The organism is Micromonospora globbae (assembly GCF_003610785.1).
Classification (GTDB): domain Bacteria; phylum Actinomycetota; class Actinomycetes; order Mycobacteriales; family Micromonosporaceae; genus Micromonospora; species Micromonospora globbae.
In genome coordinates, this window is the sequence record NZ_RAQQ01000031.1 from 1 (window position 1) to 52,936 (window position 52,936).

45 protein-coding genes, 1 tRNA gene and 2 pseudogenes are annotated in these 52,936 nt (G+C 68.2%); 20 read left to right on the forward strand and 28 right to left on the reverse strand.

Annotated features, from left to right (window positions below; all coding sequences use genetic code 11):
• Positions 1-2,805: 2,805 nt before the first annotated feature.
• Positions 2,806-3,204: a helix-turn-helix domain-containing protein gene (locus D7I43_RS29025; protein ID WP_120331778.1), complete on the forward strand. Its 399-nt coding sequence runs from the start codon at positions 2,806-2,808 to the stop codon at positions 3,202-3,204.
• A 2-nt stretch (positions 3,205-3,206) separates the two neighbouring features.
• Positions 3,207-4,682: a tyrosine-type recombinase/integrase gene (locus tag D7I43_RS29030; RefSeq protein ID WP_120331779.1), complete on the forward strand. Its 1,476-nt coding sequence runs from the start codon at positions 3,207-3,209 to the stop codon at positions 4,680-4,682.
• Between the two features lie 406 nt (positions 4,683-5,088).
• Here the strand turns inward: D7I43_RS29030 and D7I43_RS29035 are convergent.
• The 3 genes from D7I43_RS29035 to D7I43_RS29045 all read right to left on the reverse strand — a co-directional run bounded on the left by D7I43_RS29035 (position 5,089) and on the right by D7I43_RS29045 (position 6,533).
• A tRNA-Lys gene (locus tag D7I43_RS29035) sits at positions 5,089-5,161 on the reverse strand.
• Between the two features lie 287 nt (positions 5,162-5,448).
• Positions 5,449-5,649 (reverse strand): DUF397 domain-containing protein, encoded by a 201-nt coding sequence (locus tag D7I43_RS29040; RefSeq protein ID WP_120331780.1) that lies wholly within the window; start codon positions 5,647-5,649, stop codon positions 5,449-5,451.
• Entirely contained in the window at positions 5,646-6,533 is an 888-nt protein-coding gene (locus D7I43_RS29045) for a helix-turn-helix domain-containing protein (RefSeq protein WP_120331781.1), read from the reverse strand. The genes D7I43_RS29040 and D7I43_RS29045 overlap by 4 nt, the downstream gene beginning before the upstream one ends.
• Before the next feature lie 497 nt (positions 6,534-7,030).
• On the opposite strand from D7I43_RS29045, the gene D7I43_RS29055 reads away from it, so the two are divergent.
• Genes D7I43_RS29055 through D7I43_RS29065 form a run of 3 tightly spaced genes read left to right on the forward strand, consistent with a single transcriptional unit; the run spans position 7,031 to position 7,948 of the window.
• Positions 7,031-7,255 (forward strand): hypothetical protein, encoded by a 225-nt coding sequence (locus D7I43_RS29055; protein ID WP_120331783.1) that lies wholly within the window; start codon positions 7,031-7,033, stop codon positions 7,253-7,255.
• A gap of 1 nt (position 7,256) precedes the next feature.
• Positions 7,257-7,541 (forward strand): hypothetical protein, encoded by a 285-nt coding sequence (locus tag D7I43_RS29060; protein ID WP_120331784.1) that lies wholly within the window; start codon positions 7,257-7,259, stop codon positions 7,539-7,541.
• Positions 7,542-7,546: 5 nt separating this feature from the next.
• Positions 7,547-7,948: a hypothetical protein gene (locus D7I43_RS29065; RefSeq protein ID WP_120331785.1), complete on the forward strand. Its 402-nt coding sequence runs from the start codon at positions 7,547-7,549 to the stop codon at positions 7,946-7,948.
• Positions 7,949-7,997: 49 nt separating this feature from the next.
• On the opposite strand, the gene D7I43_RS29070 is transcribed toward D7I43_RS29065, so the two are convergent.
• From D7I43_RS29070 to D7I43_RS29090, 5 genes are all read right to left on the reverse strand, one after another.
• Entirely contained in the window at positions 7,998-8,426 is a 429-nt protein-coding gene (locus tag D7I43_RS29070; protein ID WP_120331817.1) for a hypothetical protein, read from the reverse strand.
• 164 nt (positions 8,427-8,590) lie between these two features.
• Positions 8,591-9,226, reverse strand: a complete 636-nt coding sequence (locus tag D7I43_RS29075; protein ID WP_120331786.1) for a hypothetical protein — start codon at positions 9,224-9,226, stop codon at positions 8,591-8,593.
• Positions 9,227-9,251: 25 nt separating this feature from the next.
• Complete coding sequence (locus D7I43_RS29080; protein ID WP_120331787.1) at positions 9,252-9,512, reverse strand: hypothetical protein; 261 nt, start codon at positions 9,510-9,512, stop codon at positions 9,252-9,254.
• A 66-nt stretch (positions 9,513-9,578) separates the two neighbouring features.
• Positions 9,579-10,250 carry a hypothetical protein gene (locus D7I43_RS29085; RefSeq protein WP_120331788.1) on the reverse strand — a complete coding sequence of 224 codons (672 nt, stop codon included), beginning with the start codon at positions 10,248-10,250 and terminating at the stop codon, positions 9,579-9,581.
• Positions 10,247-12,715 carry an FtsK/SpoIIIE domain-containing protein gene (locus D7I43_RS29090; protein ID WP_120331789.1) on the reverse strand — a complete coding sequence of 823 codons (2,469 nt, stop codon included), beginning with the start codon at positions 12,713-12,715 and terminating at the stop codon, positions 10,247-10,249. The genes D7I43_RS29085 and D7I43_RS29090 overlap by 4 nt, the downstream gene beginning before the upstream one ends.
• A gap of 428 nt (positions 12,716-13,143) precedes the next feature.
• Here D7I43_RS29090 and D7I43_RS29095 point away from each other — a divergent pair, with 428 nt between their 5' ends.
• Entirely contained in the window at positions 13,144-13,887 is a 744-nt protein-coding gene (locus D7I43_RS29095) for a protein kinase family protein (RefSeq protein WP_120331790.1), read from the forward strand.
• Positions 13,888-14,092: 205 nt separating this feature from the next.
• On the opposite strand, the pseudogene D7I43_RS29100 reads toward D7I43_RS29095, so the two are convergent.
• A pseudogene (locus D7I43_RS29100) lies at positions 14,093-14,873 on the reverse strand (transposase family protein).
• A 121-nt stretch (positions 14,874-14,994) separates the two neighbouring features.
• On the opposite strand from D7I43_RS29100, the gene D7I43_RS29105 reads away from it, so the two are divergent.
• A complete protein-coding gene (locus D7I43_RS29105; RefSeq protein WP_120331791.1) occupies positions 14,995-17,433 on the forward strand; it encodes an AAA family ATPase in 2,439 nt (812 codons plus the stop codon).
• Between the two features lie 362 nt (positions 17,434-17,795).
• Here the strand turns inward: D7I43_RS29105 and D7I43_RS29110 are convergent, their stop codons facing one another.
• Complete coding sequence (locus D7I43_RS29110; protein WP_120331792.1) at positions 17,796-19,352, reverse strand: hypothetical protein; 1,557 nt, start codon at positions 19,350-19,352, stop codon at positions 17,796-17,798.
• Positions 19,353-19,583: 231 nt separating this feature from the next.
• Between D7I43_RS29110 and D7I43_RS29115 the strand changes: the two genes are divergently transcribed.
• Positions 19,584-20,516: a hypothetical protein gene (locus D7I43_RS29115; protein ID WP_147427316.1), complete on the forward strand. Its 933-nt coding sequence runs from the start codon at positions 19,584-19,586 to the stop codon at positions 20,514-20,516.
• A 124-nt stretch (positions 20,517-20,640) separates the two neighbouring features.
• Here D7I43_RS29115 and D7I43_RS29120 read toward each other — a convergent pair whose 3' ends face one another.
• Positions 20,641-22,020 (reverse strand): reverse transcriptase family protein, encoded by a 1,380-nt coding sequence (locus D7I43_RS29120; protein WP_120331794.1) that lies wholly within the window; start codon positions 22,018-22,020, stop codon positions 20,641-20,643.
• 599 nt (positions 22,021-22,619) lie between these two features.
• Between D7I43_RS29120 and D7I43_RS29125 the strand changes: the two genes are divergently transcribed.
• Positions 22,620-23,279, forward strand: a complete 660-nt coding sequence (locus D7I43_RS29125) for an HAD family hydrolase (protein WP_120331818.1) — start codon at positions 22,620-22,622, stop codon at positions 23,277-23,279.
• 125 nt (positions 23,280-23,404) lie between these two features.
• Here D7I43_RS29125 and D7I43_RS29130 read toward each other — a convergent pair whose 3' ends face one another.
• The 6 genes from D7I43_RS29130 to D7I43_RS29155 form a co-directional block, all read right to left on the reverse strand.
• On the reverse strand, positions 23,405-23,944 hold the full coding sequence (locus D7I43_RS29130) for a hypothetical protein (RefSeq protein ID WP_120331795.1): 540 nt from the start codon (positions 23,942-23,944) through the stop codon (positions 23,405-23,407).
• Positions 23,945-24,366: 422 nt separating this feature from the next.
• The gene (locus tag D7I43_RS32540) at positions 24,367-24,567 is read right to left on the reverse strand and encodes a hypothetical protein (protein ID WP_147427317.1); all 201 of its coding nucleotides are present in this window, start codon (positions 24,565-24,567) and stop codon (positions 24,367-24,369) included.
• A 440-nt stretch (positions 24,568-25,007) separates the two neighbouring features.
• Positions 25,008-25,280, reverse strand: coding sequence for a helix-turn-helix domain-containing protein (locus tag D7I43_RS29135; protein WP_240033225.1), 273 nt, complete (start codon positions 25,278-25,280; stop codon positions 25,008-25,010).
• Between the two features lie 32 nt (positions 25,281-25,312).
• The gene (locus D7I43_RS29140) at positions 25,313-25,684 is read right to left on the reverse strand and encodes a type II toxin-antitoxin system RelE/ParE family toxin (RefSeq protein WP_120331796.1); all 372 of its coding nucleotides are present in this window, start codon (positions 25,682-25,684) and stop codon (positions 25,313-25,315) included.
• Positions 25,685-26,117: 433 nt separating this feature from the next.
• The gene (locus D7I43_RS29145; RefSeq protein ID WP_158610177.1) at positions 26,118-27,659 is read right to left on the reverse strand and encodes a recombinase family protein; all 1,542 of its coding nucleotides are present in this window, start codon (positions 27,657-27,659) and stop codon (positions 26,118-26,120) included.
• A gap of 846 nt (positions 27,660-28,505) precedes the next feature.
• Entirely contained in the window at positions 28,506-29,381 is an 876-nt protein-coding gene (locus D7I43_RS29155; RefSeq protein ID WP_120331799.1) for a replication-relaxation family protein, read from the reverse strand.
• A gap of 1,174 nt (positions 29,382-30,555) precedes the next feature.
• Between D7I43_RS29155 and D7I43_RS29165 the strand changes: the two genes are divergently transcribed.
• The gene (locus D7I43_RS29165) at positions 30,556-31,713 is read left to right on the forward strand and encodes a hypothetical protein (RefSeq protein WP_147427318.1); all 1,158 of its coding nucleotides are present in this window, start codon (positions 30,556-30,558) and stop codon (positions 31,711-31,713) included.
• Between the two features lie 43 nt (positions 31,714-31,756).
• Here the strand turns inward: D7I43_RS29165 and D7I43_RS29170 are convergent, their stop codons facing one another.
• Together D7I43_RS29170 and D7I43_RS29175 are read right to left on the reverse strand one after the other, a co-directional pair.
• Positions 31,757-31,960, reverse strand: a complete 204-nt coding sequence (locus D7I43_RS29170; RefSeq protein ID WP_120331802.1) for a DUF397 domain-containing protein — start codon at positions 31,958-31,960, stop codon at positions 31,757-31,759.
• Entirely contained in the window at positions 31,957-32,844 is an 888-nt protein-coding gene (locus D7I43_RS29175) for a helix-turn-helix domain-containing protein (protein ID WP_120331803.1), read from the reverse strand. Before D7I43_RS29175 ends, D7I43_RS29170 begins: the two co-directional genes overlap by 4 nt.
• A gap of 471 nt (positions 32,845-33,315) precedes the next feature.
• Here D7I43_RS29175 and D7I43_RS29180 point away from each other — a divergent pair, with 471 nt between their 5' ends.
• From D7I43_RS29180 to D7I43_RS29190, 3 genes are read left to right on the forward strand one after another with little or no spacing between them, the layout of a single operon-like run.
• Positions 33,316-33,567 (forward strand): hypothetical protein, encoded by a 252-nt coding sequence (locus D7I43_RS29180; protein ID WP_147427319.1) that lies wholly within the window; start codon positions 33,316-33,318, stop codon positions 33,565-33,567.
• 1 nt (position 33,568) lies between these two features.
• A complete protein-coding gene (locus tag D7I43_RS29185) occupies positions 33,569-33,850 on the forward strand; it encodes a hypothetical protein (protein WP_240033227.1) in 282 nt (93 codons plus the stop codon).
• Positions 33,847-34,254: a hypothetical protein gene (locus tag D7I43_RS29190; protein WP_192902298.1), complete on the forward strand. Its 408-nt coding sequence runs from the start codon at positions 33,847-33,849 to the stop codon at positions 34,252-34,254. Before D7I43_RS29185 ends, D7I43_RS29190 begins: the two co-directional genes overlap by 4 nt.
• Positions 34,255-34,304: 50 nt before the next feature.
• Here the strand turns inward: D7I43_RS29190 and D7I43_RS29195 are convergent, their stop codons facing one another.
• From D7I43_RS29195 to D7I43_RS29215, 5 genes are all read right to left on the reverse strand, one after another.
• Entirely contained in the window at positions 34,305-34,733 is a 429-nt protein-coding gene (locus D7I43_RS29195; RefSeq protein WP_120331820.1) for a hypothetical protein, read from the reverse strand.
• Between the two features lie 164 nt (positions 34,734-34,897).
• Positions 34,898-35,533: a hypothetical protein gene (locus tag D7I43_RS29200; protein ID WP_120331805.1), complete on the reverse strand. Its 636-nt coding sequence runs from the start codon at positions 35,531-35,533 to the stop codon at positions 34,898-34,900.
• 25 nt (positions 35,534-35,558) lie between these two features.
• A complete protein-coding gene (locus tag D7I43_RS29205) occupies positions 35,559-35,819 on the reverse strand; it encodes a hypothetical protein (RefSeq protein WP_120331806.1) in 261 nt (86 codons plus the stop codon).
• Between the two features lie 65 nt (positions 35,820-35,884).
• Positions 35,885-36,556 (reverse strand): hypothetical protein, encoded by a 672-nt coding sequence (locus D7I43_RS29210; RefSeq protein WP_120331807.1) that lies wholly within the window; start codon positions 36,554-36,556, stop codon positions 35,885-35,887.
• Positions 36,553-39,177, reverse strand: coding sequence for an FtsK/SpoIIIE domain-containing protein (locus tag D7I43_RS29215; protein WP_120331808.1), 2,625 nt, complete (start codon positions 39,175-39,177; stop codon positions 36,553-36,555). Before D7I43_RS29215 ends, D7I43_RS29210 begins: the two co-directional genes overlap by 4 nt.
• Before the next feature lie 78 nt (positions 39,178-39,255).
• Here D7I43_RS29215 and D7I43_RS32875 point away from each other — a divergent pair, with 78 nt between their 5' ends.
• The 6 genes from D7I43_RS32875 (at position 39,256) to D7I43_RS29250 (ending at position 48,368) form a co-directional block, all read left to right on the forward strand.
• Complete coding sequence (locus tag D7I43_RS32875) at positions 39,256-39,672, forward strand: hypothetical protein (protein ID WP_158610178.1); 417 nt, start codon at positions 39,256-39,258, stop codon at positions 39,670-39,672.
• A gap of 301 nt (positions 39,673-39,973) precedes the next feature.
• Complete coding sequence (locus D7I43_RS29230) at positions 39,974-40,900, forward strand: AAA family ATPase (RefSeq protein WP_158610179.1); 927 nt, start codon at positions 39,974-39,976, stop codon at positions 40,898-40,900.
• Positions 40,897-41,286: a hypothetical protein gene (locus D7I43_RS32545; protein WP_147427320.1), complete on the forward strand. Its 390-nt coding sequence runs from the start codon at positions 40,897-40,899 to the stop codon at positions 41,284-41,286. Before D7I43_RS29230 ends, D7I43_RS32545 begins: the two co-directional genes overlap by 4 nt.
• Positions 41,287-41,426: 140 nt before the next feature.
• Complete coding sequence (locus tag D7I43_RS29240) at positions 41,427-45,482, forward strand: AAA domain-containing protein (protein WP_120331812.1); 4,056 nt, start codon at positions 41,427-41,429, stop codon at positions 45,480-45,482.
• On the forward strand, positions 45,482-46,318 hold the full coding sequence (locus D7I43_RS29245; protein ID WP_120331813.1) for a hypothetical protein: 837 nt from the start codon (positions 45,482-45,484) through the stop codon (positions 46,316-46,318). Before D7I43_RS29240 ends, D7I43_RS29245 begins: the two co-directional genes overlap by 1 nt.
• Positions 46,319-46,541: 223 nt before the next feature.
• Positions 46,542-48,368, forward strand: coding sequence for a hypothetical protein (locus D7I43_RS29250; protein WP_240033230.1), 1,827 nt, complete (start codon positions 46,542-46,544; stop codon positions 48,366-48,368).
• A gap of 75 nt (positions 48,369-48,443) precedes the next feature.
• Here D7I43_RS29250 and D7I43_RS29255 read toward each other — a convergent pair whose 3' ends face one another.
• Positions 48,444-49,730, reverse strand: a complete 1,287-nt coding sequence (locus D7I43_RS29255) for a PQQ-binding-like beta-propeller repeat protein (protein WP_240033232.1) — start codon at positions 49,728-49,730, stop codon at positions 48,444-48,446.
• Positions 49,731-49,869: 139 nt separating this feature from the next.
• Positions 49,870-50,598: a hypothetical protein gene (locus tag D7I43_RS29260; RefSeq protein ID WP_120331816.1), complete on the reverse strand. Its 729-nt coding sequence runs from the start codon at positions 50,596-50,598 to the stop codon at positions 49,870-49,872.
• Positions 50,599-51,041: 443 nt separating this feature from the next.
• On the opposite strand from D7I43_RS29260, the gene D7I43_RS33865 reads away from it, so the two are divergent.
• Entirely contained in the window at positions 51,042-51,614 is a 573-nt protein-coding gene (locus D7I43_RS33865) for an AfsR/SARP family transcriptional regulator (protein ID WP_240033234.1), read from the forward strand.
• A gap of 274 nt (positions 51,615-51,888) precedes the next feature.
• Here the strand turns inward: D7I43_RS33865 and D7I43_RS29270 are convergent, their stop codons facing one another.
• Positions 51,889-52,374 carry a hypothetical protein gene (locus D7I43_RS29270; RefSeq protein WP_240033236.1) on the reverse strand — a complete coding sequence of 162 codons (486 nt, stop codon included), beginning with the start codon at positions 52,372-52,374 and terminating at the stop codon, positions 51,889-51,891.
• Positions 52,375-52,450: 76 nt separating this feature from the next.
• Positions 52,451-52,552: pseudogene (locus D7I43_RS34475) on the reverse strand (DUF2637 domain-containing protein); the annotation flags it as partial.
• Positions 52,553-52,936 lie beyond the last annotated feature (384 nt).

The window sequence follows — 52,936 nt, forward strand, 5'->3', positions numbered from 1 at the left end:
GAGTCTGTAGTCGTGACCGCCGGCAGCCAGGCCCGGCACAGCGCAGGATCCTCAGCCGAAGCTGAGTCATCTGCGCGGACCCTTCAGGCGAAGAGTTGTAACCCTATTAGGGAGTCTGGAACTGTCACCGCCGGTCACGAGGGACGGTCACCGGCGGTGTGCTGCGCTGACAGCCGCCTTCAGCCGTTGCGCGGGGTGCGACGGTGGTGAGCGGGTGGTGAAGGACGGTGAAGCCCCAGACGAAGGGGTCACCGAAGCCCCAGAACGAGTCGCCGGATGGCCGCTCGCCGACGATCTCTCCGCGCCCCTCACCTGCCAGCCGTCGAGCGCCGCCTTTGTGGGCCGTCATCGACGAGCCCGACGCCGACCTCCCGGGCCCAGTCGGCCCGCGTGGGTTCGCGGTCCGGCCTTGCGGGCGTCGCGTGGAAACTTTCACGTCCTCAAACCGGCTCCTGTCAGCTCTGGCGAACGCCCGGGCGTCTAACAACGATCTGACCCGGCTCCGACAAGGGCAGCCGCCGGGTCTGACAGAGCAGCTCAGCGGGCATACGCCCGTCAAGCGCCTTGGGGAGGCCGGCCGCTGGCGTTCAGGCGTTTCCGTCACGCTCGGTGTCCGGCGGTAGCGTCAGGGTCCAGCCGCGATGCTCTGACATCTGGCGCGCCCGCCCGCCGAACCGGTGAGATCGGCGTGCGAGGCGAGATTCTCCTGCCAGGGCTGTCAGGGCAGCCTCGCCGCTGTTAGAGGTCTGTTAGATCAGGGGGCGTTCGCCTGAGCTGACAGAGCCCGTTTTGAGGGTGTCAGCGAACAACACGGCGCGGACGGCCTATCCCGTCCAGCCGGGGTTGGGTGAACTCCAATGGCGGGAACAGGGCGTGGGCGATCTAGGGCGCGGTCAGCACGCCGTGGTCGGCAGCCAGCCGAGCGACGTGGTCGCGGACGGTCAGCGTGGATTGGGCGCGAAGCAGATGGTTGGACATGGTCTGGGTCTCCCGCTTGGGTAAGGGAGAGACCGGAGGGTCTTTGTCGGCTGGGACGGATTCGATCACCGGCGGCGTGTGCTGCGGTGACAGCCGCGCCGGGGGTCCGTTTCGGGGTCAGGTTCAAGGGCGACCCAGCAACGGGGGCCGACACCGACGCCAACGCGGGCCCCGGGCACGGGTCGCCGGGCCGCTCGACCTCACGCCAGGCCAGGGAGGAACGCCTCGTGGACGACCTGACGGCCAGGCGCAGTGAGGTTGGCGGGCACCGGGTCCGCCGACGCGCTGGCACGCGACGCCGCTGCCGGGCGGCGACGGCGCCAAGGGCGATCTTCAGGGGCGGTCAACGGAACCGGGCACCCTACCGTGCTCCCATTTGTGAACCGTCGTTTGTGTGCTCTGGCGAACGCCTGCCGAACTCACAGCCACTCACAGCGGCCTGCCGCGCCGCGCGCGTCAGCGGTCAGTGGGATCTCCCATCTGCGCCCTGAGCAGGGCTGTGAGTGCGAGCGGACGCGGAACCTGTCACCTAAGGAGGCATGCCCGAGGCGAGCACGGCCTCACTGACACCGGGCCCCTCGCGCCGCTCACAGCCGCCCACAGTGGCTCACAGGGACTCACAGCGGCTCACACGCCCACCAGCCTGGTCGGCGACGGCCGGCGCGCGGCATCCCCCTGTCTGCCTCCGGCTGCTGTGACACGGCGGCGGACGTTGCCATCGTCGGCGCCTTCCCACGCAGTGGAGCACCGAGCGCCACCGCCGCGGGCGTGACGGACACGTGGTGCCGCCGCGCCATGTCGGAGAGGCCCATCGATTGATGTGGGCGTGATGACATGACGGCCATGGCGCCGCCGTCCCAGTTCGCCGGCCGCATGCCCGGACACGCACCCAATGTCAACGAAGAAGGCCGATTGACACCGTGGCCGTTGAGCGGCAACGGCGGTCGCGCGGAGGTGTCCGCGGCACGGGTCGCCGGCGATCGTGACACCCGCCGGCGCGCCCTGGCCTCGTGTCCGGAACACCACCCACGTCATCGACGCCGGTCGTTGACATTTTGTCTGGCAGGGCCGTTGAGCAGGGCGGTGACATGCTCGCGGACACCTGCCACGAGCGCTGGACGCAGTGCGGGTGGCCACGCTGGACACGTCCTTCGCCGACGTGGCCATCGCGGTCGTGACAGTCGACCCTGGCCACGCGGCGCGGACACCACTGCGCCGTTGACACCGGCGGCCACGGTGCCGTGTCACGGCACCGTGGCCATGTCCGGCGTCACTGGCATTTTGTCCATCCACCGGGTGAGTGTCACGCACGGGGCTGCCGCCGACGTGAGCGGAGTGACATGTCCGGCGATGACATGTTCGGCGGCCACCGCTGGGCCATGTCATCGACGGATACCTCTGTCGCTGCGCGCCGGTGGCGGTGGCCCGTCGGCGGGAACAGGCGTGGGCTGGCGCGGGACCCAGCGACACGAGACGCGAGAGGCAACTCCGCGAGCCGTTGTGAGCCGTTGTGAGTCGCTGTGGGTGGGGCAGGCGTTCGCCAGAGCACACAAACGCGGGTTTAAGAGTGTCAGCGCGTCGCAGGCGCGACGCGACCACCAGATAAGCGAGCACGGCCGTATCAGCGGGGGCCTTCACCGGGTCTCGGGTCGGCCGGACCCTGACCGATCCGGTTGCCGGGCGATCCGCCCCGCCGTGTGGCGCGCCGTCGGCCCCCGGGCGGCGTCCGCTGCCGTATCGGCGTCGGGTCGGGCCTGCGGCCTCACCATGTCCGCCCGTATCCAGCCGGGCGACCTCTCTCTTGATCACCGGAAGGACCACTTCGCGATGACCACCCCTGAACACCACTCCAATGACGTACCTCCTGCCGGCCCGTCCTCCGACGGCTCCGACGGCACATGGACCGCGCAGCGGATCCGCGCCCTGGGCCCGGTCACCGACCTGGCCACCGCGGCGCGGATCTTCGGGCTGTCCCGGTCTGTCGCCTACGACCTGGCCAAGCGCGGCCAGTTCCCGGTCGCGGTGTTGCGTTTCGGCAGCCGCTACCGGGTGCCGGTCGCTGCCATCCTCCACGCCCTGCACCTGCCGGCCACCGACGACCCCGAGCCGATCACCCCACCGCCCGACGACGGCGACTTGATCGCGGGTGGAAGGCACGCGTCGATCACCCCGCACCGAATCCGCAGCCACCGGCTGCCGCACACCCCGACCGAAGGGAACACCTGATCATGGCGGACGGATCCGTCTTCAAGCGCTGCTCCTGCCGCGGCAGCGACGGCCGTAAACTCGGCAACCGCTGCCCCCAACTCCGCCGCACGGGCGGAGCCTGGAGCCCCACCCACGGCCGGTGGGCCTACCAACTCGAACTGCCCACCCACCCCGGCCAGCCGCGCCGGCAACTACGCCGCAGCACCTTCGACTCCCGCGACGCCGCCACCACCGACCGCGACCACGCCAAAAGCCTCCTCGCGCTCGCCGGCGACGACCCGGGCGTCGCCGCCGAGATCGCCGACCTGCTCCTCGCCGTCGCCTCCGGCGCCCCGCTACCGGACCGCGACACCATCGCCAGAAGGGTCAGGGCAGGGCTGCCCGCCACCGCCGCGACGACCGTCGGCGAGTACCTCCACTCATGGCTGGCGGCACGGCGCGGCATCGAACCCGCCACCGTCATGACCTACGCGTCACACATCCGCATCCACCTGGTCCCGCACCTCGGCGACATCCCCCTGGTCAAGTTGCGGGTGGAACACATCGAGGCGATGTTCACCGCCATCGCCGACCGCAACACCGCCATCGAGATCGCCCGACAAAGCGACGACCCCGCCATCCGCGACAGCGCCCGCGGCCTGCGGCCTACACGACCGTCCACCATGCACCGCATCCGCGCCACCCTGCGCAAGGCCCTCAACGACGCCATCCGCAGAAGCAACAACCGGCTCATCGACTTCAACCCCGCCGCCCACGTCGAACTACCCTCAGCGACACGGCCCAAAGCCAGGGTGTGGACCGCCAACGCCGTACAGAAATGGCGCGGCACCGGCGAACGGCCCAGCCCCGTCATGGTGTGGACCCCGCAACAGGCCGGCGAGTTCCTCGACTACGCCGAGGACCACGACATCGTCCTCTACCCGCTGTTCGTGCTCATCGTCCACCGCGGCCTGCGCCGCGGCGAGGCCATCGGACTCACCGACACCGCCGTCGACCTCGACAACGCCTTGATCAGCGTCACCCAACAGCTGACCACCCACGGCTACACACCCGTGATCAAGAAGGTCAAATCCGAATCCGGCAACCGGGTGGCGTCCCTGGACAGCTTCACCCACGCCGCGCTGCGCGCCCACCACGCCCGCCGCGCTCAGTGGAAACTGGCCTGCGGCGCCGCGTGGCCCGACACCGGACTGTTCTTCGTCCAGCCCGACGGGCAGCCCTGGCACCCCCACGCCGTCACCGACCGGTTCGAAGCCCTCGTCCGCGACTCCGGACTACCCCCGATCCGGCTGCACGACCTACGACACTGCGCCGCCACCTACCTCAAAGCAGCCGGCGCCGACCTCAAAGACATCCAGGAACTCCTCGGCCACTCATCCCTCGCCATGACCGACATCTACACCTCCGTCATCGCCGAACTCGACATCGAACGCGCCAAAGCCGAAGCCGCCGCCAAACTCGTCCCCCGCCGCCAACGACGCGGACAAGCCGCGTAACGCGCGTACACAACTCGCCTTCGCCGATGGTGAGCGACGCCGGATGCGGTCGACACGCCAGAACGGGTCGATCGCATCCGGCCGGCCACCGCGCACAACCCAGACAGCCAGCACCGCGTTCACCTATCGCCGGAGCCGCCCCTGGGCGCTCCGCCCCACCCACCCAACACCGACGCCACCAGGTGGCCTGGCCGAAGGGCAGCGGTGGCCCACGCCGTCGCTGCCGAGTGCGCCGCCCGGCGGCACCGGGCCGCGCTCCACCAGCGGCGGCGAGCGACGTCGCCTGGCGTCATTCCATCGGTGGGTGCTCGGTGGGTGCTCGCACACCAAGGCCCCAAATCCGACAAATGCCCACGCCGAGAGCGGAGAGAAACAGTGATGCCCGACTATTTTCCCAGTTCAAACGTGGGCCGCCGGGGACTCGAACCCCGAACCTAAGGATTAAAAGTCCTCAGCTCTGCCAATTGAGCTAGCGGCCCGCCGAGCCACAAGGCTACCCGAGCCCGTGCCCGCTCGGCGCACGGCTTTCCCAACGCCCTGCCGGGGGCCAACCCCTGCCTCGTCTCTGCTGGTCACCGGTGCGGCGCGCATCGTGGTGGGACGGCGGCACGAACGGGTCAACGATGGTGTGACCTGACTTCAGTTCGACACCTGGCACCACCGGATGCGTGGACGACCAACGTGACGGCGGAAGTAGCCGGAGCCAGCCGAATGCCCCGACGATTACCGGGAGGAGCCGTGACCGATGCTTTGCCTGCTACCGCTACTACGACAGGAAGCCGTCCTTGGCGCCTCTCAGGAAGCTCATCCAGGCCGTGCGGCTGAAGACGAGGGCCGTACCGGTCGGATCCTTGCTGTCCCGCAGGGCCACTGCGTCGGCGAGATCGGCGACCTCGACGCACTGGCCGTTCCCGCTCGATCGGCTGCTCTTCCTCCATCGGGCGCGGGACAGGTCGGCGGGGGTCATCCCGTACCTCCTTTCTGGCCGATCGCGGCGGCTTGCTCCTCGATCAGCTTGATCGAGTTGGCGGGGTCCAGCGCGGTCGCACGAAGGTGTTCGAACGTGGTGGCGTAGCGGCGAACATCTGCCTCACGTTCGAGGAACAGGTCGCCGGCCATGCTGTCGACGTACACCAAGGCAGGGTCGGCCGGGTCGGGGAAGTCCATGACGACGAACGACCCGGGCATGCCGGCATGTGCGCCGCTGGTGAACGGGATGACCTGGAGAGTGATGTGCGGCTGGTTGGCCGCCCCCACCAGCGCCTCAAGCTGTTCGACCATGACCTCCGCCCCACCGGTCAGCCGGTGCAGGACGGCTTCGTCGAGGATCGCCCAGACACGCAGCGGGTCGGCCTTGCGGAGCGACTCCTGGCGCTGCATCCGCGCCTCCACTCGGGCCTGCACGTCCGCGTTGGTCGCGAACGGCAGGACACCGCGGATCACCGCGCGGGCGTAGTTCTCGGTCTGGAGTAGGCCGGGGACGAAGAGGGATTCGTAGTTGCGTACCGAGCGGGCTTCCGCTTCGAAGCTGATGTACGTGGTGTACAGCTCCGGCAGTTCTGACTCGTACGCCTGCAGCCAGCCGAGCTGCGCGGCCTGGCGCGACAGGGCGATGAGTTCGCTGCGCTTGTCCTCGTCGGTGACGCCGTACTTGTCGAGCATCGCCATCAGGGTGCGCCGCTGCGGGCGGACCTTGGCCGTCTCAATCCGATAGAGCGTGGCGGGGTTGATGCCGGTCTGCTCGCTGACCTCATCGCGCGTGAGGCCGGCTGTGGTTCGCAGTCCGCGCAGCTCCGCCGCGAGCCGCCGGAGGCGCACGGTGGGTGGCTGCCGTCGAGCTGACAACTCCATGTCCCTTCGCTCCTGTCGTAGTCAGAGTGTGCCTGCCGTGCGGATGCAATATCCAGGCAGGCCGAGCAGGTGACCTACATGCGAATGCAAGCCTTGCATTATCCCTAATGCGTGGGCACTATATGCATGAGCATGTCAGGCCGGCGCGGCACACGAAAGCCGCGCGGTACGGCGGCGGCCCGCGCTCCCAGGGGCTCGCCGCTCGTCCGGCCTCGGATGCCTCTTGATGGGACGCAGTCCGGAACCCGAGGCGGGCTGCGTCCCCGAGGGGCCGAGTCAGGGAGGTAACACGTAGTGGTCCCGTCCCTTGTACTGGTGGTGGTCGCGGCGCTCGGCTTCGCCGCCGGACTGCTCCTGTTCAGGGTCAAGTCCCGGTGGTGCCCGCGGTGCGGCTCGGTACTGAACTGCCCTGACTGCGGCGGGCGCAGGTCCCGTCCGTACCCAGGCCGGGCTCGCTGGACGGGCTGGCTGTGACCCCCACACCGATCACACCCCACGTGACCGTCTCACCCGGCGACGTCGTCCACCTGCGCGAACGCGACTACCAGCACACCACCGGCCCGCTACGGCTGCGCATCACCTGCGTCCGTCTCGACCTCAGCATCTGGTACGACGGGCAGTGGGTGTGGCTCGAAGGCGTCGAGATCCGAGCAGACGGCCAAGCCGGACCCCACCGGCACGTACTTGCCCACGTCGCCGCCCTCCCGAAGCCGGAGGCGTGACATGGCCGCCACCGTCTACCTGTCCGCAGCGGTCATCGATCAGCTCACCGCCGCCCAACGAGTGCTCGACGAGCACGTCACCTCCAGCGCCTCCGGCTACTGCCAGCGCTGCCACCTCGCCGGACCCTGCCCCGCCAACGAACAGGCCGCCGCCGCATTCGCCCGCTACGGCCGCCTCCCCCGCAGGACACCCGGCGCCACCCGCCCCGAACTCATCAACGCCCGCCGGTTCGCCGTCCGACCCGACCGCGCTACCGCTCCCACATTCGCACCCATCCGGAGGTAGGAATCATGACCTTGCCCGGCATTGCCGCTGCCCTGCGCGACGTCCACCTCTCGATCAGCCAGCAACACGAGCTGACCAAGGTTGTCATCCAGAACGCCGAGAGCGCCCGAGCCGAGTTCCGAACCCTCACCGCTGGAGCCGCCAACCCCCTGGTCAATCGCGTGCTGGGAAACTACGCCCAAGGGATCGTGAAACTCCGGGACGGCTCCTGGCTGCTCGCCGAAGCCGGCGGGATCCTGGCCGAATACGCACGGGCAATCGGCGTCGACATCCCAGCACACCAGCCCTCCGACGACCGGCGCACCCTCAATCCGGTCCCCGACGGGCGAGCCGAACCCCGTCCCGGCCTGCCCGGACAGCGGGCCGCCCAGAAAGACGAGCCGTCAAGACCCGACGCGCAGAGCTGACCCCAGCGGGTCCCACGGCATCACGGCGCTCGTGGCGACGGCCGGGGAATCAACCGCCGGTCGTCGCCACCGCCACCAGATGCCGGCCGACGAGATCCTGCGCCTGCTTGGCCTCGTCCACGCCCTCTTCGAGGCGGACGGGTGCCTGCCGACAGGCGCGGACAGCACTATTCAGCAGGTTGTTGCCACCGCCCCTGCTGACCTTTTGGAAGTGGGCCTGGGCCTTGTTCACGGAATCGACGACCTCGGCGATGCCCCGACCCACCTGGTCAAGCGTCTGCAACACCATGCTCAGCTCCGCCATCACCGAACCGATCGGCCCCCCACTGCGGCCGGCGGCGATCCGGTCCAGTCCCGCGTTCATCGCACGGCCGACCAGCCCGCCGACCTTCATTCCGGCGTAGGCGGCGCCGACCGCGATTAACGGCGACGGGTGGTAACCAGCGGCGTCGACCGCAGCTGTCGCCGCCACAGCCATCCCAGCACCAGCCGCCTTGCCGACCTTCTCACTGACGTTCTTGATCCCGTCCCGGGCTGATTCCACTGCCGTGTCCATCAGCGCGCGTCCGGCCGACCGTCCAACATTCCCGAGCCGGGAGCCGGATGTCCCGGCCCGGTTCGTCTGCCGCCGCCAGCTCATCGCTACAACGTCTTGTCGAGGACCGCACAGCCTGCGGAAATGAGCAGCGGCAGGTTGCCAGCGATCGCCTTCGCGGCCTCGTCCGGAGTAAGCGAATCGATATCCTCGCCCTGAGCTCGGCCTTGCTCGGCATCTTCGGCCAGGCCTGAGCATGCGGCCCACAGCGACTCCTCCGTGATGGAGAAGGCCCAGATCCCGTAGACCGTCGCGCTCACTTTCAGTAGAGGTTGGCCGTTGTGGCCGATCCGTTCCCACCCGGGCTCGTCGGCGGTGTTGCCCATGCCCTCCGCCGTGGGATAAAGCTTGAGCTGGCGAAAGGCTGTCTCAAGCGAGCCATTTGGATCGAGCTCGAGAAGGAGACCGCGTTCCAGCAGCCGGTCGATGACCTGCATTGGTTCGGCGGGTCCCTTCCCGGCCGCGAGAACGTCGTCGCGAAGCGTCCTCCGATTGATCTCCAGCCGAGCGTGACGTTGGGGGTCGAGGAACGCCCGTCCCCAGACCTGGAATTCGTCGGCGCTCAGCTGTTCGTACTCCTGACCGAGCCGGACCCGGTAGAACTCTGGCTCCGGATCAGGTGGGGTGACGTACCGGTAGGAGGGGCCGAGGTTGAGGCCGACGGGGACGATGACGGTGGGCATTGGAAGGACCTTCCGGGGTTCGGTGTCAGAGGACGGCGTTGTACTTCTCGGTCTGGGCGATGGCGGCCTGGATCAGGCCGGCACCCTCGCCGAACTTCTGCTTGGCGGCGCTGAGCTTGCCGATGGCACCCATGACGGCGGGCTGCTGAGTGCCGGCAGCGAGGGCCTGGAGCACGGCGATGGCCTTGTCGACCTGGGCGTTCACGCCGGCGAGTTGGGCGAGCGCCTTGTCGGCCTCGGACTTGCCGTGGGCCAGGCCCGCCTTGATGTCTCCGATGGTGGCCAATGGATGTTCCTCCCCTGATTCGTGGTGTCCAACGCCCCGCCGCCGGTGGCAGGTGCGTCTGCGGGTTCAGCCTCGGGTCGCGGCGATGAAGATGAACCACAAGATCGGCATGCCGACAAAACAGATCACTCCGCCTGCCCGCGCGGACCGGGTGCCGCCACCGCCGATGCGGGGTTGCCCGACGAGGCTGATGGTCAGGTAGCCGGCGAAGAAGGCCAGGGCGGGCAGCCCGCACAGGGACCAGGGCACGAGTTGCCAGGGGATGCGGCCGAGGTCGGCGTCGGGGCTGACGGCGAACATCAGCAGCGAAGCGAGGGTGCCGAGCGTCGCCGCGGCGGTGTAGACGAGGGCGTTGCGGGCCAGAGGTGTGAGGCTGGGCAACAGCGGTGGTTGCGCGGCCCGCCGGTGGGCGTGCTCGGCGGCGGTGTCGGCCGCGTCGGCCGCCGCTGTGGCCCGGCTCAGGGCTTCCACAGGGTCGGGGACCGGGCTGGGCGCGATAACGCCGGCGTGGGGTTCGGGCAGCCGGAGGGTCACCGCCAGCTGCTGCAGGTGTTGACGCTGCGCGGTGAGGCGGTGGGTGATCTGGTCGAGGGCGGCTTGCCCACTGCGGCTAGCCGCAGCCTGCTGCTCTGCACGGGCGCGTTCCTCGCGCAGCAAAGCTGCCAGGCGGCGGGCGTGGTCGGTGTAGGCGGCCCAGCCGCCGTCGCGGGGCATCGGGGTGACGGGGTGGTCGGTCATGCGAGGTCGTCGATCTGGTCGAGGGTGCCGGGACGTACGTAGGGGACGATGAGGGTGCGGCGGTTGTCGTGCCGGTCGATCAGCAGCGCCCGATTGGGGCGGGCCTGCCATTCCGACGCGTAGTCCCCGACCAAGGCTCCGATGTCGTTGCCGGGGAGGTTGAGGGCGACGAGGCAAGCGACCTCGCTGCCGCCGGTCGGGCCGAGGTCGTCGGTGAACCGGCCCACGGTGCGCCACCAGCCGAGCAGGTGGACGCCGTGGGTGGGTCCGCTGGCGAGGACGTCTCGCAGGTCGTCGCGCCCGGAGCGGTAGGTGGTGGGGTCGCTGGCGGCGAGGAGGCTGCTGGCGCTGTCGGCGCCGAACACCACCAGGTATGTCGTCTGTCCGGCTGCGGGGGCGGTCGACTGTGCGAGATCCGCCAGCCGTGCCCGGAGTTGTGCCGAAGTGATCGCCTCGCAGGGTTGCCCGGCGGAGGTGACCGCCTCGACGGTGGCATCGGCGGCCTCGTCGGCTGCGGCGACCAGCGGTGCGACCAGGAACCGTGCGGCGCCGGGGGCGTGCTGGCGGGCCAGCCCCGCGGTGGCCGCGTAGAGAATGTCGGCGCCAACTGGTGAGGTGCCGAGCACGGCGAGGTGGCTGCCGGGGGTGGCGTCCAGGGTGAACCCTGCAGTGGGCAGGCCGACGTCGACGGCGCGGCCCACCAGCGCTCGTCGTCGCCGTACGTCCGGTGTCAGGCGGGCGAAGGTGGGGTCCTGGTCGGGGTGCTGTTCGGCGTAGCCGGCGAACACCGCTGGTGGCGCTTCGCCGGGTGGTCGGGCGTTCCACAGCAGGTGCCGCTGCGCGGTAACCGACTCTGCGTCGGCGTTCGGGAACCGGATGACCCGGTTCGCGCCCGCTATGCCGGCTGACGCGTTGATGACCGCGCCGCCGATCGGCAGGGTGTCTGCGCCGTCGTTGAGCTCGTCGAGGACCCCACCTCCACCGGCGAGCGCCACCCGCAGCGGAAACTGCCCGAAGATCGACTCGGTCTTGGTGAACAGGGCCTCCACCCCGGCGATGGTCTGCGACGCCAGGATCAGGTGAATGCCGTACGAGCGGCCTTTGCGGGCCAACTCCTCCAGCAGGGCCACCGCCTGTCGGGCCACCGCGTCGTTGCCCTCGAACAGCACGTGGAACTCGTCGATCACCGCCAGCAGCCGAGGCATCGCCACGTCCGGCCGCCCGGCCCGCAGGTCGGCCAGCTTGGTCACCCCGGCCCGCTTCAGCTCACCCGCCCGGCGGGTCATCTCCCGCGACAGCGTGCGCAGCACCGCCAGCCCGTACTCCCGGTCCGACTCGATGCCGACGGTGCGGGCGTGTGGAATCCATGACGGGTCCACCGCGGTCGGGGTGAACTCCGCGAACGACACGCCCTCCTTGAAATCGAGCAGGTACAGGCCCAACTCGTCCGGCGAGTACCGCGACGCCAGCCCGTAGAGCACGTCGAGGAGGAACACCGTCTTGCCCGACCCGGTACGACCACCGACCAACCAGTGCGGCGTCGCATCGTCCAACGCCAGAACGCAGTCGGCGCGGCCCTCCCGGCCCACCACGGTCCGCAGCCCGTGCACGGACGACTCCTGCCAGATCTCCCCTGGCATCAGCGCCGCGAAGTCGGTCGACGCTTGCACCCGCGCCGTCTTCGCCAACCTGCGGCAGACCGCCTCCACCAGGTCGTCTGGCGGCCCGGCATCCAGCCGCAACGGCACCGCCAACCCCGTACCGTCGGCGCTGAACCGGTGCGGACCCGGCGGATCCGACACCGCAAACAACCCTCCGCCGGCCGCCGTCAGGTGTGTCGTCCGCTCCAACCGTGGTGCCGCCTCCAACCCGGGATGCTGCGGGGGCGGATACCCGGCGAGCAGCAGGAACACCCCTGCCGCCGGTCCGGCGTGCGCGATGGCTGCCAGCCGCGACCACTCCGTACGCCCCGCGCCCTCCGGCAGCGCCGCGACACACACCAGCAGCACCGACGGATCCGACTCGCCGGCCTGGACCCGCTCGATCCGCTCCTCCGCCTCCGTAAGCACCTGCTGGAAACCCGGCAGATCGATCGCCGGCCGCCGCCACGCCTCCGCATCCACCATCGCCCGGAACGGACCGAACACCGCCCCCAACGTCGCGCCGTCTACTGCAGCCACTCGCAGCGCGCCGTCGGGTAGAGCGGCCAGCACCCGCAACAAGACGCCGCGAAGCCACCGAGCGACGACCGGGTTGCGAGCATCCACGTCGGTCGCCAGGTGACCGGCGCCGACGAATGGCACCACCACGGAGAAGCCGGTCCCGGAGGCGGGCGAGGCGTCGCCCAGTCGGATTGGCATCGGGCGACCTACGGCAGCGCCGACCCCGGTGGCCAGGTCGACGGCTGAACTGTCCAATCGGCAACTCAGCCAGCCCGGCGTCAGCGCCACGGCGAGCTGGCGCATTCCGGCAGACAACCGATGAACCTCTGCGCCCGCCTGCGGCGACAAGCCGGCCTCGCCCTCGCGGTCACGCAGCCTCGCACGAGCAGCCTCCACATGCGAGACAGCCTCCCGGTGCGCCGCTACCGCCCGCCCGAACGCCGACGCCACCGACTCCACGCACGTCTCCCCAAACCCATGGATCACGGTCACTCGCGCAGACCCTACCCAAGGCCGCCACTCGCAGTCAGCCCCGAGTTGCTCACCGTGGCACATCTTCCGAGCGATACGGCAACCCCGACTCGGGTCAGCCCCAAAGTCTCTCCGCAGCGACTGGCCCGGCACCGTCCCGCCGAGCGATGCTCCGCCGTGCGCGTCGGACCTGATACCACCCGCCCCGTATGGATGGGAATAGGGTTCCACGAGCCGTATGGGGGCGTAGGTTCGCCGGTGTGGTCGACCTGCCGCTCGCGTCCGCGTTCGTGGTCTTCGACGCCCAGGATTCCGGGTGTCTGTCCTACGGTGTCGAGGCCGGCGGGCGCCGCTGGTTCGTCAAGAAGGCCACCGCGCCGCAGGCCCGTCTCTCACTGACCCGAGCCAGCCAGTTCCACGCCGCAGTGCGGCACCCGGCGATCGTCCGCCCCGAGCGGATCCTCGACGGCCCCGACGGGCCGACCCTCGTTTACCCGTGGCACGACGGCAACGTGCTCAACCAGGCCACCACACACGGCTCGGACCGCAGCACGTTGGCCCGGTTCCAGCAGCTACCCCGCCCCGAGGTCGAGGCGGCCATCGACACGATCCTCGACGCGCACCTGGCCGTCACCACCGCCGGCTACATCGCCGTCGACCTCTACGACGGCTGCTTCCTCTACGACTTCACCGCCCGCCGGATGCGGCTGATCGACCTGGACGAGTACCGGCCCGGCCCCTTCATTCTCGACACCGACCGCCTCCCCGGCTCCCGCCGATACATGGCCCCCGAAGAATTCGCCCGCGGCACCGTCATCGACCAGCGCACCACCGTCTACGCCCTTGGCCGCACCATCCAGCACCTGCTGGACTCCCCAAACGGGGGGCGAGGATCCCCGACCCAAAACCAGATAGCGGCCCGCGCAACCCGCGCGGCACCCGCCGAGCGGTATCACGATGTGACGGGATTGGTCGAGGCCTGGCGCACCGCGCTGAAGTCGTAAGGCACACCCCATAAGCTCGGCCGTCTTGCTCTACACGGCGGTTCATCCCTGATGTGTCTGCCGATCGGTCAGTGTTGAGCGGTGCCGGCCCGATGAAATGGCGATCTGGCGCAGCTGGTACGCCGCCTCGCGAATAGTGTCGCAGGGCCGGGCTAAGGGCCGTCTCGTAACCCGGTGAAGGCGTTGCCCGGGACCGGGTTGGTGCTCAGCTCGCGAGGGTGATGTTGTGCAGGTTGGCGATGCCGGAAGCGGCGTCGGCCAATGTGTGGGCGGCGCGGCGGTAGTCGCGCAGGATTTTCCAGTTCTTCATCCTGGCCAGGGTGTGTTCGACCCTGGCCCGGATCGTGCGGTGCTGGGCGTTGAGGTCTTCCTTCCAGGGCGGCAGGTCGCTGCCGTCGGCGGGCTTGCGGTACGGGATGATCACTTCGGGGTTGCCGCGGTAGGCGCCGTCGGCCATGACTGGCCGCCCGGCCAGTTTCTGGTCGATACCGGAGGTGCGGTAGACGACCGTGTCGTTGCGGTTGCCCGGCTGCGGGTCGCCGACGGCGATGACCAGGCGGGTGCTCGCGTCGATGGCGACCTGCAGGTTGGTCGAGTACCGGTAGTTCTTGCTCCGCGCGGCCTGGCGGGTGGTCCCGGGTCGGTATCAGCGTGCCGTCGACGATCGCGATCTGGTCGACCGGCCGCCGCCGCGCCGGGGCGAGGGCCAGCAGCGGTCCGAGAGTGTCGATGACCCGGTGCGCGGCGGAGTGCGACACCCCGAACAACGGCCCGATCTGACGCATGGTCAGGTTCGTGCGCCAGTACGCGGCCACCAGTAGCACCCGGTCCGGCAGGTCCAGGGCCCACTGCCGGCCCGGCCGTCCGTCGGCGATCGAGTCCCCGCCGCGCTCGGCGACCAGACGGACCAGCCGGCGGAACTGGGCGGGAGTCAGTCCGGTGAACGGAAAGATCCACTCGGGCCGCGCTGCGGAGATCACCTGCACCCAGGCATCATCAACGACCGTCCTCACCGGACAGACATCGGGGTTACGAGACGTCCCTTAGATTCAGCCGTGTGCGGTTGCTCAGGGGCTGCCAGATCAGTTGCGACGTCGAGGAGGGCCGGTGCGGCTCACACGGGTTTACGTCCGGTTTTTCAAGTCGTTCAACTTCGACTACGAGCGCCGCGCGAAGGAAAGCGCCCAGCGCCACGAATGGGAGATCCTCCCTGAAGGCTGGTATCCGCACGTACGTCTCGACGTGGATCCGCAGGTCACTGCGGTGGTCGGGGCGAACGAATCGGGCAAGAGCCATCTGTTGGATGCGATCGAGTGCGTCATGGGCAAACGACGGGTGACTCGTAGCGACTTCTGTCGTTACTCACAGTTATACTCGGTGGAGACCGATCAGGTACGCCTACCCGACGTTGGCGCCGTCTTCACCGTCGGGCAGGAAGCCGAGTCCGCGCGGCTGGCCGAGTTGGGTGTGACCTGCGCAGTGGACGAGACATTCTTGTTCATGCGACCCGGTGATGGGCACCCGTTCATCGTGTGCGGCGAGACGACAACCGACCTCAGCGACAGCGAGCAGGTGAAGTCTCTTGAGGCGATTCTGCCGCAGGTGCTGCGCTTCTCCACGAGCATCGCCGTTCCCGACAGCGTGCCGATCGCGTCTCTGTGGGGTGGCCGGCTGGGAAGCCTCGCCGACCGACGTGTTCGCGGAGAGTTTCTTGATGCCGCAGAGCAGGCGGAGCCAGAAGCCGACGAAACGACCTGGGCCCAGATCAGCACGAAGCTGTGGTCGTTTGTCCGCCGTCCCGCAACCTCGGCCGAGACGGAGGAGGAGCGCAGGAAGCGCGCCGAGATGGCACTGGCCCGGCAGCTGTTGGTGGACGTCGCGCGGATCGACGAGAACGTCTTCAAGGAGCTGCAGAGGGCCATAACGAACGGCAAGGAAGGCGAAGTCAGCGGCCTTGAAGGAAAGATCAACGAAAGCCTGGCGCGCCACCTGAACCTTTCCCGCTGGTGGAGCCAGGACACCGACTTCAAGCTACGCGTCACGACCCGAGAGCGTGAGCTCGTCTTCACCATCAGGGACCGAACGGGAACCGAGTATTCGTTTGGCGAGCGCAGCCGTGGTCTGACGCACTTCCTCGCCTATTTCGTCCAGTTGCGCGCCCACCGGCCTTCGGAAGAGCGGAGCGAGATCCTGCTCATGGATGAACCGGACGCCTACTTGTCGAACTCAGGACAGCAGGACCTCCTTCGCGTTCTGGAGAACTTCGCCGTTCCAGACGACGGCCTGCGCGCCGATCAGGTCGTCTACGTGACACACTCCCCTTTCCTGATCAACAAGAATGCTGCCTCCCGACTTCGTGTTCTCGACAAGGGCGCGCAGGAGGAGGGCACCCGCGTCGTCAAGGACGTCGTACGCACCCACTACGAACCCCTGCGGTCCTCGCTGGGTACCCATGTGGCGGAGACCGCGTTCATCGGCGGCAAAAACCTCATCGTCGAGGGCACGGCCGACCAGGTCCTTCTGGCCGGAATGTCGAACGCACTCCGTGCACGCAGGCCGGAGGCAGCCCGCCTGCTGGACCTCAACGAGGTCACCATCGTGCCTGCGGGAAGCGCCGACAGCGTCCCGTACATCGCCTACCTTGCGCGTGGCCGCGACCCGATCAAGCCTCCGTGCGTGGCGCTGCTCGACGGCGACGACGACGGCAGGAGGGCCGTCGGGAAGTTGAAGAGGAGCGAGGCGAACCGGAAGCCAGTCTTGGACGAGAAGTTCGTCGTTTGTCTCGATAAGTGGGCCGAATCGACCCGTGCGAAGGCTAGCACTGGTGCGGGTTCAGACGCCGACGGCGGTATCGCCCCAGTCGCATCGACCAAGTCCGGCATCGTCACCGAGATTGAAGATCTCATCCCGCCGCGCATCGCGGTCCAAGCCGCAAGGTCCTACGCCAGCCGGCTGCTTGGACTCGACTCCGAGGAGACCGACAAGATCAAGGAAGGCGATCTCAAGAACCGGCTCGACTCGGGCGGGCCCCTCTGGGACGCGATCCGAGACCTGTTCACGGACACCCTCGGCGAGCACATCGACAAAGTCGGGTTCGCCCGCGAGGTCGTCTCCTACCTGAACGCGCTTCCCCGAACCGGCTCACGTCCATCTGGCGTGAAAGCGCTCGAGGACAACTTCATCAGTCTCTTGAGCCACCTCACCGACCTACTCGACGAAGCTGCGGCGACAGAAGCGCACCGCCGCCGCGAGAAGCGCATGGGGCGCATCGTCCGCGGATTCCTGGACGACTACCAGACCGGCGCCACCCGCACGCTCGCAGACAGCCGATTGCGCGAGATCGAAAGCAGCCTGGACGACTCCGCCGCGCACGATGTTTTTAGGCTTGGCGTCGCGAGACTGCGCCGCGACTTCGCCCTTCGGACAGACCCGACGAAGCCCATCGACGACTTCCCCAGCTTCCGGCAGCGACTGGAGGACCTGACCCGCCAGGAGCGTCTGGAGAGCCAAGAACCTGAGGAAGAACACGCTGGTCCCGGTTACTGACCGATACTCGGAGGGCTTCGTCCGGCCCTTGGTCCGATCTCCCTGCACGTCCACGCCCACCGGCTGGCAGCTCATCAGCTTGGGCACCAACATGGCGCTGTCGGCGATCGCGAAGCCGCCGATACACATCAGGTGGTCCAAGCTAACTGCAACAAGATCCAGTCTTAGGAAGCCCAGGGCGGCGGGTTGCATCCGATGGAGCACTTGCTATCGCCGATGCCGCCCTACGCTGCTGTCGTAGGCTCGGGGGAATCGTCCCTGCTGAGCGTTCCACCAGCGACCAGCAATCGCGAAGCAGAGCGCAGTCCTATCCAGCCTGCCCGGGATGAGCCGCTGTGGACCGTGCAGGGCCGGCCCGTCAATCACGCCTTTGAGTTGGGCACGAGGTAGTGCGGGCCTACAAAGCCGACGTGGACGCGGCCAGTGACCCCATCGGTGTCGTCGTAGAAGTAGATGCGGGGTGCAAGGTTGCCCCCGCCCTCGCTGACCTTGATGTGCGCTTCCATGAACACCCGTGGCCCGACACCGACTCGGGGATCGATCGGGAACATCCGCGACTCGGCGTGTTTGCCGTTGCGGAGGGTTTCCGACTCTCGCATCGCAAGCCGTTTGCTGGTGGCTGGCCACCCGCGTGGTTCTCCGCGTTCGCACCACGACCAGAAGTTTCCGCTCACGCCCGCCTGCTTTGCCCGCGCGTACGCGGCGAGGGCCTGCAAGCCGCGCCATGCCTGGTTACCCAGGGCGAAGGCATTCGGGCTGGTGTCGATACCCTGTAGCTCGCGCGGCGCGCTTGCGGGAACGGTCACCGCGTCGCTTAGGTGTTCCTGCGCTGCAGCAACGGCTTCGGAAACGTCCTGAACGGTCTCCGGCACCTCCGTGGCGTCATCGTGCCCCGCAGGCTGCGACGACGTCCAGTACAGATCGGCGAGCCCCCGAGATTCCAGCGTTCGCCGCAGTCGATCGAGGTGGCCGTTTGCCCGGGCAAGATCCCGTTGGACATCTGCGAGTTCCTCGTGAGCGAGATCCACCTGGAACTGCAGCTCCTCGCGAAGCTGCTCTACCTCGGTCGGATCGACCGTGGCCTGCTCGTCGTCCGTGAATACCCGCAGCTCTGCTGGGATTCTCCGCCGGGTCGATAGCTGAGCGACGGCGTACACAGTCCGGTCGATGGCGGCATGCCGGCCAGGGCCGGCAAGCGCGGCTGCCGGGACGTACCGATGCCGCCACCCGTCAGCGTCGGTCTCCAGCGGTGCGGGAACATACGTCCGGATGGCGCCGCCCCAGACCGCCAGCGATCCAAGCGCCTGCCGGAACGCCGCCGTCGCCGCCGGGTCCAAGGCGATGACGGTCGCGATTCCACGCACGCGGTGGGCGATCTGGGATGCGCGGGCGCGCCCTGTGTCCTGGTCACCTGCTGGCGACGACACGACGATGAACGGCAGGGTCCGATCAGGGTCTCGAAGCACGTCGGCCAGCACGGGAACACCAGCCACTTCGATGGGGACCGCGTCGGTGGCCAGGTTGCTTTTCCCCAACGCCGGCCGCTGGAAGAGGACGAGTAGGTCTTTGAGCAGGCCAGGGCCCGCGACGGCGATTCGCTGGCTTGGAGAGTCTGTCTCCATGTCCACGTCGACCCACGCATGCACGCCGATGTCTGTGGCCAGGAGACGCATCCGGACCGACCACACACCCGAAGGCAGGTCCTCCCGCGAGCAAGCCTCGACGCCATAACCCCGGTCATCGTCGATGAGCTTCACGGTTACGGACTTGCCATTGATGATCGTCTCGCCGCTTCCCAGCCTGGCCGCAGCCGGATCGCCGGTGGCCCACCGGCTGAAGCACTCACGCGCCAGATCCACCACCGCGCGTCGGTCAGGCTCCGTCGCGTCCTTCCAGACCGCGCGATACAGCAGGCTCACGTGTCCACAACCTCCCCCGGCCTCAGCCGTATCTGATCGTAGAAGCACCCGGCCGTACGGTCACATCACGCCCATTCGAAAGCTGCCCCAGGCAGCCCGCTACCCGAGACCTTCAGCCCGCCCTCGTGCACGGTCAGCGCCCCGGGCGGTGGTGCAATGCCGGAGGCGGGGGAGGAGTGCGGGTGGGGCGGCCCGTTCGTTGGTAAGGCTGTGAGTGTCCGTGATGATCTGGTGACCGACGTCGAGCGGCGTAGGCGAAACCGCGAGCAGCGGCGGGAGATTCGCCGCCGGCTGGAGGAAGAGGCGGCGGGACCTCCGCCGTTCGGGGTGACCCTTGCCCAGGCTCGGGCCAAGTGGCCGGAATGGGAAGCGGCGCACAACGATCGACGCGAGAAGGGCCGCCGTGTCGCTATGGACAAGGTCGGTCCGGTCGTCGCCAACTTCCTCCTCGACATACACCTACCGGAACTGCCGGCGCCAACAGAGGTCGTTGCCTACGCGCTGGAAATCGAATGCGGGCACGAGGACTTCTGGCTGGTCAAGCGCACCGACGTGTCCAAGCCGCCACCCGAGCGGACCCCGTGCCCGATCTCCTGGTCATGCCAGCTCAACGACGGCAGGACAGCGGTCCGCTATATCGAGCCGGGTGAACCCAAGCCGGAGCACGCCGGGTTCGGCATGACACGATGGTCGGTCACGCTAGCCTGCGGGCACGAGAGCGAGGTGCTGCGCACGGAGGACGAGAAGTCCCGCGTCGGTGACTACATGGTGTGCCGCATGTGTGCGCCGGACGACCCAGACTTCGACGTCGAGATCGTCGCGCTCGGCGAACGCCTTCCCGACGTGATGGTCCAAGACTGGGAAGTGGAACTGAACTGTGGGCACCTCGGCACCGATCACTTCATCCCGGTCAGCTTCCGGCATGATCCGGCCGCGTACCGAGCGCAACATCCCCGCCGCAAGGGGCTCAGCTGCATCGATCGAGCGTGCGACGAGCGAGAAGTGCGCAATGTCCGCCGGCTTGGGGTGGTGGGGAAGATCCGCACGCCGAAGCCGACTCCCGCCCGGTTGGACCCGGTTGCTGTGGCCGCCAGTGACCTGCGGCGACGCTTGACCAGGCAGGAGCGGCAAGCCCTCATCCGCGAGCTCCAGGAGGATGCTTAGCGGCGACATGCCGAGGCCCGGCATCCTCGGGTGGCACCCCGTGGTAGGCGCCGGACGTGGCTGGTGGGGAGGCGCTGACTGAGTAGGTTCGCGCCTCGTGCCGGTTGGCCGGATCCGGCCTGGGCTAGGTTGCAGCTTCGCCAACGTCGAGTTGTGCTGGGGCTTGCCGGGTCGCTGTCGTGGATCGGCCGTCCGGTGGGTTGAGTGCTTGGTCCAGCAGCCTGGCCAGGTTGGCGGCGCGCGTGGGGTGGTGGTGTGCGATCCAGGCGACGCGTCCGGTGAGGTGTTCGGCGAAGGCGGGGTGGCCAGTGTGGTTCTGCGCGTCGAGGCCGGTGCGGGCGGCGTTGTGGAGGATCGCGCGGAGCCGGTCGTATTCGTCGCGGGGTGCGGCGGGCCGGTGGTTGACGACCAGTCCGGCGAGGAGTTGCTGGTCCGCCTGGCCGCGGACGCGGATCTTGTCGGGGTGGATTCGGAAGCCCTCGTCGCGCGCGATCGTGGTGACGGCCGCGGTGAGGTCGCTGGTGCGCTGGTTGGTGAGGTCGCCGGAGAAGGCGAGGTCGTCGGCGTATCGGGTGTAGGTGAGCGCGAAGGCGTCGGCGAGGCCGGTCAGGCGTCGGTCGAGGCGGTAGGCGCACAGGTTCGCCAGCGCGGGTGAGGTCGGCGCGCCCTGCGGCAGATGACCAGCCCGCAGGGCCGCGAGTCGCGCCGACCGGTGTGGCAGGTCGGCGGGTGCCTGGCGCAGGACGGTGTGCGGGGTGCGGGTGGTGCACAGTCCGGTGAGGGTGTGGGCGACGGGTTCGGGGTAGCCGGCAATGCGTAGCAGCCCGTACACGCGGCTGGCGGGGATGTGGGTGAAGAAGGCGAGCAGGTCGATCCGGACGACGACCGGCTGCCCGGCGTGGGCGGCGGCGAACGTGTGCGCGCTGCGGCCGGGCACGAAGCCGTGCGCGGCGGGATGCACGGGGATCGGGCCGAGGACCTCGGCCAAGAGTTGCCGCTGTAGGGCACGCAGCCGGGGTTTGGGCGCTTCGATGAGCCGGCCTCGGTTGGTCCATCGGTAGCCGTAGTGGTGGAGCCGTTGGTCGGTGGCGCGGCGGTTCATGGCGCGCCGGTCGGCGTACCAGTCGAGGTGTTCGATGCTCAGGTCGAGCATCGCGGCCAGAGCGCCGATGTCGTCGATGACTGGGGTGTGCCAGGGGTGGCGTACGGTGCGGATCGGCGCGACGGGGCGGGCGCGGATGACGATTGGCCGGCCGTGTTGTCGGGCGGCGGTGACCGCGCCGCGAAGCGGTTCGAGGGTGGCGAGGAAGGCGGCCAGATCGCGGGGCCGGTCCCGTGGTGGGTGCGGGTAGGCGACCAGGACCGCGTCGGCGATCGGCCACAGCCAGCGCCGCCGGACGCCGAGGACGAGCCCGCCGCGGTTCACGAGATCGGGGCGGTGCCAGTCGCCGTCGGCGAGGAACGCGTCGGCGAGCGCGGTGGTCAGGGCGCGGACGGTGGTCATGGCCGGGCCGGGTGCGGTGGCGGCGTGTCCCGACGATGCCCGGTCGTGCGGGTGCCCAGGCTCGCGGAGCGTGCCGACGCACCTGTGGTGTGGTGCCGAGGTGAGTGTGACGTCCCCGGGGTTACCCCGGAGAGACCGTGACCGCGCCCCACGCGGGGACGCAGCCTGGCCAGCTCGGGACACGCCGCCATTCGTGCAGCCTAATGATTCCGAGCGGTTATCGGTGGCCACGCTGGGCCTGGCGTCGTCGAAGAGAACCGTTTCGGACAGTGATGCGTCCTAACCTTGCGTAATGGACGTGGGCGATGGGAAGCTGACGCGCCTCATCGGTGAGGGGAACCGGCGGGCGTTCGACGTGTTGTATGCGCGTCACGCGCCGGTGCGCAGTCCGGCAAAAATAGGCCACGGACGGGCCGCGTGGGGGCCCTCGGCTCTCCGGCGCTGCCGGTCACTGCGATCGGGATCAGCGGGTCGTGGATCGCAGCCCCCGTTCCACGAACGTGGGATCAGCCATGCGCACCGTAGGTGGAGCCGTGATGTCGCGGCGGCGCACTTGGCTGCGCCCGTGCAACGGCCTCCGGTTGGCTATCGTGCCGGGCATGCAGTCGCTGGCGTTGTTCGACCTCGACGACACGCTCGTGGATCGCAGCGCGGCGTTCCAGGCGTGGGCCGAGGAGTTCGTCGTCACCCACGGGCTCGGCGAGGCGGCGCTGACCTTTCTGCTCATGGCCGACGCGCACCACTCCGGGCCAATGGACAGCTTCTTCACCACCGTCTGCCAAACGTTCGACCTGGCCAGGCCGCCGGAGCAACTGTGGGAGCAGTACCGCCGCCGGATGCCTGGGCTGGCGTCATGCCGCCCCGAGGATCTGGATGCGTTGAGGCGGCTGCGCCGGGCCGGATGGCGGATCGGCATCGTCACCAACGGAATGACCGACAACCAGCTCGGGAAGATCCGGAACGCCGGGTTGGACAGGCTCGTCGACGCGTGGTGTATCTCAGACGAGGTCGGCATCCGCAAGCCCGACCCCGAAATCTTCCGCCTCGCCGCTGATCGCTGCGGCACCAACTGCGGCAGCGGTGGATGGATGGTCGGCGACAGCCTCGTCCTCGATGTCGCCGGTGGCCACGCCGCTGGGCTACGCACAATCTGGCTGCAGCCGAAACGCCGACCCGACTCGTGGTCTTTCGTCGGGCCAGTGCCAGACGCCGCAGTCGACTCGGTTGCCGATGCCGTCGAGATGCTCCTCGAAGCGTAGTGACCCCTTGTGCCGCGACCGCGATTGTCCTACCCGAAAGCGTCCGGACGGTCTGGCACTGCTCTACCGGTGGAACGACGGCAGGGTGCTCAAACCGTGCCCACTTGCCGAGGCTCCCGTTCGACCTACTGGCCAGGCCGCTCCATCTGCTCACCGACTGATGCCTGCCGGTTACCGGCGCCGGGCGTCTGGGGTGCGAAGGCGCCAGCGGATCCAAGACCAGCTATCCCCCAGGCGATGAAGCCGCCGACGGTACTGACCGTGACGCCCCACCAGGTCAGCGACGGCCAAAAGTAGACGATAAAAGCCGTGCCGCACACCGGCACCCAGATTGCCCGGTCAAAGTATTCCAACGATCTCCAGAGCATGAAGCCCATGAGCAGCAGCCACGCCAGAGCTAGCTCCCACCACGACTGTCCGTACCGATCACGCTCGGCCCGCTGCGAGAAGCGCTCGAAGCCAGCCGGCAGCGCCCTTAACGCCCGCACCACCGAACTACCCGTTTCAGTCTCGGTACCGGACACAGTGCTCGGCGGCGTGGCAGTGACCGTCGGTGAGGCGGTCGGAGCGGTGGCAGCCGCCGGTGCGACCGGCGAGGCAGGCGGAAAGTAGTAGGCGTAGATGCCCCAACCCAGGGCGAGAAGCGCGATGACCGTGCTGACCACGGTCGCACGGTCCGACTTCGGTCGTGACAAGTCCACTCCACACTCTGGGCACCAGCACCCCAATAATATCGAAGCACTTCACACAGTGCCGAACTGGTGACTGCGAGGCTTCCGTGGCGGACCGAACCGACACGTCAACAGGGATTCCTCGAACACTGACTACGGGGGTTGGTGATCCTTGCCCGAGCCGAGTGGCCCTCCGACGCATGAACGCCTCGCGCTGCTGCGACAGGCGAAACCGCTCGAGCAAGTGACGTGGCCCTGCCGGTCCGCGTGGGGCCGAACAACGGAACCTCGAGCAGACGCTCAGCCAGATGCAGCAGTCGGCCAGCGGGCAGCACGGCGTGCACGCGCTGGCCGACAGGTCCAACCAGTCCGGGGGCGAGAGTGGTTACCTTGGGACGCCAGGGTGAGACGGTCGCCTACAGAGGGATGTCGCCGCCGTGCTTCACGATGAATCCCTGGGTTGCGTTCGCTCGCCCGCACCGGGGGCAGCGCCACTCCCACTTCGTGTTGTCCGCGCTGGCGCGGGTTTCCACCTCGTGAAAGTCGAACGTTTCGGCGCAGGCCGGATTGCGGCAGGTCAGCGTGGTCGGGATGTCACTGCCATCGGGAGCATCCATATCTTGAACGTAGCGGGGCCGTCCGGCAGGCGGAAGGGCAGTACACCGAACGAAGCGCCCACGCTCCGTCGCGGCGGCCGGGCGCTGGACCAGGCTCCACCAGAGGAGGTTCTCTCCGCAGCCCACATGGGTTGCCAACCATTTTCAGAAGCCGGGTTGCCCGGTGTCGCGGCCAGCCGCACGACGAGATCGAGAAGGTTCGGGCTTGGCGGCGTTGCGCCAGGTGTTGGCGAGGAAGGCGAAGTCGTTCATGATGCCGACGGACCCAGGGCCGACAGCGCGGGCTCGCACTGCATCGCCGTGAACGGCGGACTCGCCGGCGGCGGGCGAGACCGATGCCGCAGTCAGGTTCAACGGCGAAGCCCCGGCATCAGCCGAGGCTTCGCGACGTGCACGACAAACATGAGCGCAACGACAGCGGCGCCCTCATGCCCCGAGCATCAACTAAGGGTCACCCGTTCGCCGTCGAACTCGGCAACGAACTCAGCCTTGCCGCCAAGGGCAGCGATGTACCGGGCAACCGTGCCGACCTCAGCCTTCGGCAGTTCGCCACTCTCGATGGCGGCGACACGCGGCTGTGAAACGTTCATGCGGTCGGCAACCTGCTGCTGAGTCAGCCCGCGCTTCTCACGCATCTCACGCAGTCGCGCTGCGCGCACCTCGCCGCGCATGCGCTCCTTGTGCTGCTCAACCTTGGCCTCGTCGAGGTTCATGCGGGAGCGGACATCCCGCCAGCTACGCGCCATCAGTGCTGTCCCTTCAGCTCTCGCAGATGGTCGGCAAACTTCCTGTCGGCTTCGAGAATGCTGGTTTCGTACCAGCCCTTCCAGTTGCCGCTCTTGTCACCCGCCACCAACAGGATGGCTTCCCGCTGAGGGTCGAAGGCGAACAGGATACGGATCTCGGTTTCCCCTGCCGAGCCTGGCCGCAACTCCTTCATGTTCTTGTAGTCCGAGCCCTTGACCCGGTCAACGAACGGTCGACCGAGCGCCGGGCCCTCAGCGGCGAGCAGATCTATCGCCGCAGCGACCTGGTTAGCGGAGTCGGGATCAGACTTGGCCAGGTCAAGCAGCCAGTCCTCGACGTCTTCGGTAAGGCTGACCTCCCACTCGCCCACACACCCACTATAGCCCACGAATAATGTCAGCGTTATACGGACGTGGAGCTCGGACGGAGGGCGAAAGCGGATGCCAGGGACGAAACCGCCCGCTTCCCGCCGATCACCAGACGCCAAGTGGGTGGATCGGTCAGCGTCCAAGGAAGCGGGGCCGACAACGCCCCCGTCAACGCCGACTCACAATCGGTGGAGTGGCCAACGAGCGGGCGGCGCCCGCGGTCAGGGTGCTCCCCGGGTGCTCGGAAGTTCCGATGCCGGACGGACTCACGGCGCGACTCCTGGATTCGCGCCCCTACCGGCCACTCATCGCCGTGCCATCCAACGTAGGCGCCGCGCGGACCAGCACCAACGCGGCCGGACGACGCGCCCGGAATCCGGACGGCGGATAAATGATGGCACTCTGTCCTCTTCTGGCTACTTTTAATCCATAGGTTCAGGGTTCGAGTCCCTGGCGGCCCACCGACCGCACCATTGTGCGAACCGGTGGCTCTTTCGGGTTGCCCCCGTCCGTTTCGGGCGGGGGCATTGTCGTGTCGGTGGGGATCTTGAACACGGGTACGACTCCCTGGTCGGTGAGTTGAACTTCGGCGATGAGGGCCTCGATCGCGGCCTTGCGTTCGGTGGCGCTGCCGCTGGCCATGATGGTGCTGAGGTGGTCCCGGATCCGGGCGACGGTGCCGGGCGACGGGAGCGTGGGCTGGGCGGTCAGGTCGGCTTCGAGTTCGGTGTGCCGGGCCTGGAGTTGGGCCAGCCGTTGGCGGAGTTCGCGGATACGGGGCCCGGCGGTGGCGTCGTCCATGGTGCCGTTCTCGAACGCGGTGTGATAGCGGGCGATCGCGTTCTCGGTGCTGGTGATCTGGTGGGCGATGGCGGCGTGTTCGGCGCGCCGGTCGTCGCTGGTGCTGTCGCGTTGGGTGCGGGCGCGTTCGATCATGGCGGCCAGGACGGGTTCGGCGGTGGTGTAGAAGTCGTGCAGGGCCCGCAGGATCATGCGGTCGAGGTCGTCGGCGGGGAGCCTGGGTGCGGTGCAGGTGGCGTGTTTGCCGTAGCGGGTGCGGGTGAAGCAGGTGTAGTAGCGGTAGCGGCGGGTGCGGCCTTTGGCGGACGTGCCGATGTAGCGTTGTCCGCACTGCGGACATGTCAGGAGGCGGGTGAGGTAGTAGTCCGAGTCGGACATGGCCCGCTGGGTTTGGACGTCACCGCGCGCTGCGGCGATCTCCTGGGCGCGGCGGAAGGTGTCCCGGTCGATGAGCGCCTCATGGGCGTCGGGGACGAGGATGTCGCGGTAGGCGATGTCCCCGACGTAGGCGGGGTTGTCCAGGATCCGGTTGATGGTGTGTCCGGACCACTTCTTGCCGGTGCGGTTGGGCACGCCGCGGGCGTTCAACTCGGTGGCGATGGCGCGGGTGCCGTGTCGGTCGCGGGTGTAGAGGCGGAAGATGTCGCGGAGGATCGGCGCCTCGTCGGGGTGGGGGACGAGGCGCTGGGTGTCGGGGTCAACGTGGTAGCCGTAGGGGCGGGTGCCGCCGGCCCATTGGCCTTTGCTGGCTTTCGCGGTCATGCCACTTTTCACTCGGTCGATGATGATGTTGCGTTCGAATTCGGCGAACACGGCGAGGAGTTGCAGCATCATGCGGCCGAAGGGTCCGCCGGTGTCGATGGGTTCGGTCGCGGAGGAGAACCGCACGTTCGCGGCTTCGAGGACTTTTATGAGGTCGAGTAGGTCGGCGACGCTGCGGCTGAATCGGTCGAGTCGGTAGACGAGCAGGACGTCGTACATTCCGGCTTTCGCCGCGTCGAGTGCTTTCTTTAGCCCGGGGCGGTCGGTGGTGGCGCCGGAGGCGTCATCTTCGAATTCGCAGACGATGACCCAGCCGGGGTGGGCCTTGACGTACTTGTCCAAGGCGGCGCGTTGGGCGAGCAGGGAGAAGGGCTGGTGTTCGTCGTCGGTCGAGCGGCGGACGTAGAGGCACACCCGGCACGGTCCGGCCGGCGTGTCCGGCGGGGTGGGGGTGGGGGCGCGTCGGCCGCGTCGCTTGGGTGGGCTGGTGGGGGTGGGCTTGCCTGTCATCAGGCGAATCCTCCGTAGCGGTCGGGGTGGGTTGGCCGGGGGCGGCCCACGCTGGTGGGCCGCCGCACGGCGTTGGGCGAGGGTTCAGGCGGCGAGGTTGGGGTGCTCGCGCCAGAAGTGGTTGAGCAGGACGGAGAGGGCTTCGGCGGCGTTGTCGAGGTCGTCGGCGGTCATGGGAATGGTGTCGACGCGTGCGATACGCATCGGAACCGTCGTTTCCTTTCCGCCGGTCGAGGTGGTTTTCGCACCGCCACAATTTGTGGCGGTACCAGGATGCGGGTCGTCAGGATAGCTCCGGACGGTGTTTTCGTCGTGGTGGGGTGCGGTGGCCACGGTCCTCCGAAAAGCGTGTGAAGCTGCTGGGGTCGGAGTCCTTCGTTCATGCGGTTTCCTCTCTTGCGCGGGATCGCGCGATCGATCCGATTAATGCGGAAAAGCTGTTTAATGCCATTGGCCTCCTGACCTGATGGGGCGCGGATGATAGCTCTGCGGGCTGTCACCAGGAAGGGATCCGAACTGTCAGCAACTCACGGGAACTCACCAAGAGGCGCCGGAGAGCGGCTGACAGACGCGGACCCTTGCTGTCACGGCGGGCAGCGAGGTATCGTCCGCGCCCTCACCTGCGCCGGCTGGCGTGGTGCCGTCACCGCCCGCCCGACTGCGGGCCGCCTGGCGCGACGGGTAAGGCGGCTCCTGTTCCCGCCCGTGTGGGGCACAGCCGCGCAACCGGGGCGGTCGGTACTGACCCGCTCAGGCGGCCCGTCGGGTGCCGCTGTCGGCGGCTGGGAGGTCGGCCAGACGCACCGGCGCCCGATCGGAGCGGTACTGCCACCACACCGCCTCGGCAGGATTAATGCCGGTGGCCTCGGCGTGTACGGCGGTGGCCACCGGGTAGCTGATCCCGGCGGCGGCGAGTTCCAGGTGCAGGTGCCGCTCCCGTGCGGGGGACGGCAGCCAGAACAGCACCGGCCAGATCCGGCCGGTGACGTGGGCGAGTTCCCGGTAGCCGTGGAGTTTGGCGACCAGCCGGGACAGCGGCCGTTCGGTGCCCAGGTCGTACTCCAGGAAGAACGGCACCCTCCGGTCGCCCTCGACCCAGATGCCGTGCCCGTCCGGCCGCGACCTCGGCGCATACACGCGGACCGAGATGTCATCGTCGGGCTCGGCGAAGGCACCGACCTGCTGGCAGCGCGCCGGCGGCCACCAGCGCACCAACTCGCTGCCCGGGTGGGTGCGGGCGTGGCCGGCGAGGGCGGTGAAGAAGCCGTTGATCCCCAGCAGGTGCGGCAGGTTCGCCCGCCTCGTCAGGTGCCAACGCCTCCTGCGGGCCTGGTCCTTGCGCGGCAGGTCCTCGCCGCGCTGCGCGGCGACGACCTCGACGCCGAGCTGCGCCAGCACGTAGTGGTAGGGGTAGGAACCGCCGTCGGGCTTCTGCGGCCGGAACCGATCCACCACCCCCAACTTCTGCGTCAAAGCCCGCAGGCGCTCCTGCGCGTAGTCAACCGACGGGAACAGAGCGTGGGCGATCTGGAAAGAGGTGAGCACCCCGTGGTCGGCCAGCCAGCCGAGCAGCACGAGGTCGCGGTCGGTGAGCTGGGACTGCACCCGAAGCAGCGGATCAGGCATGCGCCAGCACCTTCCCTATGGGGAGAGACCCAGTCGGAGGGTCAGTCGCAGCACGACAGGCCGTGCTGATAGCGGCCCTGACCTGCGCTGTGAGCCGGATCAGAGGGTCCGGTTGGGGGTCCTGTTCAAGCGGGACGCCAAGCGGGAGACCCGCCGGGACGCCTACCTGGAGGTCAAGGCCGAATCCGTCAGGTTCGGGGTTCGCGAGCGCAAGGGCCGATGCGCTTCGCACGGAAGAGAGGTGATGCGTGGTCACGGTGTACTCCATGAGTGAGATCAGGGTGACTGGAGGTCGGCCGCCCGCCTCCCCGCCCGCTGGGGGCGCAGAGGGCAGGCGGGTACTGAGCCGGGTAACGCCAGGCAAGGCGGATCCATGCGAGACGCAGGGATCGACGTTCATCGTGGACAGATCAACGGACTGGCCGGCCGCCGCTTGCGGCAGATCAAGGGGTAACTCAGGTTCAGACGGGCCCAGAATGCAAGCGCGCGGGTGACGGCTGGGCCGAGGGGGCGTAGTCGAGCAAGGAGGTGATCACACGTCGCCGGCAGCGACAGGATCTTCTCGTTCGTGACTCAGCACGGCGGGCGCGGCGCCTACGCGATGCGGCTCAACTCGCCGGTCTGTAGTCAGTAGCCAGCGGCCCTCCCATCACTCGCGTCCAAGCCAGCGAGTGCGTTGTCCGCCGTGCATCTCCGTCCACCGGAACTGGCAGGCGTTTCTCCTTGCCAACCGTGATGGAGAGGTCGAAGGTCGGTGGGGTGCAGAGGTGGGATCCGCTCAAGGAACATCAGCTGCTGCTCCTACGTCGAATCGCTGATGGTGACGACCTGAGCGGGCCCGATGGAGTGGACCAGCGGCAGTCGGCACGGGCCCTGCAGACTCGTCGCCTCGTTGACGTCAGCCGCTGCGGCGGGGTGTGGCGAGCCCAGATCACCGAGGCCGGGCGGTTCTACCTCGAACACGGAGTCCACCCCGACCATCCCGACCGGCTCCGCGACGGCGTGCCTCGGCCGCGCTCACAGAGGCGGGCTACGAGCGAAGCCGCCCCCTCGCGCGTGCCGGCAACGGCGCCACGAACCCGCGACACACCGGGCCGCGGGTTCGGCGCCAACTGCGACAACGGTGGAGAGCGCTCGTCAGCTCATTGAGCGGCTGCAACGCGAGGGCGGAACGGTGACGATCGAGAGCCCCGATCCCGAGGAACGCGCCCTCTACCGCAGGGTCATCCACGCCGCCAAGCAGCACCAAGTCGTTCCCGCCGGTTTCCACCTCAGGCACACCGGCCGCGCGGCCGGCGACCTCGTCATTCGCCTGTCCAGCGATGAGAAGCCCGACGACACGGACTGGAACCGGATCCGCCTCAACACCCGTCGCGTCACCACCGACCCCGACCTCGTCTTCGCCGCCCTTGAGAAGGACCCCGCCGGTCTTGAGGTCACCCAGGCATCCATCCCGCGAGCCCTGGACCTGGGCCGGGCCTTGGCCGCCGAAGCTCGCCGCCGAGGCCACCGCGTCGGGGTGAACACCAAGACCAAGCACCCCTCGGTCTACCTGCAGATCGACAAGACTCGCCGTCGGGTCAAGCTGTACGAGGAGTACGACGAGGTGCCGCACGTGTCGACCGCTCAAGAGGCGCGGGATCTGCGGCGCAAGCCGTGGATGGTGCTGCCGAAGACCGACAAGGTGCCCTCCGGGCGCCTGCGCCTGGAGATCGCCCGCGACGGCTGGGACAAGCACGACACCTGGACTGACGACAAACGCACCACCCTGGAGAAACGCCTTCCCCGGATCATCCGCGACGCCGAGGCCGGGATCGCCGCCGATCAAGAAGCTCAGCTGGCCCGCCAGCGCGCCCACGACGAGTATGTAGCCGAGCAGGAGAGGCAGCGTAAGGAGGAACGACGTCGCTGGCGGGCCGCGCTCGACGAGGCCCGGCCGCAGGCCGTGGACTTGCTCAGGAAGAAGGCCTTCCGCGGGGCCTACGACTCGTGGGCCGCGGCGACGGAGATCCGCGCCTTCTGCGACGCCCTCGAGCAGGCCACCGCTGAGGACGGGACCGACCTGGAGAACCGGAATCGCTGGATCGCTTGGGGCCGCGCCGCGGCGGACCGCCTCGATCCCACCCGAGGCGACAAGAGCCTGCCCGAGGTCGACTTCGACATCGAACCCAAGCCGGACGACCTACGCCCCTTCATCGGCGACTGGAGCCCGCACGAGCCCCACCGCGAATACCGCTCCGAGCGCACCCAGCAGGCTGTCGACGCGGCCCGGCTCCAGGTCGACGGCTGGCACCATGGGATGCGCGGACGACCAACCTGGTGGCGCAAGTAGCCAGAGGTCCATAACTGCCCCGGCGGCCAACCCGGATGCCTTGCTATGACGTCGTGATGCCGTTCTTCGCCCCCGCCAAGAACCTCGTCCACGCGTCCCGCTCGAAGAGGAGCACCGGCCCCGAAGGGTCCTTGCTGTCCCTCAGTGCGACGGTGGTGTGGAGGTCGGCGACCTCGACGCACTGGCCGTTCCCACTCGATCGGCTGCTCTTCTTCCAGCGGGCGCGGGACAGGTCGACTCGGTTCATCCCGTACCTCCTTCTTGGCCGATCATGGCAGCTCGCTGCTTGATCAGCTTGATCGAGTTGGTGGGGTCCAGCGCGGTGGCGCGGAGGTGTTCGAACGTGGTGGCGTAGCGGCGTACGTCCGCCTCGCGTTCCAGGAACAGGTCACCAGCCATGCTGTCGACGTACACCAGCGCGGGGTCGGCCGGGTCGGGGAAGTCCATGACGACGAACGAGCCCGGCATGCCGGCGTGAGCCCCGGCGGTGAATGGGATGACCTGGAGGGTCACGTGCGGCTGGTCGGCTGCCCTCGCCAGGGCTTCCAGCTGCTCGGCCATGACCTCCGCGCCACCGGTTTGCCGGTGCAGGACGGCCTCGTCGAGGATTGCCCAGACACGCAGCGGCTCGGTCTTGCGCAGCGACTCCTGCCGCTGCATCCGCGCGTCGACCCGGGCCTGCACGTCAAGGTCGGTCGCCAACGGCAGAACGCCGCGGATCACCGCGTGGGCGTAGTTCTCGGTCTGAAGGAGGCCCGGGACGAAGAGGGACTCGTAGTTGCGGACCGAGCGGGCCTCGGCCTCGAAGCTGATGTACGTGGTGTACAGCTCGGGCAGCTCCGACTCGTACGCCTGTAGCCAGCCCAGCTGCGCGGCCTGGCGCGACAGGGCAATCAGCTCACTGCGCCTGTCCTCGTCGGTGACGCCGTACTTGTCGAGCATCGCCATCAGCGTGCGCCGTTGCGGGCGAACCCTGGCCGTCTCGATCCGGTAGAGCGTGGCGGGGTTGATGCCGGTCTGCTCGTTGACCTCTTCGCGGGTGAGGCCGGCCGCGGTACGCAGTCCACGCAGCTCCGCCGCGAGCCGCCGGAGGCGCACGGTGGGTGGCTGCCGCCGAGCTGACAACTCCATGTCCCTTCGCTCCTGTCGTAGTCAGAGTGTGCCCGCCATGCGGATGCAACCTCCAGGCAGGCCGAGCAAGTGAACCATATGCGAATGCAAACCTTGCATTATCACTAGTGCATCGGCACTATATGCATGAGCATCTCAGGCCGGTGCGGCCCGCGAAAGCCGCGCGATCTGACGGCGGGTTCGCGCTCCCAGGAGCCCGCCGTCCGTCCGGCCTCGGACGCCTCTCGGCGGGACGCAGCCCGTCACCCGAAGCGGGCTGCGTCTCTCGAGGGGCCGAGTCAGGGAGGCAAACGCAGTGGTCCCATCCCTCGTTCTGGTGGCGGTCGCGATGCTCGGCTTCGCTGCCGGACTGTTCCTCTTCAAGGTCAAGTCCCGATGGTGCCGACGGTGCGGGTCGGCACTGAACTGCCCCGACTGCGGGGGCCGCAGGTCCCACCCGCATCCGGGCCGAACGCGCTGGACGAGCGGGCTGTGACCTACTTGCCGATCACGCCCGAGGTCGCCGTCGTACCCGGCGACGTCGTGCACCTACGCGAACACGACTACCAACACAGCTGCGGCCCGCTCCGGCTCCGGATCATCCACGTCCGCCTCGACCTCAGCACCTGGTACGACGGCCAGTGGGTGTGGCTCGAAGGCATCGAAATCAACACCGACGGCCGAGCCGGGCGCTTCCGGCAAGTACTCGCCCGCGTCGCCGCCCTCCCGCAGGCCGAGGCATGACGTGGCCACCACCGTCTACCTGTCCGCAGCGGCCACCGATCAACTCACCGCCGCCCAACGAGCGCTCGACGAGCACGTCACCTCCAGCGCCACCGGCTACTGCCTGCGCTGCCACCTCGTCGGCCCCTGCCCCACCAACGAGCAGGCCGCCGCCACCTTCACCCGCTACGGCCGCCTACCCCGCAGAACCCCCGGAGCCACCCGACCCCAGCTCATCAACGCCCGCCGACTCACCGTCAGCCCCGATCCCGCAGCCGACCCCAACCGGAGGTACCAACCGTGACCCTGCCCGACATCACCGCCGCGCTACGAGACCTGCACGTCTCCATCAGCCAACAGCAGGACCTGACCAAGGTCGTCATCCAGGACGCTGAGAACACCCGAGCCGAGTTCCGTACCGTCACCGCCGGAGCCACCAACCCACTGGTCAACCGGGCACTGGGCAACTACGCCCAAGGGATCGTCAAGCTCCGAGACGGCTCATGGCTGCTCGCTGAAGCCGGCGGCATCCTCGCCGAGTACGCCCGAGCAATCGGCATCGACCTTCCGCCGCAGCAGCCCTCCGAGGGAAAGCGGAAGGTCGAACCGGATCACGACGAGCAGAGCAACACCAGCCCTGGCTGCCCCGGCGCCCAGCGGCTTCCGCAATCCGACGAGCCGGCACCGCACGATCCGCTGGCCGGCTGACCCTCCACGTGCTCGATGACGTGTTGGCATGCGGCGACGACCAGCGGTGCTTAGCCGCCGGCCGTCGCCACCGCCACCAAGTGCCTGCCGACGAAGTCCTGGGCCTGCTTGACCTCGTCCACGCCCTCTTCGAGGCGCACAGGCGCCTGCCGGCACGCGCGGACCGCGCTGTTCAGCAGGTTGTTGCCTCCGCCCCTACTGACCTTCTGGAAGTGGGCCTGGGCCTTGTTCACCGAGTCGACAACCTCGACGATGCCCCGGCCCACCTGATCGAGCGTCTGCAGCACCATGCTCAACTCCGCCATCACCGAACCGATCGGACCACCACCCCGCCCGGCGGCGATGCGGTCCAGCCCAGCATTCATAGCGCGGCCGACCAGGCCACCCACCTTCATGCCGGCGTACGCCGCGCCCACCGCGACCAAGGGAGAGGGCTGGTAGCCAGCGGCATCGACTGCCGCGGTGGCCGCGACAGCGATCCCAGCCCCGGCCGCCTTACCCACCTTCTCGCTGACCTTGTTGATGCCTTCCCGCGCCGATTCCACCGCTGTATCCATCAGCGCACGTCCGGCCGACCGTCCAACGTTGCCGAGGCGGGAACCTGCTGTTCCGGCCCGGTTAGTCTGCCGACGCCAGCCCATCGCTAGGACGTCTTGTCGAGAACAGCACAGCCCGCGGCGACGAGTAGCGGCAGGTTGCCGGCTATTGCCTTTGCGGCCTCGTCCGCCGTCAGCGAGTCGAGCTCCTCGCCCTCAGCCCTGCCCTGCTCGGCATCCTCGGCAAGGCCAGAGCAGGCAGCCCACAGCGACTCTTCCGTGCTGGAGAACGCCCAAATCCCGTAGACCGTCGCGCTGACCTTCAGCAAAGGCTGCCCGTTGTGGCCGATACGCTCCCACCCTGGCTCGTCCGGCGTGTTGCCCATGCCTTCTGCGGTGGGAAAGAGCTTGAGCTGCCGAAACACCTTCTCGAGCGAGCCATCCGGGTCGAATTCAACGAGCAAGCCCTGCTCCAGCAGTCCTTCGATGACCTGCTCCGGCTGCGCTGGACCGTTCCCGGCCGCAACGACGTCATCGCGCAGCGTCCCCCGGTTGACCTGCAGCCGGGCGTGACGCTCGGGATCAAGGAAAGCTCGTCCCCACACCTTGAACTCGTCGACACTTAGCTGCGCGAACTCCTGGCCGAGCCTCACCCGGTAGAACTCCGGCTCTGAGTCAGGTGGGGTGACGTACCGGTAGGAGGGGCCGAGGTTCAGACCGACGGGAACGATGACGGTGGGCATTGAGGGACCTTCCGGGGGTTCGGTGTCAGAGGACGGCGTTGTACTTCTCGGTCTGCGCGACGGCGGCCTGGATCAGGCCGGCGCCCTCGCCGAACTTCTGCTTGGCGGCGCTGAGCTTGCCGATGGCGCCCATCACGGCGGGCTGCTGGGTGCCGGCGGCGAGAGCCTGGAGTACGGCGATGGCCTTGTCGACCTGGGCGGTGACGCCGGCGAGCTGCGCGAGTGCCTTGTCGGCCTCGGACTTGCCGTGGGCCAGGCCCGCCTTGATGTCTCCGATGGTGGCCACTGGATGTTCCTCCCCTGATTCGTGCTGTCCAACGCCCCGCCGCCGGTGGCAGGTGCGTCTGTGGTTCAGCCTCGGGTCGCGGCGATGAAGATGAACCACAAGATCGGCATGCCGACAAAACAGATCACTCCGCCGGCCCGCGCCGAGCGGGTGCCGCCACCGCCGATGCGCGGCTGTCCGACGAGGCTGATGGTCAGGTAGCCGGCGAAGAACGCCAGCGCGGGCAGCCCGCACAGGGACCAGGGCACGAGTTGCCACGGGATGCGGCCGAGGTCGGCGTCGGGGCTGACGGCGAACATCAGCAGCGACGCGAAGGTGCCCAGCATCGCCGCGGCGGCGTAGACAAGGGCGTTGCGGGCCAGCGGCGTGAACCCGGGCAGCAGGGGTGGCTGCGCGGCCCGCCGGTGGGCGTTCTCGGCGGCGACGTCGGCCGCGTCGGCCGCCGCTGCGGCCCGACGTAGCGCCTCGGCGGGGTCGGGTATCGGGCCGGGTGCGATCCCGCCGACGTGCGGCTCGGGCAGGCGCAGGGTGGCGGCGAGTTGATGGAGGTGCTGCCGCTGAGTCCCCAGCCGGTGGGTGATCTGGTCGACGGCGGCTTGCCCGTCGCGGCTGGCGGCGGTCTGTTGCTCGGCGCGTGCGCGTTCGTCCTGCAACAGGGTCGCCAGGCGGCGAGAATAGTCGGTGTAGGCGGCCCAACCGCCGTCTCGGGGCATCGGGATGGTGGGGTGATCGGTCATGCGAGGTCGTCGATCTGATCGAGGGTGCCGGGGCGCACGTACGGAACGATGAGGGTGCGGCGGTTGTCGTGCCGGTCGATCAGCAGGGCCCGGTTGGGGCGGGACTGCCATTCCGTTGCGTAGTCGCCGAGCAGGGCTCCGACGTCGTTGCCGGGGAGGTTAAGGGCGACGAGGCAGGCGACCTCGCTGCCGCCGGTCGGTCCGAGGTCGTCGGTGAACCGGCTCACGGTGCGCCACCAGCCAAGCAGGTGGACGCCGTGGGTGGGGCCGTTGGCCAGTACGGCTCGAAGGTCGTCGTGTCCGGAGCGGTAGGTGGTGGGGTCGCTGGCGACGAGGAGGCTGCTCGCGGCGTCGGCGCCGAAGACCACCAGGTAGGTCGTCTGGCCGTCTGCGGGTGCGGTCGACTGCGCGAGGTCCCCCAGTCGTGCCCGGAACTGAACCGAGGAGATGGTGTCGCACGATTGTCCAGCGGAGGTGACAGCTTCGACGGTGGCGTCGGCGGCCTCGTCGGCTGCGGCGACCAGCGGCGCGATGAGGAAACGGGCAGTGCCGGGCGCGTGTTGGCGGGCCAAGCTCACGGTCGCCGCGTAAAGGACGTCGGCCCCGACCGGCGAGGTGCCGAGTACGGCGACGTGGCTGCCTGGGGTTTCGTCCAGGGTGAACCCTGCGGTGGGCAGGCCGACGTCGACGGCGCGGCCGACCAGGGCCCGCCGTCGCCGTACATTCGGCGAGAGGCGGGCGAAGGTGGGGTCCTGGTCGGGGTGCTGCTCGGCGTAGCCGGCGAACACCGCCGGCGGGGCGTCACCAGGTGGGCGGGCGTTCCACAGCAGGTGCCGCTGCGCGGTCACCGACTCCGCGTCGGCGTTCGGGAAGCGGATGACCCGGTTCGCCCCCGGTATCCCGGCCGCCGAGTTGATGACGGCGCCTCCGATGGGCAGGTTGTCCGCGCCGTCGTTGAGCTGGTCGAGGACACCGCCGCCCCCGGCGAGCGCGACCCGCAGCGGGAACTGCCCGAAGATCGACTCGGTCTTGGCGAACAGCGCCTCCACACCGGAAATCGTCTGCGACGCCAGGATCAGGTGGATGCCGTACGAGCGGCCCTTACGCGCCAACTCCTCCAGCAGCGCCACCGCCTGCCCGGCCACGGCGTCGTTGCCCTCGAACAGCACATGGAACTCGTCGATGACCGCGAGCAGCCGCGGCATCGCCACGTCCGGCCGCCCGGCCCGCAGGTCGGCGATCTTGGTCACCCCGGCCCGCTTCAGCTCCGTCGACCGCCGGGTCATCTCCCGCGACAACGTCCGCAGCACCGCCAGCCCGTACTCCCGGTCGGACTCGATGCCGACCGTGCGGGCGTGCGGGATCCACGACGGGTCCACCGCCGTGGGCGTGAACTCCGCGAACGACACCCCTTCCTTGAAGTCCAGCAGGTACAACCCCAGCTCGTCCGGGGAGTATCGCGACGCCAGGCCGTAGAGCACGTCGAGCAGGAATACGGTCTTACCCGACCCGGTCCGACCACCCACCAACCAGTGCGGCGTCGCGTCATCAAGGGCCAGCACACAGTCGTTGCGGCCTTCCCGGCCCACCACGGTCCGCAGCCCGCTGACCGACGACTCCTGCCAGATCTCGGCCGGCATCAGCGCGGCGAAGTCCGTCGACGCCTGCACCCGCGCTGCCTTCGCCAACCTACGGCAGATGGACTCCACCAGATCGTCCGACGGGCCGGCATCCAGCCGCATCGGCACCGCCAACCCGGAGCCGTCAGAGCTGAACCGGTGCGGGCCTGGCGGGTCAGACACCGCAAACAGGCCTCCGCCGGCCGCCGTCAGATGCGTCGTACTCTCCAAGCGAGGTGCCGCGTTCAGACCCGGATGCTGCGGCGGCGGATAACCGGCAAGCAACAGGAACACCCCGGCCGCCGGACCGGCATGGGCGATAGCCGCCAGCCGCGACCACTCCGTACGCCCCGCACCCTCAGGAAGGGCGGCTACACACACCAGCAGCACGGAGGGATCCGTCTCGCCGGCCTGGGCGCGTTCGATCCGCTCCTCCGCCTCGGACAGCACCTGCTGGAACCCAGCAAGGTCGATCGCCGGCCGGTGCCACGCCTCCGCCTCCACCATCGAACGGAACGGACCGAACACCGCCCCCAACGTCGCACCGTCCACCGCCGCCACCCGCAGCGCCCCGTCCGGCAGCGCGGCAAGCACCCGAAGCAGCACGCCGCGGAGCCAGCGGGCCACCATCGGATCACGGGCATCACTGTCGACCGCCAGGTGACCGGCGCCCACGAACGGCACCACCACACTGAACACGCTTCCGGCGACCGGCGACGCCTCACCCAGCCGAACAGGAAGTGGACGCCCCAGCACCGCATCAACGCCCGTCGGCAGGTCCACGGCGGCACCATCCAGCCGGCAACCGAGCCAACCCGGCGTCAGCGCCTCGGCGAGCCGCTGCATACCGGCAGCAAGCGACCGGGCATCCTCGCGGGCCTGCTCTGAGACGCTGCCCTCACCGGCACGATCAATCAACCGCGACCGGGCGGCCTCCACATGCGACACAGCCTCCCGGTGCGCCGCCACCGCCCGACCGAACGCCGACGCCACCGACTCCATGCCAACGTCTCCCCAGGACCGATGGACCGCGATCTCTGGCGGTGACCCTACCCAACGACACCACCAGCAGTCAGCCCCGTGTCGCTCAGCGTGCTGAACTCGCTTACGCCTGCAGCGCCAACTCAGCTGCAGTTGCAGACAATCAAGTACTTGGGCGGATCGATCTTCAGAACAAATCTTGCGTTATCGGCGAATCCAGCGGATCTGGTCTCGCCAGCCCTGGGCCTGAGACTGCGCGCTGCTCCAGACCGTTGGGTCCACATCCGCCCTCTGGAGCGCGGCTGCCAGGTTCCTGGCCAACCGCTCGCCTCCATCGACTTCCTCGGCTACGTCCCGCAGCGCAATCGCGATCGCGACAAGGTCCGCCTGTCCATTTACGTTTGTCATGGCCGGCAGTCTGCCACTGCGGACCACGTCACGGGCGGACGGTTCGGAGGGGAGGACGCTGAAACGTTGGTCCTGGCACCGATCCAGTCGGTGTACGTGTCCCACTGAGCGTCGGGCACGGGCTCAACCGGGGGGCGCAACCGGCCGACGCGACCGGTACCGTGTCGACAATGAGCAACAAGCCCTCGTGCGCGACGTCGAGGGCGGTCGCTGGCGCCCAGCCGTGAACGGCTCTCGACCCGGGACTGCCCCTGTCGGCGACAGCGCTGGCCCGCCGGACGGAAACTCGGGCCACCGCTCCTCCGGCGAGCAGGCCGACTTCGGAGCCAGGCGGGTTCGGGTTCGCGTACTCGGCCCACCGACCATCCTCGGCGTCCCCGCCGGCCAACACGTCCGGCACGCCGCCACCATGTTCGCCGCCCTCAAAACGGCGATCGCCAAGCTGCTGGAGTTCGGCAAAGAGATCCGCGCCGACAAGCTGGCGCCTGTCGCCGCGGAGGCAACCACCATCTGGAACACCCTGCGGCAGGACAGCAACGTCCAGCTTGGCGCGATCAAGCTGGCCGGCACCGGCACCACCCGCCGGGTCGACCTCGACGTGGAGGTCGACGGCGTACCGGGAGCGGCCCTCAGCGTCATGAGCCAGGGCGAACTGCACTCCCTCGCCCTGGCGCTGTTTCTTCCGCGCGCCACCATGCCCGAGAGCCCGTTCCGGTTCCTCGTCATCGACGACCCGGTGCAGTCCATGGACCCCGCCAAGGTCTATGGCCTTGCTCAGGTCCTCGCCCAGGTCGCGAAGCACCGGCAGGTCATCGTCTTCACCCACGACGACCGGCTCCCCGCCGCCGTCCGGCATCTGCAGCTCGACGCCCGGATCCTGGCCGTTAGCCGCCTCGCCCGCTCCCAGGTCACCCTCAGTAGTGACCGCGACGGTGACCCGGGACAGCGCTACCTCTCCGACGCCCTGGCCATCACCCATGACGAGAACATGGCCCGCACCGTGCAGGCCACCATCGTCTGCAACCTCATCCGCGATGCCCTTGAGTACGCCTGCCACGAGCGGATCCGGATCCGCGGCTTCCGCGCCGGCACCTCGATCACCGATACCGAAGCCGCGATCAGCGAGGCCGAGGGACTGCGCTCCACGTTGGCCCTGGCCCTGCTGGGCGATCGCAAGCGCGTTCGTGAACTGAACGGCGAGCTGAGCAAGCTCGGTCCTACCGCCGCTCGTGTGGTCAGTGCGGCGAACAACGGCTCCCACGGCGGCGCCGCTAGTGACCTCGCCGTCCTGATCGAGGACGCGCGCCGCCTGGCAGGGAAGCTGAGTCGCCCATGACCCCCGAGCTGCTCCTCGACGAAGCCGCCACCCTGCTGAGTCGTCCCAGCCGGAGCATGCGCCGCTGCTGGCAGCGCGGGTGTGCCTGCCTCACCCGCCTCGCTCTGGAACAAGGACTCTGCGGCTACTGGAATTGCGTCGCCCCGACCCTCACACGATGCCCGATGCGGCACCAACTGCTGGCCCTGCCCGCCTTCGTCGATGCCTCGACGACCTTCCTCGCAAGAACTGCCTGGCACGGTCTCTCACGCGCCATGCACCACCACGTGTACGAATTGGCACCCACTCACGCCGAGCTGCGCTCCTGGCACTGCGACGTGGTGGCCCTGCTCGATGAACTGAGGCGGCAGAGCGACAGCGCCGCACAAGAAGCTGAATGTTGCTGATCGGTGTCCCCACGTCGACATCGCTGTCGAAAATCCGACGCATAGACGGACATGTCCTACGCCCTATCCTGGAGGGCTTTGCCTCGGGCCGACGGCCCGGCGGATCAGCACTGGCGTACGTCGACTGACTTGGAGACGAGATGCTGTTGACCCAACCGGATGTGCTCAACCTCGTCCAGCAGGCCGCCGGCCGGTGGGCAGACCAACTGATCGACTTCGGCCCGCGCAACACGCTGCTCTACTTCAAGGAGCGACAGACCACCACCCTCGATCTCGCCGATGCGGCTGCCGGTGCGGTCGCCGATCTGCTCGGTGGGCAGAAGGTTCGCCTGCGGACGCTGTTCCCGGACCAGGATCGGCACAACACCGCCTGCAACACTGCCCGCAGCCTCCGTCGGAAGCTGGTCGAGCTGGAGGAGGAGCAGGGCATCCAGGCCGGTTGGGTGACCCACGGTCTGCTCTGCATGGTCGGTCCGTACACCCGCGGGTCCGTGCCGATGCAACCGCTGCGGGCGCCGCTGATCCTGCAGCAGTTGGCGCTGGACAGCAGGACGGCGACTGAGAACGACTTCACGCTGGAGCTGTCGGAGTCACCCGAGATCAACCCTGTCCTCCTGTACGCGCTGGAACGGCAGTACGGCGTGGAGGCGGACATCAGCGCGCTCGGCGACAAGCTGAGCGCGATGTTGTCCGAGATCGCTGACCCGGACCAGCAGTTGAGTGCCGCCTATGAGCTGATCGCCGAGGCGGTAGCTCCCAGCGGGCTGTCTCTCCGGCTCGAGCCCGCGGTGGTTGCCGGTGTTTTCAGCTTCGACAAGCTGCCCATGGTCGAGGACCTGCGTAACTCGGCCGAGCTGCTGGCATCACACCCGGTGATCGGCGCGATGGCGGGCGACCGCGACGCTCGGCAACAGTTACGCACTGAGCAAGCTCAGGGGTCCAGCTCCGGTGCCGATCGGATCGATCCGGCCAAGGAGTTCCTGGTTCACGACGCGGACTCGTCTCAGCAGGCGGCGATCGACGCGGTGCTGTCCGGCCGGCATGTGGTCATCGAGGGTCCACCCGGCACGGGGAAGAGCCAGACGATCGCGAACATCATCGCGTACATGGCCGCGATGGGCCGCAGCGTGCTGTTCGTCTCGGAGAAGCGGGCGGCGATCGAAGCGGTGATGAACCGCCTTGGCGACGTCGGGCTCGACAATCTGGTGTTTGACCTGCACGATCGCAAGATCAGCAAGCGGCAGGTCGCCCAGCGCATCGCCAACGTCCTCGCCCAGGCCGGCGCCGAACCGCCCGTCGACACTGACGAATTGCATCGCCGTCTGATCAGCCGCCGGGCCGCGGCGAAACGGCATCCGGCCGAGCTGCACGAGGTACGGCAGCCCTGGGGTGTGAGCGCTTTTCAGGTCATCGAGCAGCTCCTCGCGCTTCCGGCTTCCGACGTCACTGGCTATAACCTGCGCGCATCCGAGCTGCGGAACCTTGACCGGTCGAGGCTTGAGTCCGCGCGGGAGGACCTTCGGACGTTCGTGGATCGTGGCGGCCTGAGGATCTGGCGCGGGGAGTCGCCGTGGGCGAAGGCCGCCATCCGCACCCCAGACGATGTCGGTAAGGTGCTGGTGCATCTCGATGAACTCGCGGCTGGTGCCCTGCAGGGCGCACAGCGCCAGATCCGGGACTTGGTCGACCGGGCGGGGCTGGACGTGCCGGACGACCTCGCTGCGTGGAGGGATCTGTTCGACCTGCTCAGCGAGGTCGACCGCACCATTGCCAGCTACGGCGAGCAGGTCTTCGGCTCGGATCTGGACGACTTCGTCTACGCGACAGCGCCAGGGCGATCGCGGCCGCGCCGGGCGGAGCCGCTCGGGATCTTCCGCCGGTTCCAACTGCGCCGCGAGCTGCGGCGGACTTGTCCAGCCGCTCCCCGGAAGCGATCCGAGATGTATCAGGGCCTGGTTGCCGCGGTGGACCAGCGTGAGCGGTGGCGGAAGCTCAGCCGTCAGGACAGCGCACCTACTGCTCTGGCGGGCGCCGACCTGTGCATGTCGTCCTTCATGCAGGTGCGTAACCATCTCGCTGCGGTGGCGGCATGTGCCCGGATCGACGGCCTTGAGCGTGGACCCGCTACCACCGCGGCCAACACCCTCGCCGAGTTGAATGCCGACCGCGAGACGTTGTTTCTGATGCCCGACCTGAACAAACAGCAGCAGATGTTCCGCTCGTTGGGGCTGAGTCACATGCTCGATGACCTGGCCACCCGGCAGGTCTCGAGCGACGAGGCAGCCGACACCCTGTTGCGCTCCTGGTTGCAGGTGGTCCTCGACGAGATGCGCATGCGGGTCCCGTACCTCGGTCAGTTCGTGGGGCAGCAGCATGCCGCGGTGGTCCAGGACTTCCGCGCTGCGGACAGCCGGCACATCGAGATGGCCGCCCGGCACGTGCGCCGCAACGTGGCAGTGAACCTGCGGAAGGTCCGAGACGCCTATCCCGACCAGAATGGCCTCGTCCGGCGGGAAGCGGCCAAGAAGAGCCGGCACCTCTCTCTTCGGAAGCTGCTCAGCAGCGCGCCGGAGGTGCTCCTCGCCGCGTTTCCGTGCTGGGCCATGTCACCACTGGTGGTCAGCCGCATCCTGCCGCCCGAGCGGTCGTTCGACGTGGTGATCTTTGACGAGGCGAGCCAGATCGAGCCGCACGACGCGGTCGCCTCGATCATGCGTGGCACCCAACTCGTCGTGGCCGGCGACCCGAAACAGCTCCCACCCACGCCGTTCTTCCGGCGCCTCGTTCAGCAGAGCCCGGCTGGCGAAGACGATGATCTCGGTGACGAGAGCCTCGAGGACTACGAGTCCGTTCTTGATGTTCTCGGTGGTCTGATCTCGGACCGGTACCGCTTGACCTGGCACTACCGCAGCCGAGACGAGCGTCTGATTGCGTTTTCGAACGTCGAGATCTACAACCGGTCCCTCGTCACGTTCCCTGGGGTGCAGGTCGACAGCCCGTTGCGCTTGGAGACGGTGGACGGCCGTGTCGCCCCCGGACAGAGCGGCTCATCAACGGAAGAGGTCAACCGGGCGGTCGAGCTGATTCTCGAGCACGCCGAGCAGCGACCGAACGAGAGCCTCGGCGTCATCACCATGGGGCAGAAGCACGCCCTGCGGATCGAGGCGACCCTACGCAGCCGACGCCGCGAGCACGAGCACCTCGACGACTTTTTCTCGCAAGACCGGGCCGCGAGCCAGCGGTTCTTCATCAAGAGTTTGGAGAACGTCCAGGGCGACGAGCGGGACGCCATCATCCTGAGCATCGGCTACGCCAAGACCCGAGACGGTCGACTTCCACTGCGCTTCGGACCGCTCAACCAGGAGGGCGGTGAGCGGCGCCTCAACGTGGCGGTCACCCGAGCGCGGAGTCGGATGACCGTGGTGAGCGCCTTCTCCCACCACGACATGGACCCGAACCAGACCGCGGCGACACGGAACCGCGGGCCCGAACTGCTCCGCCGCTACCTGGAGTTCGTCGACCTCGGCGGCGACCTCGGCGCGCGCCAGCACACCGGGGTCGAGCTCAACGGCCTCGAACGCAGCGTCCTGAAGGCTCTCCAGCAGCAGGGCATCAACGCCGTGCCGCAGTGGGGCGTATCCGGCTACCGCATCGACCTGGCACTCGCCCATCCGGACCAGCCCGGCCGCATGGTCCTCGCCGTGGAGACTGACGGTCACTCGTACCACCAGGCACACAGCGCCCGGGACCGCGATCGGCTGCGCCAGCAGCACCTCGAGCGACTGGGGTGGGAGTTCCACCGGATCTGGTCGACCGACTGGTACGTGGACCCGGCAGGCCAGACAGCCCGACTCGTCGCCCGCTGGAAGCAGGCGGTCGACCGCGCCAACCACGCCGCGAGGAGCCGCCCCGTACCGCCGGCCCGCCGGCCCGCTCAGCCACCGTCGCCGCCAGCGACCCGCCGTGGCCCGCGCCCCGACGTGCCAATCGGACTGCGCATCACCGACTACACCCGGGAACAGCTAATACAGATCTGCACGTGGCTGGTGAGCGACCAGCTCCAGCGTGATCGGGATGAGCGCCTCCAAGAGGCCATGACCGAGCTCGGCTTCCGCAAACGGGGCTCAATCATCATCCAGCGCCTGACCGAAGCACTCGACACCGCGCAGCAGCGCGCCGACCGGAAGGTGTCCTGATGGTTGCCCTCGACCTGCTCACTCTGGAACGCGTCGCTCGCCTGATCTGCGACATCGATGGTCCCTACGAGCGGACCGGTACGCAGGTCGAGCGGTTCCTGCACCGGGTCCGGTGGCCTGGCGATCCGCAGTACGACGGCTCTCCGCGGATCCCCTGGCTGACAGAAGTACTCAGTTCCCATGCCGACGATGCCGCCGCCCTTGACCGGCTGCTCTGTCGCATCGGTGATCCGCTGGAGTACGACGGCGGCGTCGAGGCCGCCGAACCGATCGCGCAAGAGCTGAACCGCATCCTGGCTCCCGAGCAGCTCACCATCACCTACATCGGCGGGCGCCCCGTGCTCGGTCAGCTCAGCCAGACCAGCGACGTTCCCCTGTACGGGCCGCCGCCGGACCTCCACGAGCGGGTGCGACGACTATCCAGCAACAGCAAGGCGGTCGACATCCTCATGGCGCGCGCCGACGAAGCGTCGATCTGCCAGAACAACGGAGCCTACGCGCTGGCGATCATCGGCATCGGTAGCTTCGTCGAAGGTCTGCTGCACATCGTGGTGACTGACCGCGACGAAACCGTGCGAAGGAACGGCCTGGTCGGCCGTGGCGGCCGACGGATTCCCGCCGAACGAGCGGGCCTTCACCTGCTCCTCGAGTACGCGCACCGACAGAAGTGGGTCCAGACCGACGCCAAGGACTTCATGGAGAAGGTCCGGGACTACCGCAACTTCGTCCACCCCCGCCACCAGATCGACTACGGGCTCGTGCCCGACCTGGACACGGTGCGGATGTGCTGGGCGCCTGTACACGCGCTCCTCAATGACCTGGAATCCGCACCCTGATCAGCGACTCACCTCCGGTGACCACCGAGCAGGTGGATTGACCCTTCCTTGTCCAGATGCTGGCCTCGACACCACCGCTGCTACTCCAGCTTCCGAACCAGAACCAGGTGCAGGAGTAGCGGGCGGAGTTCAGCGGGGCCGCATCGAGCGAGTACGGCGGCGCGTTCGGCGGAGCCCTCTCGCCTGTAACCCTCGGGACGGCGCAATGCTCGGTTTCAGATCTGTGTTCACGACCCACCACGAACGGAACCATCTACAGCCACTGGTACGGGAACAACTCGACCGTTGGATCGCGGACCCCAAGGGCTGGGATCCCTCTGCGCTTGATGAGAACCGGTGGACGACCATCGGCGACAACGTCAGGGCCCTGCTACTGCAGCACGAAGGGCAGGATGGATCGACCTCAACACGCGTACGAATCGTCGAGACAAAGCCGGACGGAGAGTGGATCACCCAGCTGACCGTACATGCGCCCAACGCGAGAGAGCGTGCGGCGTGGGCTTGGGTCGACATCGAATCCCCCGACCCCGACAGCGAGGACCCACGCAGCCGCCCCCGCCGCGCCGGCACCCCCCGCTTTCTCGCCCCCACGCTCGAAATCATCGACGCCTGGGACGGTGCCGCACGCCTCACGACGCGGCCAATCGTCATCCGGGGCGACGAAGTCGACGAGGTCTACCGAGCGCTCATCGACACCGAGCGACGAGGTGTCGTCTTCGTCGCCGGCAATGACGACTCGCTGCCGTCAGTCCCATGGACGAACCGGATCGCCAACCTGACCCGGTTCACCATCGGTATGGCCTCGTGCTACGTGCTGGACGGGGAGGCCACACAGTTGCTCAACGACCGGCTCGGCCAGGCCCACGCCGTACTGCCCGGCCGGCTTCGGACCTATCGCTCTCAGGTTCAACCGGACTCCGTCGTCGACGGGCTGCGGCACCGGGTCCTGAGCGCCGAACGGATCGCCGACGACAGCGAACAGCCCCGGCTCGCGCGTATCCTCGCCTCCAACGCCCAACTTCAGGCTCTCGAACAGCCGCTGCCTGCATCGGTGGCGCGGGTACACCGGATGCTGGAACGTATCGCCGACGACATGTTGGTGCACCTGCTCGGCGACGTCGGTTCGAAGCGGCCATCGCTCGTTCCGTCGCAGCCCCGGGCGGCGGCCGTCGAGACGCGAGAGAGTGATCGCCGGCAAGGCGACGTCAGCGCGCAGCAAGGCATGTTGCTGGACTACCTGAAGATCAAGGTAGGGATCGATGATCTAACCGTCGACCGGATCGACGAGATCGTGCGTCTGATCGAGGTCGGTCGGTCATCGCAGGAGGCACAGAAAGACATCGCATCCCGACTCGCACAGCTCCAGGCCGAACTCGATGAGACACAGAAGGCGTATCACGACGTCAAATGGCAGCTGGATGATGAGCAGATCGAGAACCGGGACGCGGTCGACCGCCTGACCCGGTCCGCGGAGACTGAACGGACGCTACGCCACCGGCTGGCCTCTATGGGGCAAGCAGAGGTGGCCTGGACGGCGCAGCCATCGGAAGCGGACGTCTCCCGGCCGGACAGCTTCGGCGAGTTGCTCCGTTGGCTGCCAAGGCTCCAGCACGTCGTGTTCACGGGCGATCCTGACCACGCTGAGGAACTCGACAGCAACGACCCCCTGGGCGCCTGGGCTTCGAAGACCTGGGACGCCTTGTTGGTGCTCCAGGACTACGCAGCGGCGAAGGCGGACGGACGCTGGGATCGAGACGTGCATGGCTTCCTGGAGAACACTCCGGATGGCTGCCACGAGTGGCCGACACGACGACACGCCCGTGACGAGAGCGAGGAGGTCCGAACCAACCCGGCGTTCTGGAGGAAGCGGGTTCTCCCCGTGCCGGCCTCCGTCGTTCAGGCGGGCAGGATTTTCATGGGTGCGCACTTCAAGATCGCTCAGTTCGCGATGATCAGCCCCCGCATGCACTACTACGACGATACGGCGCAGAGCGGACGGATCTATGTCGGCTACATCGGCCGGCACCTACCGACCGGACAGACGAACTGACGGCCACCGAAGGTGATCGCTGAGCCACGGCATCGAGGGCTGCAGTACCTACGGCTGGCTCGGGTCGTGCACCAATCAGCCGGTAGCGCGGTAGAGCTGCACCCCGCCGCTGGCATCCGGTGGGCTCGCGACTGCGGCGTGTTCGTTGACGAGCCACGGTGTGAGGCCGGGAGCCGTTTCCCGGTCCTCGCCAGTGCGGGCGTCGAGGATGACGGGGCCGTTCGCCGTACGGCCGTAAACGGCTCCGTGCCAAGCGGTCGTGACGGTGGGAGCGATGCGGTTTGCCTTCTTGTCGGGTAGTTCCCAGAGCCACTTCCCGCTGTCGTCGAAGGCGCCCGCCCAGTCCTGGCGTTGGTCCTGGCAGATCGTGACGCTGCGGCCGTCGTGGAGACAGGTGATGTTGTAGGCGGTGCTGCTGGAAGCCGTTGACTCGTCCAGCATGCGGCCGGTGGCGGCATCGAGGAGACGGAAGAACTGCTTGCGCCCTCGCGACGCTCCGGTCGCGGTCACGATTTTCGGGCTGCCCGGCTTGATGGTGATCGTCTCTGCGGGCTCGGTGTGCCAGCGCTCGGTGCCGCTGTCGATGGCGAGCGCACGTGCCACTGCGGTTTTGGCGTCGGTACCGACCGCCACGTCGCCGGCGACGGCTCCGAGAGTAAAGTCGGGACGGCGCCAGATCTCGCGTCGATCGTCGAGGTTCACGGCGACGGCATCGGTGCCGACCTGGGCGACGACCACGGTGCCGCGCGCGCCGATGACGACCGGGTGCTTCCGGGTCAACGCGTGCTGGTCGTCGTCGCTGGGCTCGATCTCGATGCGTTGAGCCTCACGCCCGGTGCCAGCATCAACGGCGAGGATCTCGATGACGGGGCGCGGCGGTGTCGTGCCTTGACCGGGCGCGGTGGCGGCGAAGGCTGTCACCACCCGGCGCTGCGCACCGGTTTCGGCCAAGATCGGCGGCTGGGCCGGGTTGCCGCCGACGAACGGGTTCAGCGTCGGCGGGGACAGTGCAGGCTCGTGTTCGGGTCGCAGCCTGGCGGTGACCGTACCGGACGTAATGTCAACGATCTCCAGTCGGTCCACCGACGAGATCCAAACGCGCTTCCCGTCGAGTAGCACTGGCAGTGGCTCGACACGTTGTCCACCCAGATTGATCTTCGAGAGCGACGCGGTGTCCGGTAGCGGCATGGGAGCGGACATGTCGAAAGTGCGCGGTGGGTCGAAGGTGGGCCGCTCGCTCGGTGCTCCAGTGGTCGCTTGGGCTGGTGGCTGTTGCGCCTCCGGTGTGGTCCCGCAGCCGATAGTGGCGGCAAGTACGCCCAGGCTGATGCCGAACACGCCCAGCTTCGCGTTGCGCACCACGTCACGCCTCCCCGTCGCCGTTAGGTACAGCCGGGGAGTGTAGCGACTTGGGCCCACTCTTCGTGTCCCGCTCGTCGCAGCCCGAAGCCGCAGGGCGCTTCTGTGCGGTCCTGCGGCTTCGGGCCCGCTGTCTGCGTGGCTACGCCTCCGACGGAGGCTGCTCATCGTCGGGCATTGAGCGTTCGGCAGCAAAGTGGACGATGTCCTCAGCCACGGCGGTGACCTCGGCGGCGATCTCGTAGTCGGCTACCCGGGCGTGTAGAGCGACGAGTCGGGCAGCGGCTTGTCGTAGCCGTTCCGCTTCCACGCTGAGGGCAGCGAGCAACTCGGGGTCGTCGATCCACCGCTGAATCCCGTCCACTTCGTCTCGCCCGTCGAGGTCATCGAGCCTCCTGGCGCCGATGGACTTGGCCATCCAGGTCAGGAGTCTGACCTGCGCTTCTAGGGCTATGCATGGCTCGCCGACGGCGAGGGCCTCGACGGCGCGCTCGTAGGCGGGTGCCGGGACGGCTGCCACCGACACGCCGAGTGCGTTCCCGGCGACCACGACCGCGCCCAGTTCGACCGCTGGAAGGATCGCGGTGATGTCGTCGAGTTGATCACCATCATCGGCGTTGACGGGCGTGTCGCTGACCGGTGCCACCCGGGCGATAGTGATGGTGCGAGTTGGTCGGTAGTCCGTCGGCAGATCTTGGTCAATGTGGGTGGTGCCCGCGACGGTGATCGGGGTGTCGGCAGGCAGCCGGTCCATCAGCCTCGCAAGCTGGCCGGCGGTACGGATTTCGATGGTGTGATCGCGGAGAGCGTCGCGTGCTGCCGCGAACGCTGCCGCTTGCTGTTCCTGATTCTCATCCCGGTCGCTAAACATGATCTTCCTCCAAGTGGTTGTCAATGCGCGTTCTCGCGGATTCGTGACATGAGCGGTCATCCGTGAAGTGGTGACCTGCCAGCGGCGAGGACGGCACGTCCCGCTCCGGTCACGCCGGGGTATGCCGCGATGTCTGCCCGGAGTCGTCGTGAGTTGATCAGCGGACACCGGAGGCGGCCGTGGCGAAACTGGGGGGTCTGCTGGCCGACCACTGTCTCGGTCGTGGGCAGGCTCGGTCCGCTCGCGTCGGCTGACGGATCGTCGTCACCAACGTCGGGAGCCGCCGACCAATGGGAACCGCGCGCGTCCGCCGGCGCCGCGACGGAGGCGTAGCGGCTTGTACCGTGTTAGCAATGAGCCTTGGGGCTTCCCGCGCGAGGATGGGTTGTGCCACCGGTGTCCAGCCGTGAGCGCTTCCCGTTCCGGAAATTTTCCCGCAGCCGTTGAACCGGCTGATCGGGAAGGCGCCCAATGCCTCTCGGCGTCATCGCGGCGAGCAAGCACACGTCGGTGCCGGGCGGGTGCAGGTCCGCGTACTCGGCTCGCCGGCAATCCTCGACGTCCCCGACGGGCAACACGTCCGGCCGCAGGCAGTCGAGTTCCTCGTCTATCTCATCGTGCGGGGCGGGTCGGCGTACCAATACGAGGTCATCGACGACCTCATGCCCGAGCCGCCGCGCCGGCTGGCTGCCCAGCGCCTACACACCTACACCTACAACCTGCGCCGAATCTGCACCCTCATCGGCGGCGAGAACACCTACCTGCAGCTGAAGCGACACCGCTACACCCTCAACCGCGACGCCTTCGACATTGACCTGTGGACTGTGCGGGACGCCATCACCGCAGCGCAACGCGCCACCGAGCCAGCCGTCCGCGTCGCCGCTCTACGGCGGGCAGTCGACGTCTACCGCCGACCACGCCGGGTACCTGTGGTTCGCGCCGCACCGCGACACCGTGACGCGCGAGTTCGTGACCGCAGCCCTGACACTCGCGGACCGGCCTGCCGAAGCCAGTAGCGTGCTCGACGCCGCCGCGCTACACCACCCCGACCATGAGCTCCTCGCCGCTGCGCTTCCGGCAACACGCCCTCGACCGGGCTGAACGCCTGCCCGCGTGGGACTGCAGCACCGAAGCGACGAGAAATCTCTCGCACTCCTAAACCGGCTCCTGTCAGATTCTACGAACTCCCCGACTTCGTGATCTTGCAAAATTCAGCCGAAAGGCTGATGGATGAAGCATTAGGAAGGTGTACCAAACCGACACTCGGAGTCCGTTTGGCCGCCAATACCTTCAGGAACCATCTGCTGGTTGTCCCGTGTTCTCAGGCTTGACCGCAGCAAGGCGTCGGACATGACGTTCGGGCACGCCGGCGGCCAGAGCCACCTCCGCCAGGCTGGCCTGCGGACGCTCGGCTCGCAGCCGGGCTACGACATCTGCCGTCCGCTCCGCGCGCCTCGTCACCCGCTTACGTCGCGCGTTACGCCACCGCAGTGACGCCGATACCTGACACGTCGGAATCTCGGCGACCCCGGCGTGCTGCGCTTGCTTCACCTCAGTCACGAAGTCCGACGGGTGCGACTTCAGTGGTGGCGCAGACGCAGCTTCGAAGGCCGGCGGTTGCTGCGGGCGGGCGGCGTCTGACGTTCGATGGTCGTTGCGTGAGGCCGGCTGCGATTTGGTCAGCTTCTCCACGACCAGCAGCAACGCCACGGCCGGCCACGCCGCCACGATCCGCGCTGCGAGGTTTGGCTCGGCGGCGGCGATGTTCGCCGCCACGCTGGCCGCCCGCCATCCCGACCGCGAAGGCCGTTCGGGCTGACCAGCGCACCCTCCGACCGGCGTGCTTGTTCTCGATCATGGCCATCGAGGCGACGACGAACATCCCGTCGACCGACAGCGGCAGTACGTAAGCGACCTCGGGACGCTCACCGAACCTCAACGCCACGGCCACCATGTGACTCCACGACTACCAGGCAGCAATTTCAGCCACCGCCACCGTGCTCACGTCTCGGGCGATCCGGGTCGGCGTCATCGGGCCACCCCCGGCCCGAGCCGTCGCTCGACGGCCTGGACCTCGACGGGATCCACGGACGAACGTCCGCCGATGCCAGCCCACCGCGGCGGACAACGCCAGCTCCGTCAGTGCGTCAGCGCGACGGAATACCTGTCGTGTTGCTGACCGGGCCGTATCGTACGCCGCTGTGCGCTCTTAGGGGTCCTAACAAAATGATCTCTGGATGTCGCGTCCCTTGTAGAGGTTGATCTACGATGTCGGGCCGTGAGGCGTGGCGAGCAGCCGCCGTGGATCGTGCCTGACGGGCTGTGGCAGCGCATCGAG

What these genes read in the sequence shown, in the direction of transcription:
- D7I43_RS29210 (WP_120331807.1), bottom strand. Translation starts at nt 36,556, where the DNA reads ATGACCGATCACCCCACCATCCCGATGCCCCGAGACGGCGGTTGGGCC.
- D7I43_RS29135 (WP_240033225.1), bottom strand. Translation starts at nt 25,280, where the DNA reads ATGAACCTCGACGAGGCCAAGGTTGAGCAGCACAAGGAGCGCATGCGC.
- D7I43_RS29065 (WP_120331785.1), top strand. Translation starts at nt 7,547, where the DNA reads ATGACCTTGCCCGGCATTGCCGCTGCCCTGCGCGACGTCCACCTCTCG.
- D7I43_RS29075 (WP_120331786.1), bottom strand. Translation starts at nt 9,226, where the DNA reads ATGCCCACCGTCATCGTCCCCGTCGGCCTCAACCTCGGCCCCTCCTAC.
- D7I43_RS29240 (WP_120331812.1), top strand. Translation starts at nt 41,427, where the DNA reads ATGCTGTTGACCCAACCGGATGTGCTCAACCTCGTCCAGCAGGCCGCC.
- D7I43_RS29120 (WP_120331794.1), bottom strand. Translation starts at nt 22,020, where the DNA reads ATGACCACCGTCCGCGCCCTGACCACCGCGCTCGCCGACGCGTTCCTC.
- D7I43_RS29040 (WP_120331780.1), bottom strand. Translation starts at nt 5,649, where the DNA reads ATGACCCCCGCCGACCTGTCCCGCGCCCGATGGAGGAAGAGCAGCCGA.
- D7I43_RS29085 (WP_120331788.1), bottom strand. Translation starts at nt 10,250, where the DNA reads ATGACCGACCACCCCGTCACCCCGATGCCCCGCGACGGCGGCTGGGCC.
- D7I43_RS29245 (WP_120331813.1), top strand. Translation starts at nt 45,482, where the DNA reads ATGGTTGCCCTCGACCTGCTCACTCTGGAACGCGTCGCTCGCCTGATC.
- D7I43_RS29025 (WP_120331778.1), top strand. Translation starts at nt 2,806, where the DNA reads ATGACCACCCCTGAACACCACTCCAATGACGTACCTCCTGCCGGCCCG.
- D7I43_RS29175 (WP_120331803.1), bottom strand. Translation starts at nt 32,844, where the DNA reads ATGGAGTTGTCAGCTCGGCGGCAGCCACCCACCGTGCGCCTCCGGCGG.
- D7I43_RS29260 (WP_120331816.1), bottom strand. Translation starts at nt 50,598, where the DNA reads ATGTTTAGCGACCGGGATGAGAATCAGGAACAGCAAGCGGCAGCGTTC.
- D7I43_RS29155 (WP_120331799.1), bottom strand. Translation starts at nt 29,381, where the DNA reads ATGCCTGATCCGCTGCTTCGGGTGCAGTCCCAGCTCACCGACCGCGAC.
- D7I43_RS29230 (WP_158610179.1), top strand. Translation starts at nt 39,974, where the DNA reads ATGTTCGCCGCCCTCAAAACGGCGATCGCCAAGCTGCTGGAGTTCGGC.
- D7I43_RS29215 (WP_120331808.1), bottom strand. Translation starts at nt 39,177, where the DNA reads ATGGAGTCGGTGGCGTCGGCGTTCGGTCGGGCGGTGGCGGCGCACCGG.
- D7I43_RS32540 (WP_147427317.1), bottom strand. Translation starts at nt 24,567, where the DNA reads ATGGATGCTCCCGATGGCAGTGACATCCCGACCACGCTGACCTGCCGC.
- D7I43_RS29125 (WP_120331818.1), top strand. Translation starts at nt 22,620, where the DNA reads ATGCAGTCGCTGGCGTTGTTCGACCTCGACGACACGCTCGTGGATCGC.
- D7I43_RS29060 (WP_120331784.1), top strand. Translation starts at nt 7,257, where the DNA reads ATGGCCGCCACCGTCTACCTGTCCGCAGCGGTCATCGATCAGCTCACC.
- D7I43_RS29200 (WP_120331805.1), bottom strand. Translation starts at nt 35,533, where the DNA reads ATGCCCACCGTCATCGTTCCCGTCGGTCTGAACCTCGGCCCCTCCTAC.
- D7I43_RS29170 (WP_120331802.1), bottom strand. Translation starts at nt 31,960, where the DNA reads ATGAACCGAGTCGACCTGTCCCGCGCCCGCTGGAAGAAGAGCAGCCGA.
- D7I43_RS29030 (WP_120331779.1), top strand. Translation starts at nt 3,207, where the DNA reads ATGGCGGACGGATCCGTCTTCAAGCGCTGCTCCTGCCGCGGCAGCGAC.
- D7I43_RS29090 (WP_120331789.1), bottom strand. Translation starts at nt 12,715, where the DNA reads ATGCGCCAGCTCGCCGTGGCGCTGACGCCGGGCTGGCTGAGTTGCCGA.
- D7I43_RS29070 (WP_120331817.1), bottom strand. Translation starts at nt 8,426, where the DNA reads ATGGCTGTGGCGGCGACAGCTGCGGTCGACGCCGCTGGTTACCACCCG.
- D7I43_RS29045 (WP_120331781.1), bottom strand. Translation starts at nt 6,533, where the DNA reads ATGGAGTTGTCAGCTCGACGGCAGCCACCCACCGTGCGCCTCCGGCGG.
- D7I43_RS32545 (WP_147427320.1), top strand. Translation starts at nt 40,897, where the DNA reads ATGACCCCCGAGCTGCTCCTCGACGAAGCCGCCACCCTGCTGAGTCGT.